The sequence below is a fragment of the Vibrio ichthyoenteri ATCC 700023 genome (assembly GCF_000222605.1).
In the GTDB taxonomy this organism is placed as follows: Bacteria; Pseudomonadota; Gammaproteobacteria; order Enterobacterales; family Vibrionaceae; genus Vibrio; species Vibrio ichthyoenteri.
In genome coordinates this window covers 1-49,811 of the sequence record NZ_AFWF01000030.1, presented here as the reverse complement: position 1 = coordinate 49,811, position 49,811 = coordinate 1, and the positions used below count along the sequence as shown (strand labels likewise).

52 protein-coding genes and 1 pseudogene are annotated in these 49,811 nt (G+C 43.1%); 31 read left to right on the top strand and 22 right to left on the bottom strand.

Annotation, left to right across the window (positions count from 1 at the left end; genetic code table 11):
• Both RH85_RS03425 and RH85_RS03420 read right to left on the bottom strand, forming a co-directional pair.
• The coding region (locus RH85_RS03425; protein ID WP_006710802.1) for a lipase family protein at window positions 1–746 on the bottom strand (746 nt) is incomplete at its 3' end.
• 66 nt (window positions 747–812) lie between these two features.
• Window positions 813–1,448, bottom strand: a complete 636-nt coding sequence (locus RH85_RS03420; RefSeq protein ID WP_006710801.1) for a hypothetical protein — start codon at window positions 1,446–1,448, stop codon at window positions 813–815.
• Window positions 1,449–1,553: 105 nt separating this feature from the next.
• Here RH85_RS03420 and RH85_RS03415 point away from each other — a divergent pair, with 105 nt between their 5' ends.
• The 3 genes from RH85_RS03415 (at window position 1,554) to RH85_RS03405 (ending at window position 3,051) form a co-directional block, all read left to right on the top strand.
• Entirely contained in the window at window positions 1,554–1,814 is a 261-nt protein-coding gene (locus RH85_RS03415) for a DUF2164 domain-containing protein (protein WP_006710800.1), read from the top strand.
• A gap of 131 nt (window positions 1,815–1,945) precedes the next feature.
• Window positions 1,946–2,485, top strand: a complete 540-nt coding sequence (locus RH85_RS03410) for a cytochrome b (RefSeq protein WP_006710799.1) — start codon at window positions 1,946–1,948, stop codon at window positions 2,483–2,485.
• Entirely contained in the window at window positions 2,482–3,051 is a 570-nt protein-coding gene (locus tag RH85_RS03405; RefSeq protein WP_006710798.1) for a YceI family protein, read from the top strand. The genes RH85_RS03410 and RH85_RS03405 overlap by 4 nt, the downstream gene beginning before the upstream one ends.
• Before the next feature lie 75 nt (window positions 3,052–3,126).
• Here RH85_RS03405 and focA read toward each other — a convergent pair whose 3' ends face one another.
• Window positions 3,127–4,572 (bottom strand): formate transporter FocA, encoded by a 1,446-nt coding sequence (gene focA / locus RH85_RS03400; protein WP_006710797.1) that lies wholly within the window; start codon window positions 4,570–4,572, stop codon window positions 3,127–3,129.
• A gap of 240 nt (window positions 4,573–4,812) precedes the next feature.
• On the opposite strand from focA, the gene RH85_RS03395 reads away from it, so the two are divergent.
• Window positions 4,813–5,718: a LysR substrate-binding domain-containing protein gene (locus RH85_RS03395; protein ID WP_006710796.1), complete on the top strand. Its 906-nt coding sequence runs from the start codon at window positions 4,813–4,815 to the stop codon at window positions 5,716–5,718.
• A 231-nt stretch (window positions 5,719–5,949) separates the two neighbouring features.
• Window positions 5,950–6,438 carry a DUF1097 domain-containing protein gene (locus RH85_RS03390; RefSeq protein WP_006710795.1) on the top strand — a complete coding sequence of 163 codons (489 nt, stop codon included), beginning with the start codon at window positions 5,950–5,952 and terminating at the stop codon, window positions 6,436–6,438.
• 227 nt (window positions 6,439–6,665) lie between these two features.
• Here the strand turns inward: RH85_RS03390 and RH85_RS03385 are convergent, their stop codons facing one another.
• Window positions 6,666–8,297, bottom strand: coding sequence for an ATP-dependent endonuclease (locus tag RH85_RS03385; protein ID WP_006710794.1), 1,632 nt, complete (start codon window positions 8,295–8,297; stop codon window positions 6,666–6,668).
• A gap of 155 nt (window positions 8,298–8,452) precedes the next feature.
• On the opposite strand from RH85_RS03385, the gene RH85_RS03380 reads away from it, so the two are divergent.
• The 4 genes from RH85_RS03380 to RH85_RS03365 all read left to right on the top strand — a co-directional run bounded on the left by RH85_RS03380 (window position 8,453) and on the right by RH85_RS03365 (window position 13,832).
• Complete coding sequence (locus RH85_RS03380; RefSeq protein WP_039948482.1) at window positions 8,453–10,183, top strand: bifunctional metallophosphatase/5'-nucleotidase; 1,731 nt, start codon at window positions 8,453–8,455, stop codon at window positions 10,181–10,183.
• Window positions 10,184–10,636: 453 nt separating this feature from the next.
• Entirely contained in the window at window positions 10,637–11,581 is a 945-nt protein-coding gene (locus RH85_RS03375; protein WP_006710792.1) for a TerC/Alx family metal homeostasis membrane protein, read from the top strand.
• 301 nt (window positions 11,582–11,882) lie between these two features.
• Window positions 11,883–12,074 carry a hypothetical protein gene (locus RH85_RS03370; protein WP_006710791.1) on the top strand — a complete coding sequence of 64 codons (192 nt, stop codon included), beginning with the start codon at window positions 11,883–11,885 and terminating at the stop codon, window positions 12,072–12,074.
• A 207-nt stretch (window positions 12,075–12,281) separates the two neighbouring features.
• Window positions 12,282–13,832, top strand: coding sequence for a methyl-accepting chemotaxis protein (locus tag RH85_RS03365; protein ID WP_006710790.1), 1,551 nt, complete (start codon window positions 12,282–12,284; stop codon window positions 13,830–13,832).
• A 64-nt stretch (window positions 13,833–13,896) separates the two neighbouring features.
• Here the strand turns inward: RH85_RS03365 and RH85_RS03360 are convergent, their stop codons facing one another.
• Window positions 13,897–14,454 carry a PhnA domain-containing protein gene (locus RH85_RS03360; protein WP_006710789.1) on the bottom strand — a complete coding sequence of 186 codons (558 nt, stop codon included), beginning with the start codon at window positions 14,452–14,454 and terminating at the stop codon, window positions 13,897–13,899.
• Window positions 14,455–14,718: 264 nt separating this feature from the next.
• Between RH85_RS03360 and RH85_RS03355 the strand changes: the two genes are divergently transcribed.
• Window positions 14,719–15,801 (top strand): site-2 protease family protein, encoded by a 1,083-nt coding sequence (locus RH85_RS03355; RefSeq protein ID WP_039948480.1) that lies wholly within the window; start codon window positions 14,719–14,721, stop codon window positions 15,799–15,801.
• Between the two features lie 106 nt (window positions 15,802–15,907).
• Here RH85_RS03355 and RH85_RS03350 read toward each other — a convergent pair.
• Window positions 15,908–16,692: pseudogene (locus RH85_RS03350) on the bottom strand (M48 family metallopeptidase).
• Between the two features lie 81 nt (window positions 16,693–16,773).
• On the opposite strand from RH85_RS03350, the gene RH85_RS03345 reads away from it, so the two are divergent.
• The 5 genes from RH85_RS03345 to RH85_RS03325 all read left to right on the top strand — a co-directional run bounded on the left by RH85_RS03345 (window position 16,774) and on the right by RH85_RS03325 (window position 20,934).
• Entirely contained in the window at window positions 16,774–17,220 is a 447-nt protein-coding gene (locus tag RH85_RS03345; protein WP_006710786.1) for a hotdog fold thioesterase, read from the top strand.
• Window positions 17,220–17,453 carry a DUF3389 domain-containing protein gene (locus RH85_RS03340; protein WP_006710785.1) on the top strand — a complete coding sequence of 78 codons (234 nt, stop codon included), beginning with the start codon at window positions 17,220–17,222 and terminating at the stop codon, window positions 17,451–17,453. Before RH85_RS03345 ends, RH85_RS03340 begins: the two co-directional genes overlap by 1 nt.
• 69 nt (window positions 17,454–17,522) lie before the next feature.
• The gene (locus RH85_RS03335) at window positions 17,523–19,247 is read left to right on the top strand and encodes an SgrR family transcriptional regulator (protein WP_006710784.1); all 1,725 of its coding nucleotides are present in this window, start codon (window positions 17,523–17,525) and stop codon (window positions 19,245–19,247) included.
• Window positions 19,231–19,482, top strand: a complete 252-nt coding sequence (locus tag RH85_RS03330) for a hypothetical protein (RefSeq protein ID WP_006710783.1) — start codon at window positions 19,231–19,233, stop codon at window positions 19,480–19,482. Before RH85_RS03335 ends, RH85_RS03330 begins: the two co-directional genes overlap by 17 nt.
• Window positions 19,483–20,046: 564 nt before the next feature.
• On the top strand, window positions 20,047–20,934 hold the full coding sequence (locus RH85_RS03325; protein ID WP_006710782.1) for a LysR family transcriptional regulator: 888 nt from the start codon (window positions 20,047–20,049) through the stop codon (window positions 20,932–20,934).
• A gap of 86 nt (window positions 20,935–21,020) precedes the next feature.
• Here the strand turns inward: RH85_RS03325 and RH85_RS03320 are convergent, their stop codons facing one another.
• A complete protein-coding gene (locus RH85_RS03320; RefSeq protein WP_006710781.1) occupies window positions 21,021–23,729 on the bottom strand; it encodes a bifunctional acetate--CoA ligase family protein/GNAT family N-acetyltransferase in 2,709 nt (902 codons plus the stop codon).
• A 216-nt stretch (window positions 23,730–23,945) separates the two neighbouring features.
• Between RH85_RS03320 and RH85_RS03315 the strand changes: the two genes are divergently transcribed.
• Both RH85_RS03315 and RH85_RS03310 read left to right on the top strand, forming a co-directional pair.
• Entirely contained in the window at window positions 23,946–24,473 is a 528-nt protein-coding gene (locus tag RH85_RS03315) for an SPOR domain-containing protein (protein ID WP_039948487.1), read from the top strand.
• A 229-nt stretch (window positions 24,474–24,702) separates the two neighbouring features.
• A complete protein-coding gene (locus tag RH85_RS03310; protein WP_006710779.1) occupies window positions 24,703–25,695 on the top strand; it encodes a D-alanine--D-alanine ligase in 993 nt (330 codons plus the stop codon).
• 10 nt (window positions 25,696–25,705) lie between these two features.
• Here the strand turns inward: RH85_RS03310 and RH85_RS03305 are convergent, their stop codons facing one another.
• Window positions 25,706–26,662 (bottom strand): tyrosine-type recombinase/integrase, encoded by a 957-nt coding sequence (locus RH85_RS03305; protein ID WP_006710778.1) that lies wholly within the window; start codon window positions 26,660–26,662, stop codon window positions 25,706–25,708.
• A 98-nt stretch (window positions 26,663–26,760) separates the two neighbouring features.
• On the opposite strand from RH85_RS03305, the gene RH85_RS03300 reads away from it, so the two are divergent.
• Window positions 26,761–27,135: a DUF3319 domain-containing protein gene (locus RH85_RS03300; RefSeq protein WP_006710777.1), complete on the top strand. Its 375-nt coding sequence runs from the start codon at window positions 26,761–26,763 to the stop codon at window positions 27,133–27,135.
• A gap of 2 nt (window positions 27,136–27,137) precedes the next feature.
• Window positions 27,138–27,449 (top strand): stress response translation initiation inhibitor YciH, encoded by a 312-nt coding sequence (gene yciH / locus RH85_RS03295; RefSeq protein ID WP_006710776.1) that lies wholly within the window; start codon window positions 27,138–27,140, stop codon window positions 27,447–27,449.
• Window positions 27,450–27,620: 171 nt separating this feature from the next.
• Here the strand turns inward: yciH and RH85_RS03290 are convergent, their stop codons facing one another.
• Entirely contained in the window at window positions 27,621–27,989 is a 369-nt protein-coding gene (locus tag RH85_RS03290) for a DUF3693 domain-containing protein (RefSeq protein ID WP_006710775.1), read from the bottom strand.
• Window positions 27,990–28,216: 227 nt separating this feature from the next.
• Between RH85_RS03290 and RH85_RS03285 the strand changes: the two genes are divergently transcribed.
• From RH85_RS03285 to RH85_RS03240, 10 genes are all read left to right on the top strand, one after another.
• The gene (locus RH85_RS03285; protein ID WP_006710774.1) at window positions 28,217–28,537 is read left to right on the top strand and encodes a hypothetical protein; all 321 of its coding nucleotides are present in this window, start codon (window positions 28,217–28,219) and stop codon (window positions 28,535–28,537) included.
• The gene (locus RH85_RS03280; RefSeq protein WP_420895788.1) at window positions 28,534–28,761 is read left to right on the top strand and encodes a hypothetical protein; all 228 of its coding nucleotides are present in this window, start codon (window positions 28,534–28,536) and stop codon (window positions 28,759–28,761) included. The genes RH85_RS03285 and RH85_RS03280 overlap by 4 nt, the downstream gene beginning before the upstream one ends.
• Window positions 28,754–30,022 carry a replication initiation factor domain-containing protein gene (locus RH85_RS03275; RefSeq protein WP_006710772.1) on the top strand — a complete coding sequence of 423 codons (1,269 nt, stop codon included), beginning with the start codon at window positions 28,754–28,756 and terminating at the stop codon, window positions 30,020–30,022. Before RH85_RS03280 ends, RH85_RS03275 begins: the two co-directional genes overlap by 8 nt.
• Complete coding sequence (locus RH85_RS03270) at window positions 30,015–30,329, top strand: hypothetical protein (protein WP_006710771.1); 315 nt, start codon at window positions 30,015–30,017, stop codon at window positions 30,327–30,329. The genes RH85_RS03275 and RH85_RS03270 overlap by 8 nt, the downstream gene beginning before the upstream one ends.
• Window positions 30,330–30,338: 9 nt before the next feature.
• Window positions 30,339–30,581: a hypothetical protein gene (locus RH85_RS03265; RefSeq protein ID WP_006710770.1), complete on the top strand. Its 243-nt coding sequence runs from the start codon at window positions 30,339–30,341 to the stop codon at window positions 30,579–30,581.
• An 11-nt stretch (window positions 30,582–30,592) separates the two neighbouring features.
• Window positions 30,593–30,727, top strand: a complete 135-nt coding sequence (locus RH85_RS23605) for a hypothetical protein (protein WP_006710769.1) — start codon at window positions 30,593–30,595, stop codon at window positions 30,725–30,727.
• A gap of 327 nt (window positions 30,728–31,054) precedes the next feature.
• A complete protein-coding gene (locus RH85_RS22030; protein ID WP_138956439.1) occupies window positions 31,055–32,308 on the top strand; it encodes a hypothetical protein in 1,254 nt (417 codons plus the stop codon).
• Window position 32,309: 1 nt separating this feature from the next.
• Window positions 32,310–32,624, top strand: a complete 315-nt coding sequence (locus tag RH85_RS03250) for a DUF2523 family protein (RefSeq protein WP_006710766.1) — start codon at window positions 32,310–32,312, stop codon at window positions 32,622–32,624.
• Window positions 32,621–33,760, top strand: coding sequence for a zonular occludens toxin domain-containing protein (locus RH85_RS03245; protein ID WP_006710765.1), 1,140 nt, complete (start codon window positions 32,621–32,623; stop codon window positions 33,758–33,760). The genes RH85_RS03250 and RH85_RS03245 overlap by 4 nt, the downstream gene beginning before the upstream one ends.
• A gap of 408 nt (window positions 33,761–34,168) precedes the next feature.
• Window positions 34,169–34,720: a DUF2726 domain-containing protein gene (locus RH85_RS03240; RefSeq protein ID WP_006710764.1), complete on the top strand. Its 552-nt coding sequence runs from the start codon at window positions 34,169–34,171 to the stop codon at window positions 34,718–34,720.
• 467 nt (window positions 34,721–35,187) lie between these two features.
• On the opposite strand, the gene RH85_RS23665 is transcribed toward RH85_RS03240, so the two are convergent.
• From RH85_RS23665 to RH85_RS03185, 11 genes are all read right to left on the bottom strand, one after another.
• Entirely contained in the window at window positions 35,188–35,553 is a 366-nt protein-coding gene (locus RH85_RS23665; protein WP_006710762.1) for a phage protein, read from the bottom strand.
• A gap of 671 nt (window positions 35,554–36,224) precedes the next feature.
• Window positions 36,225–36,578 (bottom strand): hypothetical protein, encoded by a 354-nt coding sequence (locus RH85_RS03225; RefSeq protein WP_006710760.1) that lies wholly within the window; start codon window positions 36,576–36,578, stop codon window positions 36,225–36,227.
• A gap of 547 nt (window positions 36,579–37,125) precedes the next feature.
• Window positions 37,126–37,287, bottom strand: a complete 162-nt coding sequence (locus RH85_RS22180; RefSeq protein ID WP_006710759.1) for a YoaH family protein — start codon at window positions 37,285–37,287, stop codon at window positions 37,126–37,128.
• A gap of 53 nt (window positions 37,288–37,340) precedes the next feature.
• Window positions 37,341–38,474, bottom strand: coding sequence for a conjugal transfer protein TraF (locus tag RH85_RS03220; protein ID WP_006710758.1), 1,134 nt, complete (start codon window positions 38,472–38,474; stop codon window positions 37,341–37,343).
• A gap of 60 nt (window positions 38,475–38,534) precedes the next feature.
• Window positions 38,535–39,413 carry a DUF2861 family protein gene (locus RH85_RS03215; protein ID WP_006710757.1) on the bottom strand — a complete coding sequence of 293 codons (879 nt, stop codon included), beginning with the start codon at window positions 39,411–39,413 and terminating at the stop codon, window positions 38,535–38,537.
• Window positions 39,410–40,069, bottom strand: a complete 660-nt coding sequence (gene vxrB / locus RH85_RS03210) for a response regulator transcription factor VxrB (RefSeq protein WP_006710756.1) — start codon at window positions 40,067–40,069, stop codon at window positions 39,410–39,412. The genes RH85_RS03215 and vxrB overlap by 4 nt, the downstream gene beginning before the upstream one ends.
• On the bottom strand, window positions 40,044–41,498 hold the full coding sequence (vxrA, locus tag RH85_RS03205) for a sensor histidine kinase VxrA (protein WP_006710755.1): 1,455 nt from the start codon (window positions 41,496–41,498) through the stop codon (window positions 40,044–40,046). The genes vxrB and vxrA overlap by 26 nt, the downstream gene beginning before the upstream one ends.
• A gap of 204 nt (window positions 41,499–41,702) precedes the next feature.
• Entirely contained in the window at window positions 41,703–43,079 is a 1,377-nt protein-coding gene (gene pntB / locus RH85_RS03200; protein ID WP_006710754.1) for a Re/Si-specific NAD(P)(+) transhydrogenase subunit beta, read from the bottom strand.
• Window positions 43,080–43,094: 15 nt separating this feature from the next.
• Complete coding sequence (locus RH85_RS03195) at window positions 43,095–44,645, bottom strand: Re/Si-specific NAD(P)(+) transhydrogenase subunit alpha (protein WP_006710753.1); 1,551 nt, start codon at window positions 44,643–44,645, stop codon at window positions 43,095–43,097.
• Window positions 44,646–44,939: 294 nt separating this feature from the next.
• Complete coding sequence (locus RH85_RS03190) at window positions 44,940–45,218, bottom strand: HlyU family transcriptional regulator (RefSeq protein ID WP_006710752.1); 279 nt, start codon at window positions 45,216–45,218, stop codon at window positions 44,940–44,942.
• 91 nt (window positions 45,219–45,309) lie between these two features.
• The gene (locus tag RH85_RS03185) at window positions 45,310–45,669 is read right to left on the bottom strand and encodes a late competence development ComFB family protein (protein ID WP_006710751.1); all 360 of its coding nucleotides are present in this window, start codon (window positions 45,667–45,669) and stop codon (window positions 45,310–45,312) included.
• Window positions 45,670–45,926: 257 nt separating this feature from the next.
• On the opposite strand from RH85_RS03185, the gene RH85_RS03180 reads away from it, so the two are divergent.
• Complete coding sequence (locus tag RH85_RS03180) at window positions 45,927–47,162, top strand: GGDEF domain-containing protein (RefSeq protein ID WP_006710750.1); 1,236 nt, start codon at window positions 45,927–45,929, stop codon at window positions 47,160–47,162.
• A 57-nt stretch (window positions 47,163–47,219) separates the two neighbouring features.
• Here RH85_RS03180 and RH85_RS03175 read toward each other — a convergent pair whose 3' ends face one another.
• Together RH85_RS03175 and RH85_RS03170 are read right to left on the bottom strand one after the other, a co-directional pair.
• Window positions 47,220–48,200, bottom strand: a complete 981-nt coding sequence (locus RH85_RS03175) for a Solitary outer membrane autotransporter beta-barrel domain (protein WP_006710749.1) — start codon at window positions 48,198–48,200, stop codon at window positions 47,220–47,222.
• A gap of 39 nt (window positions 48,201–48,239) precedes the next feature.
• Window positions 48,240–49,196 carry a GGDEF domain-containing response regulator gene (locus RH85_RS03170; protein WP_039948478.1) on the bottom strand — a complete coding sequence of 319 codons (957 nt, stop codon included), beginning with the start codon at window positions 49,194–49,196 and terminating at the stop codon, window positions 48,240–48,242.
• Between the two features lie 163 nt (window positions 49,197–49,359).
• Here RH85_RS03170 and RH85_RS03165 point away from each other — a divergent pair, with 163 nt between their 5' ends.
• Entirely contained in the window at window positions 49,360–49,797 is a 438-nt protein-coding gene (locus RH85_RS03165) for a DUF3069 domain-containing protein (protein WP_006710747.1), read from the top strand.
• Window positions 49,798–49,811: the final 14 nt, after the last annotated feature.

Below are 49,811 nucleotides of genomic sequence, written 5' to 3'. Positions count from 1 at the left end.
TATAAATGATAAGAAAAAGGCCTTAATATCCATGAAGCGAGAGAACGACCAAGACGAATGAATGTCGGCGTGTTTTCGTAGATTCGACCATTGTAGAGCCAAAGTTGTTTACCAATATGTTGATAGAAATAAGGTACGGGTGGAAGAAAGGTCACAATATCCAAATCACAACATACGCGATAAGTCTTGTGGCTAAGAAGGTAATGTTTAACAAACTGAGGGCCACCTAATGAAGGCTGGCCGAAGGTGACGACGCGTTTAACCGATTTAGCATAACGTCGCTCTAAAATGTCAGCAAAGAGGCAGCCAATCGCACCACCAGAGGAGTGCCCGGTAAAAGTAATGCGTTTACCTTGATGGACCAGCGGCTCAATAATCGCGAACAAGCGCTGATATACCGTCAGCAAGTCGTCGTCATGTTTGTGAAATACGGCACTTGGTTGATGAACTAAAGCGAGATAACCGGCGTGAACCGCGTAGGGGAGTTTGAGTTTATCGCAACGTTTTTGCCAGAGAGCAAGATTAAGCAGCCAATCCCATACATTGTGTGAGCCTTTGATGACGACGATAACTTCATCACTACTGTTGCTCCAAAGAACCCTTAGCATCGGTTTTCCAAAGCGATTGGCGATGACACGCTGTCCTTTTGGAGCAAAACCATAACGGGTTTGCTTCAAAACGCGACTGTACGCAAGATTGCAAAGTACAGCGTAACGCTCATATTGATATCGTTTAAGTTTTTTCAATCTAAGCTACTAATTGACCTTTTGTACACACAGTATGGTAAATCTGCATGAAAAAAGGATGACAATTCAGCTCAGTTGTACCACTGAATAAAGTTGTACGTATTTGCGCACTAATTGCTGATCAGTTGCTCGTTTTAATGGGTGAGTAAACTTGACATAGTAGGGACTAAGACTAAAGCACTCATCAAGAGTGAGGGAGAGTTGCGAGTCGCTAGTATAGAGACTGACGCCTTGAGATTTATAGTCTTCAATATCATCGGGTATATGCCCCGTCCACCAATGAATTAATTCCCGGCTCTGCTTACTTCGAGTGATCCAATGATCGGAGAGTAATAACACTAAGTCATTAGGTTGGATCGCGTAATCATACTCATTTTGCCATTGATGAATGGTCTTAAATAATTTGCGGCGACATGAGCTACCTGCACTCACCAAGTGCGAAGTCAATATCCATACTGTACCCACATCAGATGACACGCGAAAATGACTCGGTTGCTCAACCGATGGATAAGATTCAAGTGCGGCGTAATGACAATGATGACCAAACTCGGTCAACGTTCTTGCTAAGCGACGAGAAAAGGCCAGCCCAAGATGGTGTTCGGTCATACCACGGTTATGAATGGTGGGATAATGCTGTTCACATAGCGTCATACAATCCGCTTGAAACTCATTAACGCTTTGAATGAGCACATCCAGTAACAAAGTTATTCTCCCTAACAAACCTCAAATTTGGTTTGTTAGGTTAACATGCAGCTGAGACTTTTCGTTACACTAAATGCCAGTAAAGAGATTATATAAGAAGGGTTTATGTCTAAGATTGAATTTACATCACAACAAAAACAGAAGATGGCGAGCTTGATACAAGACTATCTGGCCGATGAACTAGATATTGAGATCGGTCAATTCGATGCTGAATTCTTCGGCGATTTCATTACGCAAAAATTTGGCCCTGCCTTTTACAATAAAGGGCTTTTAGATGCGCAGAATGTTATGCAAAACAAAATGAGCGACATAGCAGATGAGATATATGAAATTGAACAAATCGATGAACTTAACTCGTTCATGTAGCGATGCTTTTCAACTCCTATTCAAAAAATTTGAATGACTTAATCAATTTGCGTTGATGTTCTGTCAATGAGGGTTAGTGAATAATCAAATCAACAACATGATGTATGAGTGAAGGGAAACAAGGAATCACGATGAGTACAGAAGTAACAAATTACAATTCAATCGCGAGAGCCATTCACTGGATATCAGCCATTGTCATTATAGGTCTATTCGCGGCGGGGTTATGGATGGTTGATCTTTCTTACTATAGTGAGTGGTACCGCACTGCACCGCATTGGCATAAATCCATTGGTATTCTATTAGCCACATTAACGCTGGCTCGATTGATTTGGAAAATAGTTACCACGTCACCGAAAGTGGAAGGTAATGCCTTTGAAAAAAGAGCGGCTAAGTTTGCTCATGGTTTGATGTACATCATCCTGCTAGCGCTTTTTACATCAGGCTATCTTATTTCTACCGCTGATGGTCGAGCAATCGAAGTGTTCAATTGGTTTTCGATTCCGGGTGCAGGGGCATTATTTCCTGGCCAAGCTGATATTGCTGGAGAGATCCACTTCTATGCCGCATGGACATTGATCATTATGGCGAGCTTACATGCGCTCGCAGCACTAAAACACCATTTTATCGACAAAGACAATACGCTACGCAAAATGATAGGAGCTTCAAAATGAAAAAAACATTACTTGCTACGGGACTGGCGATGGCAATGGTTATGCCAATGAGCGCAAGCGCAGCGGATTACGTTATTGACACCAAGGGCGCTCATGCGTCGATTAACTTCAAAGTTAGCCACTTGGGATATAGCTTTATTCAAGGACGTTTTAACACCTTTGATGGTGATTTTTCTTACGACCCACAAGATATTGCTGCCTCAACAATCACGGTGAATATTGATACACGCAGCTTAGATTCAAATCATGCCGAGCGTGATAAACACATTCGCAGTGCTGATTTTATCAATGTTAGCGAATATTCAACCGCAACGTTTAACAGCACGAAAGTTGTCGATAAGGGTGATGGTACATTTGAACTGTTGGGAGATTTGAATCTTCATGGCGTGACCAAACCTATCGTCATTCAAGCGAACTTTATTGGTCAGGGCCAAGACCCGTGGGGTGGTGAGCGTGCTGGTTTTTACGGTACCACTCGTCTTGAGTTAGCCGACTTTAATATCCCAGTGATGGGGGCATCCAGTTATGTTGATATGGAACTGCATGTCGAAGGTATCAAGCAGTAATCCGTTTTAAAGTAACAAAAAAGCGCCTCTCAAAAGAGGCGCTTTTCGATTTAATGTGACAACGAGGCGTTGTTATTAAGCCGTTTGTTTGTGTTCTTCAATTACTTCTGTTGGTTTACCAAAGACGTCACGCATTGCGTTAAGTACTTCTATACGGCTAACAACACCAACCATATGGCCATTTTCAAGGACAGGAAGTACATGTGGTTTGCTCACTTTGATGCTCTTAGCTCGTTCTTCTAGAGATAGAGTGCTAAAGCGAGTTGCAATGCCCATGCTGGTTGTTGGGTAAAGCTGTTCTTTATCAATGCAAAGGAATTCCGCAACATCAACGAGTTTATCATTTACATCGATTGCAATAACATCACGAGCCATCAAGTCCACCACTTTTTGACCTTGAGTTGGGATGTAGTTTTGGCACCATAATTCAACCATCACATCGTGAGCAGAGAAGAAGCCAACTAAACGACCTTCAATATCGGTAACTGGAGCACTCACTTCATTGTGTGCAAGCAGGTGATCAATCGCCATTGGCGTGGTCATTTCTGCGCTAAGAGTGATTGGTTGCGTGTTCATGATATCTTTGATGATGATGTTGTTTTTCATAGTGCTTTCCTTAACTGACGTAATATTTGTGGTGGTGGTAATAGTTGCGATGTTGGCTGCTTTTAGTTGCGGACGACGGTAGATACACCAGTTCGCCAGTCCTACAAGTACGGCACCACCAACAATGTTGCCAAGGGTTACAGGGATTAAATTGGCAGTAACAAACTGCATGACATTTAAGTCGGCGTACTGAGCTGCAGTTGTTCCTGTCATTTGCCAGAAGCTTTCTGGCGCAAAGTTTTGAATCACGATGCCAAGAGGCACCATAAACATGTTTGCTACGCAGTGTTCAAAGCCACTAGAGACAAACATAGCAACGGGCATAATGGTCATTGCTGCTTTGGTCATTGCGTTTGCACTGCTGAACGTTAACCAAATAGCCAAACAAACAAGTAGGTTACAAAGAATGCCGAGCGCAAAAGCTTGAACCATAGTGTGGTGCAGTTTGTGTTGCGCAATATTGAGCGCATTCAAACCCCATTGACCACTGTCCATTTGGTATAAGCCTGCCGCAGATACGATGGCGAGCAGCAACATTGCGCCAATAAAATTGCCAAAGTAAACTTTTCCCCAAGTCGAAATCATTTTTCCAAAGGTGATTTGCTTGTTTGCCCATGAAATGCTTGAAAGCACAGAACTGGTAAACAATTCACCACCGCAGATAACGATTAGAATCAACCCCATACTGAAGGCAAGGCCACCAGCGAATCGACTTAAGCCCCATCCAGCATCGGCGCTACCGGTTGTAACAGTGATATAAAAGAGAAACGCTAAACCGATAAATGCACCAGCCATTACAGCTAGGCTTAAAGTCATACCGCTACTTTTCTTTGCTTTACTTAACGCAAATTTTTCAGCCTCAGCCATCATCTCCATGGGAGAGAAGTATTGATTGTTGGCTTGACTAGATGACATAACCGCTCCTAATCATATGTTTCATAAATAACCTCCTTATGTAGAAAACAAGGGGCTTTCGCCTCGTTGCCAATTTAGATTAGGCCGTTTGGATACACAGGTAAAATTGATAATGTTGAGTAACTTCATCAAATAATTTGATATGTTTTTAGAAGGCGTTAAAATGAGCTTATGTGCCTACTTGTGCACATAAGAAAAAGGAAAAATCGAACACTTAACGTAATAACGAAAAGGAGAGTTATGCGTTATTCACTAAAGCAACTCGCGGTATTCGATGCAGTCGCCGATACCGGTAGTGTGAGTATGGCAGCAGATAAGCTTGCACTGACCCAGTCAGCCACGAGTATGTCGCTTGCCCAGCTTGAGAAAATGTTAGGAAGACCCTTGTTTGAAAGGCAAGGAAAGCAAATGGCACTGACCCATTGGGGGACATGGTTAAGACCCAAAGCGAAGCGTTTGTTGCAGGATGCTCAACAGATTGAGATGGGGTTCATTGAACAACATTTATTGAGTGGCGAATTGCGCATTGGTGCCAGTCAAACGCCAGCAGAACATCTCGTTCCAGACCTTATCAGCAATATTGATAACGACTTTCCTGAAATGCGAATGTCTTTGAAAGTTCGCAGTACGGACAGTATTTTAGAAGGTCTACTGGATTACAAATACGATATTGGCATCATTGAAGGCCGCTGTGACGACAACCGTTTGCACCAAGAAGTATGGTGTCGAGATCATTTAACAGTTGTAGCGGCTGCTCATCATCCATTTGCTAAATCCGAGCGTGTCAGTTTGGCACAATTGGAACAAGCAAAATGGGTGTTACGCGAACATGGTTCGGGTACTCGAATGATTTTTGATAGCTCAATTCATCATTTGATTGAAGATCTTGATGTATGGCGTGAATACGAACACGTGCCAGTATTACGAAGTATGGTTGCCAACGGATTGTATTTGACTTGTTTACCGTATTTGGATGTTGAGCATCATATCGAAGCCGGTCAGTTGGTTGCCTTGAACGTTCCTGAACTGAGTATGGAAAGAACATTGTCATTTGTTTGGCGTGCAGACATGGTGGAAAACCCTCTGGTTGAATGTCTTAAGCGAGAAGGATCGAGAATGATGAAAGGTAAACCATCGGTTTTCTAATTCTGACACGAGACTGACGTTGCTGTTCGCAACGATAAAGCATTGCTATAAAGCCCAAGCGTTATTCATCGCTTGGGCTTTTTTATTAACGGATCTTGTTGAAATATCGATTGCGTCACCTTTTAGTGTAATTATAAATCTTATGTTGCATACATATGTGAGATTGATCGTTCAAAGGGGGCGAGTTAGCGGTTAGTATGGGCTGCTGTGACAAACTATATGAGTTTTATTATGAGTACTTTGGTTGCCATTTCTATTACAACCGCGATTCTTTCGGGGATTTGGGGCTGGGTTGCGGTGAGTTTCGGTCTACTTGCTTGGGCTGGGTTCTTAGGCTGCACGAGTTTCTTTGCTGCGCCTCAAGAAGGCACTAAAGGATTATTGATAAGCCTTATCACAAATTTAACCGGAGTGTTTTGGGCGATGGTTATCATCGCTGGTGCGCAATATGTAACGTTAGAAATTGGCGGCTACATTCTGACGGGTTTGATTACTTTGTTTATGTGCCTGCAAGCAAAACATTCATGGCTAGCCTATATTCCTGGGACTTTTATTGGCTCCTGCGCAACTTTTGCCGCGAATGGCGACTGGCAAGTTGTGGTTCCATCGCTGTTATTAGGCGGACTATTTGGTTACACCATGAAATGGACTGGCTTATGGCTACAAGCTCGATCTCAATTGAGCAAGAAAAACGCTGCTATCGAGAGCCAAGCAAACTAGGGCCGTTGTCGTTGAATGGGCGAGCCAACCATAGTGATAAGATTTCAGCGCGTATTTGTGTATCCCAAAACGAGGGGAGTCACTATCAGGAAAATTGAATCGCTACTGAACTTTACTTTAGTGCGATAACCTTACATGGGTTAAGGCGTAAAATTCAGTCAGCGATATAGCAAATCATCTGTAACAAACCATCAAGTCGATTGGCCAAAAAGCCTTGTCGCAGCGCGTCAGGTATTACCATTGGCCATTGTGACAACGCGTTTTAGCGTCCAACGAATCAAAAGAGGTATGCCTTCAATCCCTTTCTCTTCCCCATGAGAGACAATCGCGAGCGCTAAATCAGGCTTAGCGAATTTCTTCAGTACACGGTGAACCACTTTTTTGGCAGGAATAGGATGATCTTGAGGGATCTTTACCATCTCACGAAAAAATGGCTCGAAACCATGGTTATACAAATAGTGTTCGATATCGAGATCAGGCAACTCCGTTAATCGGTGACGTTCTTGATCATTCTCAAGCCGCGTTCTAACGGTGTGAGCGTATTTTTTGCCTGCAGCATCACCATCAGTAACCACATGCCAATCAATACCGAAAGCTTTCGCGACTTTAATTAGAGATTTCAGTCCTGACTGGGCAAATTCAATGATCTGAACCCCTTCTGCCGCCAAATTGTAACCACATTGGTTCGCAAATTCGTTAAATAGCCATACTTCGGTTTCCCCTTCAACCAGCAGCCAACAACGAGCAAAGAGGGCGCCGGAGCGGTGGAAACGAATATGAAAGCCCACTTTACGTAACTCGTCTCGTGATAAACTTTGTAGTCCGAGGCTAGTACAAACCGTTTTATCGGATTGGCGCACCAAGCGTCGAATACTGTGAATGGGTACACGAGCCAATAAATCACCACTATTTGTGGTAAGGATTTTCTGCATCGGTAGCAATTGCAACAAACTCCACGCACGAGCGAGATGGGTAGGGTGCAAACGGCCTTCAGGATCTTCAATGATCAAAAGCGGACGAGCACAGCGTCGTAGTTTATTGGGTCCTTTAGCTTGTAGATAAGCGTTCAATAACCCCATAAACAACAAACGGGTTTGCTTGTTATTGGTTTGTTCGACCACTTCAGAAATCGATAAAGAATTTGGCTGGCCGGTAAAGAAGATGCCGTCTCTTTGCTTGCGCAGGCTATTACGTGCATTGGACTTAAAAGAAAAGTAATGTTCTACCAGCATGCTCATAGAGTTCAGACTGCTGCGCATTTCACCTTTATTGACATGGCCTGGAATCGCCATCAATCGTCGGCAGGTATTATCAATGCGTTTTTCGATACGCTCATTGAGATCGCCATTGGCTTGAATAGGGCGATTAAATCGGCGTGAGTCCTTTAACCGGATCACGGGATGAAGTGACATCAACTCTTGTGCTAGCTTGACGGCATGATGCAAAGCCAGTGGGTTTCCTTCGTGATCAAGGAAGTCGTATTGGGTTTCGATGTCATACTGATTGCGACTGGCACTGAGACGATAGTAAATACGATGTACGTTTTCATCATCAGTGGTCCAGATCGGTTTGATTTTTCGATAGCGACCAGAACGTAATTCACTTTTATCGTTTGAGACTAGACTCAGCACGATCTGCAAGTCTTGCGTCTGGGGGTGAGAAACTGAATAATCAACATGAAAATCAGACATCTCAAATTGGTAAGGGACGCCGTCAGGTGGCAGCGCAACCGACAGAGCATCGAGTAATGAAGATTTACCCCAAGTATTTTCACCAATCAAAGTCGTTAATTGTTCGAACGAAAGGGATAGTCGCTTAATTCCACGAAAGCCCGCAATTTCAATGCGTTCTAATTGCATACTGCCACCTCACCATTATCAATTACCTTAAGTAAAGCATAAAAGAAAAATACTGTATAAGCAGGAGGTTAGCTCACATAAGCGAATTATTCGCAAAAAGTAATAAATCTGTCATTCAGAATGAGTTAGCATGACGGTGAAAAGTGAGAAGAATTATGATGAAGAAAAAGAATAGAGCGATCAGAATCAGAGTCGCTCATATAAATGACACACATTCCTATTTTGAACCAACGTCCTTGCAGCTTGAGCTTACTATTGGTCAGCAATCGTATGCGCCTTTTGTCAGCGCTGGTGGAATTGCTCGTATCAAAACACGAGCAGAACAACTTAAACAACAAGCAGACCAAGCTCAACGCGCTTTTCTGTTCCTTCATGCCGGAGATTGTTTCCAAGGCACTTTGTATTTTTCTTTGTTTAAAGGAGAAGCAAATGCGGTGATGCTCAATCAACTCGGCCTTGATGGAATGGCAATCGGCAACCACGAGCTTGATATGGGTAACCTTCCGGTTGCCGAATTTGCTGAACGAATTGATTTTCCTTTACTTGCCGGTAATTGGGATCTTTCCAATGAACGTCAAGACAAGCCGAAAACACTGCGTTGTAATCCGGCTGTGTATTCGTACAAACCACAAAGCCAATCAGCCCAATGGGTGATCAAACACGTCGGTGATGAATCGGTAGCCATCTTCTCTTTGGCGCTGGACAAAATGTCGGAAATCTCAAATCCAGATATCGACACGCCATTTGTCAGCAGCATCACCACCGCGAAAAATACCGTCGCTGAGATACACAAAGCGGGCATCAATAAGATTATATTGCTTAGCCATATGGGTTATGAGGTTGATCTCGATTTCGCTAATCATGTGGATGGAATTTCATTGATTGTTGGCGGGCATAGTCACGTTCTACAAGGTGATTTTAGTCAAATTGGTTTGACAAAGAGCGATGATTACGGCGTAAAAGTTAAGCAAACTTATGTCGTTCAAGCCGGTTTTCATGCCTTGTCTCTAGGCCACTGTGATATTGATTTTGATGCAAGTGGGCAAGTCACTGCATTTAATGGCAAGAACGAACTGCTACTGGGACGACGATTATTTGTCGATACCACGATGAGCCAATCTTGGCAGGATGACAATTACTTGCCAATAAGGGAGTTTGTTCACGCTCATCCTAATGTGGCGGTATGTAAAAAAGATCTCGCAATACAGCAGTTGTTAGTCAAACGCTATCAAGCCCGTGTGCGCGAGCAACAAAAGACGATTCTTGCACACACAACCAGGAAATTGCGCCATATTAGAATTCCAGACCAACAAGGCGGCAGTGAAATAGCACCTATGGTGGCGGATTCCTTTGTCTACGCTTTAAAGCAAAATGGCATTCATGCCGATTTTGCAATTCATAATGCAGGTGGTGTGCGAAATTCAATTGCCGTAGGTGACATATCAGTTGCCGATATAGCCGGAAAGGTATTGCCGTTTTTAGTTCCGATTGGCGCCTACGAGATCAAAGGCGCCTATATTGCTCAAGTGCTTGAAGGTGCAATAAACAATGCCTTGAAAAATGGCGTAGAAGGAACGGGCTCAGGGTCTTACCCGTACACCGCTAACTTGCGTTATCAATATGATGCTAATGCGCCAAAAGGTGAACGCATTGCTCAATTGGAAATAGCGTTGCCCAGTGTGGGGTGGCAGCCTGTCGAAGCTGAACGAATATATACTGGCTCTTCTTCTGCTTATTCAATGAAAGGCAAAGAAGGCTATGAAGCTATTCTCAATATGAGAGGGGAAGGTAAGATCTCGAACCTATCCATGGCTGATTGCTTCATTATGTATCTAAAAGATAATCCAGAAGTATTAAGTGACCCACAAGTTGTTAATGCTAATTAGTGATTAAATTTCGCACACTTGGCATGGGCTTTGCTACTTATTCTCCGATTCATTTGATCGTAATTAATGAATAGGGAGTTGCTGTGTGGAGTAAGGATTGGCTTGATATCGCTGTCGTCATCAGTTGGATATCAGTATGGGCCGCGATGGTCTACTTAATTCCCGGTGGGGGAATGTAAAAAAAAGGAGCATTATTTTGCTCCTTTTTGATTTTCTTGTAGACGAAATATCATTTGAGGCATACAATCCGCGGCGTTTGGGGAGTAGTCGCCTCTGGTTTACTTATCGTCATCTCGTTAGGCAATGCCTTTCCGGTAAGTATAAGCGTTATGCGCTTCGACGAGACCAACGTATTCAAATCCTTATGCCTTCTAATCGAGGTATGAGGCTGTTTGTTTGCGGTAGGGATCGTTAGCATGAACGCACCGATCCCTCCGTTATTTGGAGGATAAAATGACCCCATCTACCTATCTAGGCCTTGGTCTAGTAACGCTCGCTCTTGTTGCTCTCGATATTTGGCAAACACGTGGTGGTAACATCACTATCAAAAAAGCCGCTGTCTGGAGTGTCTTCTGGTTTGTACTTGCTTTTCTTTTCGCTGGCTCTATCTATTTCTTCTGGGATTTTTATGCGCCAGGAAGCAGCTACACAGCCGAAAAAGCCACCGTTTCATTTTTAACGGGCTACCTGCTTGAAAAATCATTAAGTGTCGACAACCTATTTGTCTTTGCGATCATCTTCACTCAGTATTCAGTGCCTGAGCATTTACGCCCACGAGCATTGCTATGGGGCGTGATCGGTGCGCTTGTTCTTCGTGCAATCATGATTGCAGTTGGTGCACAGTTGCTTGCTCAATACCACTGGATTCTTTACATCTTTGCCGCATTCCTAATTTGGACTGGTATCCAACTCGCGCGCGATAAAGGTGAAGAGGAAGAAGTGAACCCACTACCTGAAAAAATCATTCGCAAATTTGCTACTGTGACCGATGGTTACCGTGGAAATGCGCTGACAGTGATTGAAAATGGCAAGCGTTGTGTAACACCAATGATGATCGTTATTGGTGTGATCGCGTTCATGGACGTGATGTTCGCACTGGATTCTATTCCGGCGATCTTTGCGGTGACCCGTGAACCATTCCTCGTTTTAGCTGCTAACGTATTTGCGCTGCTTGGTTTACGTTCTTTGTACTTCGTACTACAAGGCATGATGGATAAGTTTATTTATCTAAAACCAGCGTTGTCCTTCATCATGGTATTCATCGGTATTAAGATGTTGCTTGTCGGAACCGAGTGGGCAATTCCAACACCCGTTTCTCTACTTGTCTTGTTGATTACAATGACGGTGGCCGTAGTTGCTTCAATTCTTAAGCAACGTAGCATGGCACAGCAGGCTTAATTATTTCCGATATTTCAGCTAATTAAAATGCGATCTCCGCCTCACTAAAACTCAAGGATTATGTTTAATAATTGTTGCGTGGAAGTGGGGCGTTTTTTATTGCTTGAATAATTATTCACCAATATTCGAGTTTTAGGTGCCGTTGAAGTCTAGGGTTGCATATTTGACTACTGAGCATGTTATCGAGTTGTTTTATTAGATAAACTAATGCCATTTTTGAATTATTGTCATTTTAACTTACGATAAAATCAACGTTAAAATGTCTTCAAGCTGAGTTATGCGATTTCAAGAAGAGGCACATATGGCACAAGTATTAGACGCTACAACCATAATCAACACCCCTTCTAAGGACAGAAAAACCTACTCGGTTACCATCAAAGGATTGTTTGTTCATCTGTTAGATATTCTGTTCACTGATCGCGAAGAGGCTCGCACATACTATGCAAGCGACTTATCGATCCATATGCAGAAAGACATCGGTTTAAACCGATAAAAAGACAAATTTAAGACGCCAGTGTTTTACACTGGCGTTTTTTTTTGCATAAATAAAATGTTGTTCGTTAAATACTTAGCTTAATTTCACTGATAGTTAAGCTGGATTACCCCTTGCGGCACGAAATATTGCTCTATTCTTACGTATGACGATAAGTGCTTAATTGCATAAATATAATTTAAGTCAGTGACTAGGTAAGGATAAACTATGAGCGAAATGGAATACGACTATCCAAATAACTACAACCTAATATCAATTACAGACCCTTCCAGTTATATAAAATATGCAAGCGCCCATTTTAGTGAAGTTGCAGGTTTTGAAGACGGGGAACTTGTCGGTAAACCGCATAATATTGTGCGCCATAGAGACATGCCAAAGGCCGCTTTTAAGGATTTATGGAGCCATCTTCAGGCCGGTAAACACTGGATGGGGATGGTAAAAAATCAACGTAAAGGCGGCGGTTACTATTGGGTCGATGCGTTTGCGTCCCCGATAAAATACAATGGGCAAACGGTGGAGTATCAATCTGTCCGTTTTAAACCTGAGCGAATTTATGTCGATCGTGCTGAAAAAATCTATGCCAAATTACGTAGAGGGAGCAGTTCATTGTTACTGCAATTACCTCGTACACGTTTATGGATGCGCACAACAATCTGTGTTGCTGCGGCTTGCGCGGTCGGAAACGTATTAATTAATTATGGCCAAAGCCCTATAGTCGCACTCGGTGCTGTTGCCGTGTTGACGGCGCTTTCTAGTTACGTGCTAACCCGTCCTTTGGAAAAACTCGCGCAAGAGGCAAGGCAAGATTTTAACAACCCCATGATGGAATACATCTACTTTGGCCGCGTGAATGATCTATCTGAAATCGCGCTTGGAATGAAGATGCGCAAGCAATATGCGGATGCTTTATTGGGACGCGTTGGAATATCGGTCATGGATTCTTGTGAGGAAACCAAAACTAATGCGGATTCGGCAGCGAGTAATAGTGAACGTGTGACGCAAAACCTGAGCGAGCAGAAAGTGGAGATCGACGTGGTAGCGACTTCGGTTAATGAAATGCAAGCGGCTTCCGCTGAAATTTCACAAAATGCGCAAGCTACCGCCGATGCGACATTAACGGCACAAAATACCATGACCAGTAGCCGTGGTGTTATCGACAACGTCAACCATTCTGTTCTTGAATTGGTGAGTGAGCTTAAGCAAATCTCTGAAACCGTCACCGATCTCAATCATCAAACCGAACAAATTGGTTCTGTTGTAGAAGTTATCAATGATATTGCCGAGCAAACCAATCTACTGGCATTAAATGCGGCAATAGAAGCTGCGCGCGCCGGTGAGCAGGGCCGTGGCTTTGCCGTTGTCGCCGATGAAGTGCGCACCTTGGCGCAGCGTACTCAAGAGTCAACGACCGAAATTAAGTCTGCGGTGGAGAGTATTCAAAGCGGCAGTAAGACTGCTGTTAACGCACTGCATAAAGGCAATGAAAAGTCTTCTAGCACTGTTGAGTTACTGGCGGAAGCACAACAGAGCATCCAACTACTTGAAGAGTTAGTACAAGATGTGGTGGACCGTAACCAACAAATTGCGGTCGCGATTGAAGAGCAAGTGCATGTGTCTGATGAGATCAATGAAAACATTCAATCTATCAATCTTAAATACACGGATTCGTATGAGTTGATGACGTTAACCAATGAAATGAACAGTAAGGTTCAAGACAGTACCAGCGAGCTGGCCGAAGTGATCAAAAAGATTGCTTAGTGAGAGGGACAGCGGATAAAAATAAAGCACCGTGAAGGTGCTTTATTCTTTTTAATCTTAGCGATTATTTTTTACGGCAGTATTCAGCAATAACATACATAGATTGGCCGCCGTTCACTTTACCAGAGATAAGTTTAGGGTCGTCAGTCAATGCGATACCACGGATAACCGTGCCTTGCTTGATTACTTGAGTGCTGCCTTTGATTGGAAGGTCTTTGATAACAGTTACGTCGTCACCTTTTTTAAGCTCTGCGCCGTTTACATCGAAAGGTTTGTCGTCAGCAGACATACCTTGCATAGCCCAGTTCTTAGTTTCTTCTTCCATGTACATCATGTCTAGCGCATCTTGAGCCCAGCTTTCTGAGTTAAGACGAGTTAGTTGACGCCATGCAGTAACTTGCACAGGAACCACTTGGCTCCACATGCTGTCACTTAGACAACGCCAGTGGTTAATGTCTTTAGGATCTTCAATTTCACCCAGACATTTGTCACATACCATGATGCCGTAATCTACCGTTACGTGACCGTGCGGCGGTACCGCGTACGCAGTCAATGGGGCATCTGCACCACATAGTTCACACTTAGATTCGCAACGTTGTAGCATTGTAGCTTCAATAGACATAATGGACTCACATATAGTCGGGATTAATAACGGGGCTTATTATCCACTTTATCCGACTAATTGGAAGGGGCATTCGGTAACGCAAAGGTTTAACTGGCGTAAAATGACATTTTGCTGAAATATCTTGTTAATGCAGTAACAATCAAAACCCCGTCAATAACTTAATCTGAGTGACCGCGTAACAAAATAACACCTTTGCTTTACCTTGTTAGTGCCGCGCGGCATAATTGACGTGGTTTATATAGCAAATTAATAGGTTAAAAATTGGAATTACTCTCAATTGAGTTCCTTGGCCGTCCTCTAAGACTCGAGGGCAGCATGGCAGGTTGGCAAGAATTGTATTGGGACAATCAAATTGTCTCGCAACTTACGGCTGATGCTGACCGCCAAGAGAAAACATTGCATAGCTTCGTTTTACAAAATGGCGACGAAGTTCTGAATTGTGAATTGGATGCAAACGTTGTTTGGCAGCCATTCTCTTTCCACTACCAAGTAAAAGTGAACCAGCAGCTCATCAGCCAAGGAGAGCGCAACAGTAAAGATATTGAACAACAAAGTCCTGTTGTTGCGCCCAAGCCAGAGAAACGATTTAGTTTAATTGGCTTATTTTCGCTTGGCATGAAAATGCTAAAAAGCGCCAAACTGATCAAAGTGGTATTAGCTTCTGCCAGTTTGGCAGCGTATTCATGGTTATTTTCATTCCAATTTGCCATCGCGTTGATCGCCTGCTTGGTCGTACATGAATACGGTCATGTGAAAGCGATGAAATATTTTGGCATGAAGACCAAAGGTATTTACTTAGTCCCATTTTTAGGCGGATTAGCGCTCACGGATGAAAAAATCAACACACGCTGGCAAGATGTCGTTATTTCGATAATGGGGCCAATGTTTGGTTTTGTGCTCTCTTTGATTTTACTGGTTTTTTACTGGGTAACGGGCGAAATGTTTTTTGCCGGTCTTGCCGCGTTTAACGCCTTCTTAAACCTCTTTAATTTGTTACCCATTCTACCGCTTGATGGTGGTCATATATTGAAAAGCATCAGTTTGTCAATGAATAGCCTAACCGGAATGGTGCTGTGTACAGCGGCCGCTATTGGCGGGGTGTTCCTTAGCTATACGCTGGGTTTGAGCTTACTCGGTTTCTTGCTGATCATGGGTACGCTTGAGATTATTATGGAGTGGCGTTACCGCCACCATAGCCATCTACTGCCGCTCGACCGTTATGGTCAAATCGTTGCTGGTGTATGGTATGTCGCGCTTGTTGCAGGTCTAGTGGCGATTATTTGGTACTTTGCTCAAAGTGGTGATGCGCTACTGCAGCTTCCTTTACAGTTGCTTGGCACCTAACAAAATCGTATTTATGCGTTAACAATAAACAAGAAGGGAGCTTAAGGCTCCCTTTTTATTAGCTGCGACTTGCCACTGAATAGAGAGAGTCGAGTCAATTCCTGCTTCAAGAACAGTTCGGTTTTTGGACCGAAGAAGCTGGTAAACGCGCCATCGTTTGTTTTAGATCGTTAATACGCGTGCTATGAGAGGGGTGGGTTGATAATAGTTCGGGCGGTTGTTGCCCGTTTGAGGCTTTCGCCATATTTTGCCACAAATCGATACTTTGAGCTGGGTCAAAGCCGGCTTTAGCGATTAGAGCCAGACCTACGACGTCAGCTTCTGACTCTTGAGTGCGACCGTAAGGTAATATCACTCCATATTGCAAGCCAAGCCCGAGAGCGGCCATCGTAGCGTCGCGGTATTGCGCGTATTCTGATGAACCTAAAGCGACGGCCGTAATTTGGAGTCCCGTATTGGCTAATTGAGATTGCGATAAACGTTCATTGCTATGATCAGCGAGCACGTGGGCAATTTCGTGACCAATAACCGTTGCTAATTGATCCTGGTTTTCAGCAACATTCAGTAGGCCAGTGTATACACCTATCTTGCCACCTGGCAGAGCAAATGCGTTCACTTGCTCGCTATCGAAAACCACCACCTCCCATTTATCAAAACCAGCTTGTTTCGGTACTTGTTTTGTAACCGCGTCAGTAACACATTCAACGTAGCGATTAATTTTCGCATCCTTGCTGACTTTTTGCTGTTGCTTCATTTGCTCAAAGGATTGCGCGCCAAGATGGCTCATATCACTATCAGAGGCCAAATTAATTGATTTCGCCCAGTAGGCGAGGAGCTACAAGCTGTGAGACCAGCGGCTAAAGCTAAGGTTGAAAACTTAAACCACGACATAGGACATTCCATGTAAATACAATTATATATTCATCATAACATCCGGTTACAATAGAGGTAACCGTTAAGGATGGATTTGCTATGACCATTTGGAAACGAGATATCAATCTTGATCGTCTCAATCAAACTTCAAAAAATACACTAATCGAACACCTCAGCATTCTCTACACAGAAGTCGGTGACGATTATATTCGCGCCACCATGCCCGTTTGTGCGTTCACTCATCAGCCACTTGGCATGCTTCATGGCGGAGCTTCTGTTGTGCTGGCAGAAACTCTTGGTTCAGTTGCTGCGAATTTCTGCGTAGATGAGCAATCATATTGTGTCGGGTTAGATATTAACGCTAACCATGTACGCGCGATGAGAAGCGGCTTGGTGATCGGTACGGCCACGCCAATCCACTTGGGAGTTTCTACGCAAGTATGGCAAATCAATATTACTGATGAGCGCGAACGTTTGGTTTGCACCAGTCGCCTAACGATTGCGGTGAAACACCATCGTAAAACTCAACGTGAAGACAACAAATAATGGTCATTGAATTTTCTAACGGTAAAATCATTGCGACGGCACACGAAATTGTGGTCAAGGTAAATGGCCCGCACATGATTACCTTGCAAGCTCAGAGTGATGCAATCCAGCTGATTGGCCGCGGAGCGAACGTCATTGCAGTGCATTCCAGTGAAGCTAAATGGTCTATCAAATTAGACGATGAACAACAACTTACTGACCTTGCATCACAATTAGGCGTTGCTATCCAGTAACTGCTTGATTCCGGCTAAATAAATGGGGAAAATGAACATTATAATGATCTAGTTGAGATTTCCCCCTTTATGAGTAGCCCGCGACTTCGTGTCCAGTTTGAAACCCTTTTTGAACACTACGATGGTGTTGATCGTGGCGTTCAACTAGAAGAGATCACCGACATCCTCTGCTGTACTAGACGCAATGCCCGAATTGTCCTTAATAAAATGGAAGAAGAAGGTTGGATTGAATGGCATCCTTCGCCTGGGCGCGGCAAACTTTCTCAGCTTAACTTTAAACGCAGTCGTACCGATGTCAGTGAAACGCTGGCCCGCCGTTATCTTGAAGAAGGTAAAATCGGCCAAGCGCTCAAAGTTCTCGATCAAGATGCGGCTAAATTAGCTCGAGTGGTTGAAAGCTATTTGGGTGTTCAACTGCAAGAAGGGCTGCAAGTTGTCCGTCTGCCTTATTATCGTCCGTTACTCTCTCTGAACCCTCATAAGAACATGCGTCGTTCTGAACTGCATATTGTGCGCCAAATCTTCAGCGGTTTGACACGTTTGGATGAAAACGAACAGCTTGCTCCCGATTTAGCACATACATGGGAGATGCTAACGCCCCGCCATTGGCGATTTTACATTCGTCCTGCGGTTCGCTTTCACAATGGTGAATTACTCACCGTAGAGGCGATCATCGAATGTTTAATAGCACTAAAGTCCAGAAAGCTCTTTACTCACATTGAGCGGGTGTTTTCTCAACAGAAAAACGTGATTGATATTCAACTGAGTCAAGATGATTATCATTTTGCTTTATTGATGGCGGAATCTTGCGCCAAAGTGATGCAACCCAATTCTGAGCGCAGCGCTGATTACGATCAATTTCCGGTGGGCACGGGCCCATATAAAGTGATGCAAAATGATGAAAAGCGTCTAACGATACAAGCCTTTGATGGCTATTTTGGCTTTAGACCCTTAGTTGATAGCGTAGAAGTATGGGTCATTGATGCGGTCCACTCATCAATGGTATTCCCGAGCTTATCTAAACCTAGCGCCCCTGAAGCCGCTATGGTCAGTGACGAAGTTGAGTTAGACCCAGGTTGTACCTATCTGTTGCTCAACCGAAAGAATGGCCTTGCAAAATCGGATGAGTGGGCGCGATACTTCACCCAACGTCTATCTTCACTCAATGTTTTTCAGCTATTACCTCAAGATAAAATTGTTGAATTAGGTGCATTGCCAGCTTACGGTTTGAAACCGGGTTGGTACCACCACACGAGGCAGGCACATTATACGCCGCCACCAAGTTACCGCACCATCACGATTGCTTACCATGCTAAGCATCCGATGTTTCCCATCTTAGTTAAGTGCCTTGAAACACTACTTAAACAAGATAATCTGGATGTGGAACTGGTCACCTATGATATGGACATGCCTGACAATGAGCAGGTCGATATTTGGGTTAAACCTATGGGTATTGCCAATAACCGTGATGATGCGATTGCCGGTTGGTTACTTGATTACAGTGATATAGAGCAAATGAGTAAAGAGTACGATTTTGCTCAATGGTCGCAAGTTGTGACGCAATATCGCAGCCAAGAGTTTGCCGCGTTTCCAGCGCAAAATATTGGTAAATCGCTGGCAGAAAAAATGCAGCTAATCCCAATGTTTCATTGCTGGCTCGGAGTAAGTAAAGATCAGTGTGGTTCTTTGCAAAATGCGAAGTGCAACGCGCTAGGCTGGTTTGACTTTAGCAACGTTTGGATAAAACCCCACATCAACCATGAACAGGATGGTCTAAGTGGCGAAACCGAATAAAAAGCAGCCGTCGAAAACGGTAGAGATATTTTGTGCAAAATGCCGCTGTCTATTGTTTAAGTACCGTAAAGGTGGAAAAGGCGCATTGGTAAAATGTTTTAAAGAGCGGATTGTGGAAGATTACACCCAAACGCCTTGTATTTGCCCACAGTGTCACGCTGAATTCGCCCGAGATTCCCTGGTAAGAGGAACTCCAGCTTACAAAATGATTGGTGGCAAAGTGACGATGAAATAGTGTGTTTCGACATATTATTGAGGGCTAAAAACGCTAATTTAACTTAAGTAAATAGCGTCCAAGCGCTTATTTTTGATCTGAGTCGACAAAACAAGTAAAAATTTCGTTAACAACTTTTATCAATTTCAATAACTGATACAATGCCCTCGATATAAATCACCGACATACTATTTCCAATTTAATCACTAGGGGTAAGTCATGGAGTTAGGTCTAATCATCGCTTTCATCGTAGCAGCAGCTATTATGGTTAAGAAAGAGATGGCAGCCGCAAAATAATCACTCATTCAGCCCAATTTTAAACCACTTTTTGAATGAAGTTGATCGAGAAGCCAGCACTTAGCTGGCTTTTGTTTTATCTAAACGAACGTTTTCTAATCTCAATTCCTACCCGCTGGTTCTATTGTTCATATTCTTGTTAATACAAGCCATAGTTTGCAAAAGCTTTGATTGATTAATCTGTTTTTTAACATTACTTTAAACCTTGCTTACAGTTTGTAATGCCATTGCTTGCTGTTCACTTACGCGCAATGGCTTTTAAGTTTGTTCAATAGAAAGGGGAACGGTTTGCAAAGTCCAATCACGCTAGAAGCGCTTCATATTCTCGATGCCATCGATAGGAGAGGAAGCTTTGCATCTGCGGCCAATGAGCTTGACCGGGCTCCTTCATCATTGAGTTATCAAATCCAAAAGCTGGAACAAGACTTAGACATAATGATCTTTGATCGCTCTGGCCATAAAGCCGCATTTACTCAAGCAGGAAAACTCATCTTAGAGCAGGGGCGTAATATCCTGTCGGCAACAGAAAAGTTAGTTAACGATGCCAGTGTACTCGCCAATGGCTGGGAGTTAGACATTACGCTAGCTTTTGACGGCATTATTCCGATTGATAACTTCTTTCCCATGGTTGACGCCCTAGGCAGTGTTAGTTCAACGCGTGTGCGTTTACAAGAAGAGATACTTGCTGGCTGTTGGGAAGCGTTGGAAAACGGAAGGGCGGATATTTTGGTATGTCCAAAACTCGAAACAATCCCAGTAGACGTCAAATCTGAAACGATTGGACAATTGAAAATGACCTGGGTTGCGGCAAAGGATCATTACGTTCATAAACGCGTTGGTGAGTTCGATGATCAAGCACGGCAAAAATACCGAGTGATTGCCATCGCGGATACTGCCCGTGAGCAACCGGCAATGTCAGTGAATGTCTTACAGAAACAGCCTCGGCTGACTGTGAGTAATTTTTCGGCCAAAGTGGATGCTCTAAAGTCTGGATTGGGCATCGGCACTTTACCTTCGACTATTGCAGAACAATTGATTGCTCAAGGGGTATTGCAAGAAATCGTAGGAACCGAGCAGCGGGAAATCGAGCTCATCATGGCGTGGAAGAGAAATCAAATTGGTGAAGCAAAATCTTGGTGTATTCAATATCTGAAAAAGCACTGGAAAATGAAATAACGATTCACCATCACCCCCAGTTATTATGTGTCTTTATGTTTACAGCCAACGCTAAAGCATCGGCTGTAAACAACACTACGACGACGCTATGATTGCACCGATGCTGTCGTTTCGCTCTGTAAGGTGAGCACCATATCGGCGGTACCATCCTCAAATTGGATATCAATTTTAAACCCGAGGCTTTGTGCCAACATAAGCATGCCTCGATTGGTTGGCATAGTCATGCCTGACATCCGTTTCGTCCCTTTGTTCTGACAGTAATCGATGATCTTTTTCATCAAGATTTTTCCTAAACCTTTACCCTTAAGATCGGAGCGGATCAAAATAGCAAACTCGGCGTCGCTATTGTCATAATTAATGAGCGCTCTGCTTACACCAATGATTTTTTGCTCGGCACCCGTTGTATCTACAGCAACAAAGGCCATTTCACGGTCATAATCGATTTGTGTAAATTTGGCGAGCGCTTCATGGTTGAATTCTCCGACCTCGGTAAAGAAACGCTTATAAAGATCATCTTTTGTAACCGCATGGATGAAATCGGCGTGCTTAGGCTCATCTTCAGGCAAGATAGGCCGCAGTAAAATTGTACTGTCATCTTTTAAACGCATTTCTTGTTCAAATTCGACAGGATAGGGCCTGATTGCTAATCGACGCTGTGCATCCCCTTGATAAGGTTTCAAGGTCAAGTCTGCGTCGAGAATGGTAAATTCATTCCCATTAGCCAGTAGGGGATGGATATCGATCTCATGTACCTGAGGGCAGTCGACTATCATTTGTGAGATGCGAACTAGAATCTCAGAAAGTCCCTCTATATCGATAGGTTCCGGCAGTTTTTGCAACCGGATTTTTTCTCCTTTGATCGCACGAACAATCAGGTAACGAGCTAGAGCCATATTTAGTGGCGGTAGTGCAGAGGCCGCATCTACCCCTTCATTCCATTCTGAACCGCCTTGCCCAAGTAAAATAACCGGGCCAAAGGTTTCATCATATTTCACTTTGATCCTGAGCTCTTCCCCTCCGGCTCGCTTTGCCATACCTTGTACTAACAGGCCATGCACGTGAGCTGATGGGTAAGAGATCTGGGTACGATCTAAGATAGCCTGAGCGGCGTTTGCAACCTCGGTGCTATTGCGCAGATTGAGCATTACACCTTGTACGTCTGATTTGTGTGGAATGTCTGGAGAGCGAAGTTTTACCGCAACAGGATATCCAATCTCACTGGCAACATGCACAGCTTCACTCGCATCACTGGCAATCCAAGTTGGCAATACGTTAAAGTCGAAGTACTTTAAAAATGAACGAATTTGATGCGTATCTAGCGATACTGTATTTTTGTCCAGTAGTTTTCCATTTGTCCATTTTTTGGCACTTTCAAGCTCGCTGATGTGCACGGGTTCAGCCGTTGTTGGGGTTTCCATTAACTGTTTTTGGTTACGCCTGTACTCTACAAGGTGCATAAAGGCCACCACAGCGCTCTCAGCGGTACGATAAGTTGGAATACCAAAATTGGTAAATATTTCGCGAGCAGGACGGGCAGTGAGCTCGCCTGACCAATTGGTTAGTATGTTGAAACGGCGACTTCTTGGATGTGCTTTAATCGCCTCGACGATAGCAAGCGCGGTTTGTTCAGAATGCGCTATCGCAGAAGGACTGTGCATGATCAAAATGGCATCGGCACAATCACTGTCCATAATGGTGTTAAGAGTATCAACGTAACGCTGGAAACTTGCGTCACCAACCATATCGATGGGGTTTCTCTGACTCCAGCTGGTGGGCAAAACACGATTTAACTTATTTACTGTATATTCATCCAGTGTGGCAAGTTTTCCTCCGCGTTCCAGTAATGTGTCTACCGCCATAATGGCAGGTCCACCACCATTAGTAATAATTGCCAGCCTTTCACCACGCAAAGGAACAGAGTGCGTCAGTGTTTCTACCGCAGCAAATAATTCATGAGAATTATGTACACGTAGCATACCGGTTCGACGAATAGCGGAATCGTAGATGATGTCGAGGGTATTGCTGCCTCCAGTGTGAACTTGAGCGGCTTTACGTCCTTCTTCAGTTCGGCCACTCTTAAGCACTAAAATGCGCCGATTACGTGATGCACCTCGGGCTGCTGACATGAATCGTCGTGCATCTTTAATTGAGTCAACATATAACAGGATGGCTTCGGTATGAGTATCAGTGCTTAAATGGTCCAGTAGGTCAGCAAAATCAATATCAATCGAATTACCCAATGAGATAAAAGCAGAGAAACCGATATTTTTATCGTTAGCCCAATCTAGGATCGTGGTGCATATCGCTGCCGATTGCGATATGAATGCAATTTTCCCTCGTTGGGGGGCAACAGGCGAAAATGAAGCATTAAAATTGAGCCAAGGCAGCATCAAACCAAGACTATTTGGACCGAGAATGCGCATACCCGTGGTACGCGCGATGCCAGCGCATAGATCTTGGATAGGCTCTCCAGTACTACTGAGATGATGCATATCAGACGACAACACAATCGCAGACTTTACGCCTTTCGCTGCAAGTTGAGTGAAAATTTCGATGTTACGACTTGCATTGGTACATAAGATGGCAACATCCGCAACGAGGGGAAGTGAGTCAATGTCAGGATAGGCAAGTACACCACAAACCGATTTATATTTCGGCGTCACTGGCATGATTGCACCTTCAAAACCACCTTGTAGTAAGTTTTTCATCACGATGTTACCCGCGCGCATCTCTTTAGTAGATGCCCCGATGACCGCAATCGACTTAGGGTTCATTAAATGGCCAAAACTGTTCATGAATCAACTTCCTAACGATATATTCACCTAATCGTAACGGAGAAATTTTAGTCATGCAGTCGAAATTTGATGGAGTTTTAGTCAGATCACCGAATACAATAATCACTTTGTGTTACAAGTCACAGAGTCTCGTAATATAATGCCTTGGTTGGCTTGATTATGCTGCTTTCTAACGGCATGATTTACAGTAATTTCTATCTAGGGCTTGAAGAATTCATGAAAAAAATCGCTATCGTTGGCTTGTCCGTTTTACTTTCAGCATGTGTTTCTGGTCAGTACACGACAGACGTAAGCTCAGAAAGTTACCGTGAAGACTACAAAGTGGCTGAAGTACAACAGCCTATCACTGAAGAAGTGACCGAAACCGTAGTTGATACTGTCGTGGTTTCAACTCTAGCGCGAACTGCGCCAGCAGTGGCTATCATTCCACCTTCGGATAAGCAGCAACACTCGCAAGAAGCGCGTTTTGGCTACACGATCCAAGTGGTTGCGGTAGGTACTCAAACTAAAGTAGACCAATTCGCTCGTATGTTGCCAAACACGGATCAACCGATTTGGGAAAACTACAAAGTGGTTAACGGTACAAAGTGGTACACCGTTCTTTATGGTGATTACGCAACACAAGCAGATGCAAAATACGCGATTTCTCAGCTGCCTGCTGAATTCAAAGCGTTGAAACCATTTGTTAAGAGCATCGATACAATTAAAAACTCTCCGTATCCAACGCTAAACAAACTTAACTAAATCAAATTAAGGGGCGAAAGCCCCTTTTTTATACCCATCTGAAAACCGCTGACCATAGACTTCAATCAACGTGTTACTGGTTAATGGCCTATGACGATGGTATCCATGACTATTCTTTCAGCTAACTCTCATTAGCTGCGCATTTATATTGGTATTAGAAGTGTAACTTGAGTTGGTTTTTATTATGATTAAGCCATCCCAGTTTCTGTAATATCACGGAAAGATTTTAATGAAAAAAACATCCATTCTTCTACTTTGTGGCGGCGGTTCGTCTGAGCACGAAGTTTCTTTAGTTTCTGCAAACTACTTACAATCTCAACTCGAGTTAACACCTGAGTTTGACGTTATCCGTGTAGAAATGAAGAAAGAGGGCTGGTTTACTGATCAAGGTGAATTGGCTCTGTTGGACAGTAATACAGGTCAACTTAACTTTGCAGAACAAAGCTTACATATTGATTTCGTTGTGCCTTGTATCCACGGTTTTCCAGGTGAGACCGGTGATATCCAATCACTACTTGAACTGGCAGGTATTCCTTACCTTGGCTGCCGTGCTGAAGCAAGTACCAATAGCTTCAACAAAATTACGTCGAAACTTTGGTATGACGCTTTAGGCATTCCCAATACGCCTTACCTTTTCCTTTCTGAAAACAACGCTGATGCGTTGGAAAAAACCAAACAAGCATTTGAAAACTGGGGCAGTGTGTTCGTTAAAGCCGCTTGCCAAGGTTCTTCAGTTGGTTGCTATAAGGTAACGGAATTGGATGCATTGCAAAAAGCAATCGATGATGCATTTAGCTATTCAGACCAAGTACTGGTTGAACAAGCGGTTAAACCGCGTGAGCTTGAGGTAGCAGCATACGAATACCAAGGCGAACTTGTACTCACATTACCAGGCGAAGTTAAAGCACCAGGCGATACTTTTTACAGCTATGAAGAAAAGTATTCAGCAGCAAGTCACTCAACGACGGATGTTGTGGCGCAAAACTTAACGGCTGATCAAGTGGAATCTATCCGAGTTAACGCTGAGAAAGTCTTTAAGCAAATGAAGTTGCGCCATCTTTCACGCATTGACTTCTTCTTGACGCCAGAAGGCAACATTTACCTAAATGAAGTGAATACATTCCCAGGTATGACACCGATTTCAATGTTCCCTAAAATGCTAGAAAACAATGGCCATCAATTCTATAAATTCTTAGCCGACTGCGTAAAATCTTCTATTTAATCAATAACTTTTAGTCTATTGGTTTTATAGAGATAAACTGCATTTTTTCAAGTTCTGACTGTGCCTTATTGCCCAAGTACTGATAAGGCATAGCAGGACTTAACCAACGCCCAACATACTGAATATCTTTCGGTTTCATGCCTTGCTGAGCAAGAGCTTCAACAGCACCAACCCGTAAAGATTGCCCTGAAAATAGCACATCTAAATTTAGCATTTCGCTCGCCGCCCGTAATATCCGAAAAATAGATGAATCGTTGAGTGGTTCAATGCCAATATTTTCGTGCCGGTCAATGGAAGTAAAAACAAAACGTCCTTGAGATCCGCGCATATTAAGCCATCTGCGCATGATTACGGTAGATTCATCGTTTAACTGATAATGTGAATCGCCGATTGAAATAGAAATCCGCTCATCAGTCTGGTGCAATTGCTCGAACTCTAAATCTCGGAGATCTTTCCGCTTCATCAATGATTGATACATAACGTGGTAGATAGCGAGGTTTCTCCAATCTTTAATTGAGCTAGATCGTGACAGTATCTCTGTTAGCTGGGTTAATTGCTGCGCTCCAAATGCGGGAGTTTGTTGAGCATCGCCTTTTTTATCAATTCGAATGGAAGCCAGTGTCTGCTGTACATTCTGATTTTGAGTTGGGTCGGGCAAAGATAGCAATCGATGCAATAAAGCGATGGTCACAGTGTAACGTTTTACCGTCGCGTATTTTTTCTCTCTGGCGACTTTCTCTATGTATTGACGAGTTGCCGTGGTCGAGGCGGGTAGAGGCGTGACTAACTTGCTTTGGCAAAATTCAACAAATAGATTCCAATCCTTCGTCATGGCTAACAATGAACTGCTGGCGTATACGCCAGCGGTAATGTCGTTCACTTCCTCAAAGCTAACACATTGGGAAAAACGAGCGACCAACAGCTTCAATTTTTGTGGTTCTGTGACTCTTGGAATAGTTTTTTGCAACGAAACGCACCTTAACGACAGTAATGCTATAAATATACTTGCCTAACAGTGATTTACAATTATTATTAATCACAAGACCAATAGATAAGACTAAAACCATGGCTGTTGCGACATACCGAGGCTTCGAAATGAAGACCGTTGGTTCGACTACTGATATTTGGCAAGTTCGAATCAAAAACACAATTTTGCAAGGCAGTACAGCTGCATTGAAAAAAAGTATTGATTGGTTTTGTGATACTGCAACCATCATCGACCCGAAAGAATTTACTTCTTTGGCGACTGTACGCGAAGGCCAAGGAAAGGCAGTGCAAGAAAACTTCTTTGGATATATCATTAAGAGTGATACCGGTGAGCCGAACTCCTGGTACTGCTTTTTTAATGGAAAGCTAATCAAGGGCGGAAAGCTAGCCATTCAAAAACACATTGAAGGCTACTTGATCGCTAAAAAGAAAGCTGCGCAACAAAAGAAATAGTAATGACATTAGTATACTCAACAGAAACTGGCCGAATTAAGCCGGAAGAAGAAAAAGTCGCTCGTCCTAAAGGTGACGGTATTGTACGCATTCAAAAACAAACTAAAGGTCGTAAAGGCAAAGGCGTTAGCATTGTTACCGGTCTGGATATGGACTACGTGCAACTTAAGCTACTAGCCGCAGAACTTAAGAAAGTTTGTGGCTGTGGTGGCGCGGTTAAGGATGGCGATATCGAAATCCAAGGTGACGCGCGAGACAAAATCAAAGCGCATTTAGAGAAAAAAGGCCATACAGTTAAATTAGCTGGCGGTTAATCGCAGGCTTATATAGCGTAATAATCAGTTAGAGAATCTTTGATTAACTAACTGATTATTAAGTATTTTATGGTAAATGCTGTTTATGTTAAACCAACATCAGTTTAAAAGCATAGAAGGCTAAAAGAATAGAGCGCACATAGAGATGCGCTAACTATTTGAATATTGCATTTAACATAAGATACATAATACGCACTGAGCTAGGGCTTGTTTAGGGGTGTACATCAGCAAAGCCAATCCGCCGCTAGCCATTGATATGCTTGATAATCCTAGCCCGTTAAACTTTTTTGCAATGGCTGCCCATGTCTGCTGTGCTTCGTGAGTCTTTGCTTTATCTAGCGCTAAACCAATCAAAGCCTTTTCTTTATCTTCACCAACGGCATCAGCCAGCATAAGCATTTGATTTTCATTGAGATAAGTTCTTCCTTTTCTTACCTCTGTAATCATTTGTGGACTTACACCTAAGTCATGAGCGATTTGTTTGTATTGAACATAGTTCATTTGCTCTTTATAGGCATCAATGAGCTTGTTTGTGTACATTTTTCGCGTCCTCGTTTAACTCGTTATCTCGACATCATAGCCTCATAACACAAGATTTGCTGTATTGACGATACATAAAATTCTGTATTTAATCAGTACAGAATTTACTGTGTTATTCCGATTTGGTTCTCTCTATACCGTTTCGGGCGTTTAATTTGACCGCCTTGGGCGTTACGCCCTTGAAGCTCTCGCTCTTGGTGGTCACTCAACTGTTCAAGGTGGTTGTTATGGATTATGTAGTTACTAACGATGGTGAAAAGCTCTCTTTTCGGTCTAATGCTCGTAATTTCACAATCTTCTTTACTCGACCATCTACTAACACTGTCTCGGTGTCTTATGGTTTCAATTTCCGCGGTAAACCACTTTCGATGGTTGTTGTTGAATCCACTATTAAGCAAATCTCTTTTCATTACGATGAGCTATCTAATTCGTATTTTATTCAGTTTGGCACTGGTACTACGGTTTCAAATTTCAATTGGTTCCACTGTCAGTTAATCGCTGATTTCTTAGGGTTTACTACTCATAGCAATGTATTGGAGGCTAAATGATGTCTCTGTTTAGTTTGAAGCCGAATAATAAACGACCTGTGTATTTTGAACGTCAATCCGATGGTTATTGGTGCGTCGTTGATGGAATGCCTGAGTATTTCAAAACTAAGCACGAGATGTACCTTTTTGCTTGTGAAGATGATCGTGAACTAATCGAAATAACTCACGAAAACGAATCCCAACTCCGCCAATCTGGTGTGTTTACGGTGAATCACGATGAATAAGACGATTATCGACTTCTTGAGCTTTTCCGGTTCACCGTTACTTCTACAACGTTGTAAAGAAATGGCTAAACAACGCTTTGCCTTGGTTGAACAAGATGAAAAGATTAAAAATGTTACCCCATCACTAACTGCTGTATCCGTTGGCAAGCGTGAGAAAACCAAGATTCGTTATTTTGCTGAAAATCTAGCTCAAGTCCTTAACTGCGTTGAATCTGAGAGTTTTGCTAACCGTGATTTGTATTTCGCAGCGCTGAACAAAGAATTGATTGATGCCGATATTAAGCTGGCAACCAACCTAACCTTTAATGAATGCTATCAGCATCTTATTGCCAATATTGGCTTAGATATGTTGGATGTACTTTGTCACGGTGAGGTTGAGTCGTTCGTCGAGTTACTTAACAGTGAGATCACTGTCGAGGGTAACGATTGGACACTAGAACGTTGCGGTGGTTTTGCTGGTTACAGTCACTGTGCCAATTTGCTTTGTAATGGTACTCAAGCTGGCAAGGTTGCATGGGGCGCGGCTAACTTTGGCTATTACGTTTCTTTCTCTGGTAAAGGTTGCGCGGCTATCAAGATGGACGTTTTACACAAGGCATTAAAGCAGATGCCTGATGTCCGTCTAACTCGTGTTGATATTGCTTTCGATGATTTAGAAGGTCGCATTGATGTAACTGCTCTACGCAAAGCATATAAGGCTGGCAAATTTATCACTCGTGGCGCTCCACCTAAATATGCTTATTTTGAATCTGGCTCTCTCGCGACCAGTGGTGACAAAAAGAAATACGGCATCGTTCCTGATGGTGGTCGTACGTTTTATGTAGGTAATCGTAAAAACGGCAAGTTATTCCGCGGCTATGAGAAAGGCAAACAACTTCAATGCAAAGACCATCCAAACTGGGTACGTCTTGAGGTTGAGCTTCGCAATAACAGTCGAGTCTTGCCGTTAGACGTTCTTGTTGATAGTGACCCATATTTTACGGGTTCATACCCGGCCCTGACCGCTGCACTACAAGATGTGCCGCCGGTGATTATTCCAATCTCTCGTATCGTTGCTCAAGCAAGCTACGACCGATTTTTAGAACATGCCCGTAAACAATACGGCAAATTTATTAATTTAATGAGCCTGATAAATGACAAGCCGGAAGCAATTATCCGTGAGTTAACCAAGGGCTTAACAAGTATCGATATCCCCGACCGCTTAAACATTCCAGTCTGTCGGGACAACTTAAATCAATCTGGAGACTTATGTCATGTCTAAATTAGTAGTTATCGTTATTGGCTGTGAACACTCACAAGGCTTATCTAAAAAGGATAACAAGCCATATAACTTTGCAACGGTTAACTATCTTGGCGCTAACGATGGTTGGACGTCTGAAAAAGGTTCTTGTACTGCGGTTGGCTTCGATAAGAAACAAATCTCGATGAACCCTAGCCCTGCGTTAGTCGCTGAATTCCAAAAGCTAGCTAGCCAATTTCCTTTGCAATGCGAATTGCATTTAGACGTTGACCCACAGAACCCGCAGCGCAATCACGTTGTGGATATCAAGTTGATTGATAACAAGTAAGGAATCTGTATGCCTTCGTGTGTCTTAGCTAATGCTCAAGGTTTTCTAGCGGTAGTGTCAACAGATATTGCGCAATGCACAGGCTTTATCGTTGTTACTCCTGCCGAATATGAGTACGTAATGGGATACACGCAGATAACAGCAATTGAAGCTACAGCGGCATTTTCTGGTGCTTACTCATTGGTTTTTGTCACTGGCTTCGCCTACACCTATGTCGTCAAATTGGCGATAAAGTTAATAAATTTACTCTAGGAGTTACAACTATGGAAGCTATTTGGGCAGCAGTGGATTTCGCAGATACTGCAATCAAAGTGGGTGCGGCTGGTGTCGCTATTATCGGCATTACCATGGCGTACAAAGCAATTGGCCTTGGTAAACGTGCAGTTAAGTCTGCATAAGGATGATTCTAGATGCTAATCGTTCTGCATGACCTTCAATTGATGATATTTGCACTTCTTGGTGGGTTATCGGGATTTTTAGCCGCTAAGAATTTTCAAGGATAAGGGGCTTCGGCTCCTTTTTTATAGGTGTTTTTTGTGTTTAGACTCCTTTCTTTTTTATGTTTATTTGCATCTTCTTGTACCTTCGCCTCGGGATTAGTTAAGGTCACTTGGGTTCAATCTTATTATGACTTTTCCAGCTGTATTTCTCTTGGCGATGTTATTACAAAAACAGCTTTAACAACTGGCTGTATTGGCAAGCCTATTTATAAACACGGTAAGCATGTGGGAAATGCAATTTCTGTTAGTTGGGAGTCATATCAGCCTCAAATATCCGTCAGGTGGGGGGGCGGTAATAGTTGGGGTAATGTAGCTAATGGCTCTCCGGTTGCGTCTTGTCCTTCTGGTACTGAATTGAATGAGGTTACTGGTAAATGCGAGGAGGTAAACAAATGTCAGGAATTACAGCAATCGGGTGATGTTGTTGAGTTAACTTGGCTCCGTGATGTTTGGGGGGACAACATGACGGGTGCCTACTGGTGCAAAGCTGGTGTTCAGTGTGTTGCTCAAATAGAAACGCATGTGGGTTGTCATGAGGACAGGTGTTTTGGTGATGCGCCTTACACGGGTGACAAGTGCGAAAATCCAGAAACAGAAGGGGTTATGTGTTCAGATTCTACTTGTTCTACTGCAAGGCCAGAGCCGGAAAAACCGCCTACGCCTGACCCCGACCCTGATACGGAACATAAACCGACTGACCCAACTAAGCCAATCCCCGACCCTAATCCGTTACCGCCTGTTGATGTTAAACCACCTCCGCCGGAAGTGGTCGACCCTGAGCCGGAAGTCCCAGAGCCTGAGTTAACACCGGATTCTAATGGTGATGTCGTTAAGGCCGTGACCAATCTGAATCGTGATGTAAACAAAGCGCTTAACGATTTGAATATTGATATCAACAAGGCCAATGCAGAGCAGAACGGTGAGTTGATGCTGTTAAATGCCAACGTCAAACAAAACTCAGAACATCTTGCAAAACTTCGTGAGGAAAATATCGATATTTACGATAACACCAAGGCACTAATCCAGAACCTCAACAAAGATGTGACTAGCGCGGTTAATCGTAATACCGAACGTATCGATGGTGAACTTGAGCGGGTTGGTGAAAAGCTCGATGGGATTGGGACAACACTTGATGAAATGACCAATGTCGATACGTCAGGTGCGGGTGTTTCTGCTACGTGTATTGAGACCGATACTTGTGTGAGTTACTACGAAACCAAGTATCCGGAGGGTCTATCCGGTATGGCCTCTACTCAATTAGCTGAGTTGAAAACGGAAGTGATAGACGGGTTTGTTGCTTCGTTTGGTGAGCTGGATTTGAGTAATGCTGAGCGGCCTAAATTTGGCCTTCCTGTGCCCTTTTATGGTTGGCTGTACTTCTCGGATTATGTCGATATGGATTGGATATTTTCATTCCTTCGTTTCTGTTTCATGGTGACAACGGTCTTTATGTGTCGCCGTATCGTATTTGGGGGTTAGCATGGGTTGGATTACGGATTTATTTAACAAGCTTATCTCATTTCTTTACAGCTTGATTCTTAGCTTGGTTGAAATGCTAAAGGATGTGTTTCTTTGGGCAATGGAAGAAATATTCAAGGCCGTTAAGGTGCTGTTGAGTACCATCTTTGGCCTGTTCGACCCTGTTGATATTGGGCAGTATCTCGATAACATTCCGCCTAATGTTGCTTGGGTGATGAGTGCCGTTGGCCTACCCCAATGCCTGACCATTATCATTGCGGCCATTACGGTTAGGATTCTATTGCAACTAGTACCATTTACGAGGTTAGGCTCATGATTTATTCAATAGTTGGTCGTCCGCGTAGTGGAAAATCCTATGAATCAGTCGTATTTCATATCATTCCTGCAATCAAGTCCGGTCGTAAAGTTATCACCAATGTGACGCTGAACATTAGCTACTTTCAAAAGGTGTTTGGACACGATGTTCTAAAGTTAATTAAGGTGGTTGATGGTCAATTGACTGAATATGGTTCGATGAGTCGCCCCTTCTCAAAACATGAGGACTATATTGATGAATGGCGTGATGAACAGAATCGTGGCCCTCTTTATGTTATTGATGAAGCGCACATGGTTTTGCCGAATAAGCAGCTAGACTCCAAAATTTTAGAGTTCTATTCGCTTCATGGTCACTACGGTATCGATATCATTCTGCTCACTCAGAACTTGCGCAAAGTACATCGAGACGTCAAAGATATGATTGAAATGACGTACTACTGTGCGAAGAATACAGCCTTTGGCAGCGACAAAACGTACACGAAAAAAGTACGAATTGGCTCTACAACGGAAGTCGTGAATCAGGAGCAACGCAAGTATAAGAAAGAGTTCTTTCCTTTTTACCAAAGCCATACTCAAAGCAACGGTTCAGTGGCGGAGGCCATGGCAAATGACATCACTCCAATTTGGCATCGTTGGCCATTTTGGGGTTCTGCTCTTCTTATATCGTTGGCGATCATTTTTAATATTTACGCTTGGACTGGTGATGAAGAATCATCGACTCCAGCACAAGAAAGTCAAACAGAAGCAGATATTGAAGTTCCTGATACTGTGCCAGGTTCAGAACCGGAGCTTAAACAAAAAACATTTGGTAAGTTTGGCCCGTTGAATTCGTTTGAGATGTTTGTCACGGGTTACGCAAAACAGATTGCTTATGTGAGCCGAACTAAAACATCAGGCGAGATAAATCGAGATTTAACGTTCTATCACATATACATCGACGTCTATGACGGTGATGAGAAAATGTTCAGTTTGAATCAGACGGATTTGCAAGATATGGGTTACGTGTTTCAGGTACTTGCTGACTGCGTGTATCAGGTGTCATGGGATGGTGTAAGTAGAGTGATGACATGTTATGACAACAAGGAACAGCATAGAGAAGACAGCCCAATTGATACCATCATGCCTATAAGCATATAACCATCTTTTTAGGAGGGGCCCCGTTTCGTCGGGGAGGCACCTAAAAAGATGGATATCACTGCTCTAGCCCCGCAGGGATAAGAGAGTGCGTAGCGCGAACGAAGCACCAAGCCGCCCTGCAATGATAAGTACAGCGAAAAATCTAAACGGCGCGGTCAGCAATTCCACGCCACATAAAGGCATCAAACACCACCTTCCTGCAAGAATCGCTTTTCATCTTTTAAAATTATTCGAGTGTCGAGAATGATTTCTCTGTTGCTGAGGGGCATTTTTGCACCCCGTATAGTAATACGGGGTAATACGGGGTGAAAGTCTTACCCCAAACGACTAACGATCTTTGATCTTCCGCTCTTCACTCTATGCAAATAGTTGATATGCTTTCGCATCTATCGCAGAAAGGAAAGCTAAATGGATCTTAACGTTGTCGCAATTGCAGTTGGTGTCATTTTCTTTTTGGTTCTTATTGGCCGATTGTCGAGAAGAACGAACGGCAAGCCGAACCAAAGCGCTACTACGACCGACTACCTATACCAATCTAGAAATACCCTAGTCACGAAATCGGAGCTGGCCTTTTATAGAGCGTTGACCGTCTCAGTGAAAAATCGTCACCTGATATTTTCCAAAGTACGCATCGCTGATGTGTTAAGCCCAAAGAAAGGCGAATATGATAAAAGCAACTGGCGTAGAGCGTTCAATCAAATCGCCTGCAAGCACTATGACTTCGTTTTGTGTGACCCTGAAACATTAGATATTCACATGGTGATTGAGTTAGACGACTCTAGTCATGAGCGAAACGATAGAAAAAAACGTGATGTGTTTGTTGATGCTGCAACGGCCTCAGCTGGCGTTACGTTCAAGCGCTTCAAAGTTCAAAAGACTTATGACTATTTTGAGCTGGAAAATGAACTGTATGGAACGGCTTCAGCAGAAACCGCGAAATCAGAAAGAGCCCTCGCATAGCATGATACCCCCGCGATGTATTACGGGGGTACAATCCACCAATCTACAAGCTTTCTTGATTTAGAAGCCTGTATTCCCTCTTTCTTACAATCGTCTATAATTTTTATATCATTAAATTGAAATTTGGAAAGCTATGCAGGTGCTTTTTGAAGAACCACTACTTACTAGGGCTAAATGTCTTCTATCGCAATTGAACTTAAATAGTAAATCGATTACAGCAATATTAAAAATCTTATATATCGATCATTACAAAAAAGAAATGCTTGAATTAGAATCAAAATTGGCTAACGAAAATATTGGATATACAAGCAGATTAGAAATTGAAATTATTTTAATGAAAAGTAAGAATTTACATTTTAATATGTTAAACAATAGCTTACGTGCTAATGTTCCTTTGATTTTTTGTGTGTATATTCTTCTTTTAATGCTTTTTATTTAATGTAAATAGGGAGTTTCCTCCCTGTGTTTTACTTTATTTTTGCTATGGCTCTTGCATATCTCAATAGCTTACTTGTCGTTGTAATCTCCAATTCTGACTGGATTTCTAGTAACGCTATACCCGTTAAAATTTCTTGTGGAGATACTCGCTGTCCCGTTGGTAGTTCAAGTTTGTCTGTACACATTCTAAACCCAGTCCAGTCACTATTTTTCGAGAGTTCTTGGCTCTTAGCCATTCGCATTAATCTTTTACACTCAGGTGGGATTAACTTCCCCCTATCCCATTCCGTGACCTGCCTCAAGCTTTTGAAACATAACTTTGCAGTATCTTCTTTGCTAAACCCGCATTCAAACTCACGAAAAATATAGTTTTTAGTCATTTCGTGACTCTTCATTGTCATTACTCTCAAAAGTGAGAGTATGTGCAAATTGTTGATATGATACTTGATTTAACTTAACTAGACATAATGCGCACTGAGCTAGGGCTTGTTTAGGGGTGTACATCAGCAAAGCTAATCCGCCGCTAGCCATTGATATGTTGGTTAATTTCGTTCCAATGAACTTTCTTTTTATATGTCAGCTTCCGCACATGCTGGAATACTTCAGTGCAATTTGCTTCAAACTAACCAATTGCATCACATTGTTTTCATTTATCTGGAGCCACCTTCAGCCTGTTACTTTTATCAATCGAAACCCATCGATCTTCGCGTGGATGTACAACACTTTGGCCAACACTTTTGCGTAGTCATTCATCAGACATGTCTTCGTCTGCATCACAATAATGATTTTAACCACCGGCATGAATTTTTATCACGCTCGATAATGCAACTGTTGAAGTTATGATAAAAATGGTTGGTAAATTTAGATAAAAAAACTGACATGCTCACAACTATACTCAGTGGTGCTCTTGCAGCAACCTTAATGCCAGCTTGTGATTGACGCTATCGTCATGATTTAGGCCTAAGTACGAACTTAATCTTTAGATGGTATAGAATGACAGCTTAAATTGTGACACTGTAACCCAAGTCTATTCAATTAGCTCACTCACTTTTTATTCTGCCGCGAGTTAATGCAGTATTCTGTTACTCAACGTGTGGCTGATAACAGCGTCATTGTTTGACTCATGATCTTGTTGTGGTGAAGAGATGACAATCTTTTGGTCGACATCAAAAGCTGCAACAATGACAGCTTTACGTTGTAGCTGAAGTAATTGGAAGGTCTCAACTGCATGTTCAAACTGGGTAAACTCAAAACCGCTTTCAGGTGTTGCAGCCCAAAACGTTTCGGTGGTGAGTTGACCTTGTTTAAATGAATGCAGGAAATCACCACATTTAGGATTATGGATAAGCCAGCCATAAAAAAGCGCAGAACTTGGCAGTTTCATCTGCTGTCTCAGCTGGTCTAAATCAGGTTCTATCATACGACTTATCCTTTTATTTGTTTTGCTAGCATAATACCTATAGACGATAACATACAAATCCATCCAGTGTGGAAACCTTCCCCAATCAAACTGGAACAACTGTCGTTAACTCATCACCTTAATCGCTCAGCAAATCTCTATTATTCCACACATAATATCTTTTACCTCTAACGTGACATTGTCACCAACAGTTAGCGATCACTACAAGCTATTCGTGACAGGCTAACTTAACAGTGAATTACACTGGCCATTTAAGCGCAAAAACAAAGAGCAACCAGGTTCTGTAATTTTATTACAAAACCAGATTGTTAGAAATCACCACAGAATAAAACACCAGTACAAGTCATTGTTTATTAATTAATTTTGTAAAATCCCTTCATTTACGCTGAGTTTCTTTGATTGGATGTTTTAACGAAAAACGGCGAGTGTCACTTTTGTTTTGTTCGATAAAGTGGGAGGAATTGGCGAGATTATAAGGAAGGGATGATTTATAGTGCGTTAGCGTTATAAACAACAAAGACAAAAAAAGGCAGTCTCCTGCCCTATTCTATTGTTGCTTGTTTTCAGCATCTTGTTTCGCGTTCTCGCGAATTTGCGTTGCGACAATCTTGATCGCTTCAGCAGTGCTAATACCCTGTGTCATCAGCTTCTGAATTTCTTCTACTGCTTTTTGTTGTTCTTCGTGGCTTAGGCTTAAATCATCAAACATAAAAAAGGCTCCTAAAAATAGGAGCCGACTATAGTATTAATTAGCGCAGATTGCTAGTAACTCGTCAGGAAGTTTACGTACGCACCCATTGAGTTTTCGTTGGTGTAACTTGCACCGATATCCATCTGGAAAAGATTGAGTGGCGACAATCCAATACCGGCAGTCACAGTGCCATCGAGATCATCATAGGCTAGATTTTTCTTCCAACCTGCACGCAGTTTAAGTTGGCGAAGAATATCAATCTCACCACCAACACGAATCATTTGTGTATTGTCATCAAAGTTTTTGTAGCGCTCTTCTTCTTTAAGGTCGTAATCCACACTTAACGTGAAATAATCCGCCACTATCCCCGCACCCACCGTATATTGCGGTGACATTTCGTATTGGTAAGAAATACTCGAACCATCAACGCGAGACGTGATCGTTTTAGTTTCAATATCACGAGAAATTAAATTGGTGGCAGAGATACCTGCACGGAACGGACCATAGAACCAAAGAAAACCAGCATCCATGTTGAACATGGTTTCTGCTTCACCGTTTTCACGTAGATCTTTCAGATCGTAGTTGGTTAAGCTTGCTTCATAGACATAAGTATAGACGCGTTGCATTTTTGGTGTGATACCAAAAGAGATATGCTGGCCCATAAAGGTTTGGTATTTCGCTAATGAAATACCCGCTTCCGCAACACCAACTGTTACCGCGCGCACTGAGCTTTTGGCGATGTTTTCTGCGTCAGTACCACCAGTAGCAATATCAGCCACGGCGTAAGATTCAGTATATAGCTTACCAAAGGCATTGGCGGCAATGTATTGGTTTGGAATAGCAAACGCGACCACACCACCAAGATCAAACTTTAGATTGTCGCCTTTAAGTTGGTCGAATGCTTTTTGATAATTTGCGCTATCACCGGTTTTAATGACATTTTCAGCATACTCAAGGTCGTCGACAAATGTACCCGTGTCGGTGTAATTGAAACCAATACTTGGGGTAATCATGCCCACATCATCGTTACGACGATAAATCGCCGTTAGTGCTGGGTTGTAAAATGGGGCAGTTAGGAAATTAGCAGAAACAACACCCACTCCACCCATTGCATCGCCACGGGCTTCAACGGCATAGTTCGCGGCGTAGCTGCTGCTTGCGGCAACAACTAAAGTAAGAGGTAATAGTTTTAATACGGTTTTCATATCGATAATTTTTCGTTGTGAGCGTTGGACTTATATCGACATATTCTCTCTTATCTTTAGCTATTCCTCTACAGAAACATCATACGTTTTACTGATAATTTGCGCTTGTTCAACCATTACCTTACCTTGCCAACGGCGATGAACCATAGATACGGCTAATACATAGCGACCTGCATCAATTTCATCGTTGGGTAACGAGGTCGGATAGTCCGATTCATAGTTACCACTCCATACCTGGTTATAAGTACCGTCAACGTAGTCGTATAAAGCGGCATTCAGTTTTGGTAAAGGGCAATTTGGATTAAGCAATGCGTGTTTTTCTACCTGCCAATGATCTTTCGAAGACCAACGAACGGTCATATTGGCTTGTGGATCTCCCAATACCAACCATGAACTCCACGATTCATTATCTTTTGTGACTACATCAATACGATACAGCCCCATTGGGAGTTTGTTATTGATATTGTAACGTTTAGAGTAAGTGCTGATACCTGATTGATTGTTTTCACGCACGATATCGAGTGTATTGTCATTGGATATCACTTTGTCTACCCAACGAGCCATCGTGATATCAGCGATTTCACGGTGAGTTTGAACTTCCACGGTCGCCCGAAAAGCATCACGCCCCGGGCTTTGAATCTCAGTTCGTTTTACCACCACCCCTTTAAGCCATTCAGGTAGTGTTTTATCGTCTAAGCTTTTGCCACAATCGACTTCCAGCGATTGTAGAAGCAAATCATTCAAATGAGGTTTGAGTGTAACGTTGTCTTCTAACTGCCATACTTCAACAAGTGATGAGAACATCGCATTCAAATCACCCACTAAGAGATGTTTATGGGTTTGGGTTAACGGTGAATTGCTGTCAAACCACGGTACACCATCTGCGGCAAGAGGAGCACTGATCAGTGCTCCCATCATGAATAATGATTTTGGTATCATGCTTTCATCTTGTAACCAACACCACGAAGCGTTTCTATTTCTAAGCCTGGTAGCTTTTGACGCAACTGCAGTACGTGCGTATCAACGGTTCGGGTTGTCGGAAAATGGTTATAGCCCCACACGTGATCGAGTAATTCATCGCGTGTAAACACTCGGCCTAAGTTGCTGGCTAAAAATAGCAACAAATCAAACTCTGTGCGTGTTAGTGTCACTTGAAGATCATTAAAGAAGACTTCACGTGTACTCTTATCAATTAACAAGTTCTCGGTTGTTACTTTGCTATCATCTTGCTCTTGGCCATCAGGGGCACGTAGTTGAGCACGAATGCGAGCAAACAGTTCTGCTTCAGCAAATGGTTTGGTTAAGTAGTCATTAGCACCTGAATCAAGGCCTGCAACTTTGTCTTTTACCGTCACGAGCGCTGTCAGCAAAATCACTGGGATCTCTTTGATCGCTTTCCACTGACCCAAATGAGAAACTGAGTCACCATCTGGTAGTTGGCGATCAAGGATCACAAGATCGGATTTCGCCCAATACTGTTCGACATCTGCAATTGTTTCGGCATGAAAGCACTCGTAACCGGCTTGTTCTAAGCTGACTAGTAAGCCATCAGCAAGGTTTTTGTCGTCTTCAACGAGAAGCAGTGTCTGTTTCACAAGGTATCTCCAATATAAACGTTGTCGGTGGCCCAATGAGAGTCATTTTTCCTCCCATACGCCCCACCATAGAGTCAACGATAGTCAAGCCCAAGCCTAGACCACTCTTACTAACAAAAGGTTTGCGCACTTGGCGCCAATCTTTTTGCGTTAAAAGTCCTTGGTCTATCACGCTGAACGTAATTTTATTTTTGGATGTTTTCACATCCAGCTTAATCGGTTTAACTCCATATTTAACCGCGTTTCGAATTAGATTGTCGATGCACGTGCCTAGCCAGTAGACATTAAGTTTGGCGGCAATATCATGATTGATTGCAAAATCAATCGGTGCGTTAAACTCTTCTTCGATCTTATACTCTAACCACTCAGCGACAGATGGTACCCATTCTGACGCCAGCGGTTTGTTATCAGACTGCAAATAATCTTTACTTGCCTCTGCTAATTGTCTCAATCTTCGAGAATCTTCGCATAATCGGCGAAATTCATCGTAAACAGATTCAGGGAGTCGCTCAAATTCTCGTCTAAACCCTTCCACCGTGAGGGATAGACTGGCAATTGGAGTGCGTAATTCATGTGTTAAAATCTGTAGCACCAACATGCGACTTTGCATGTCACGTCGCTTGGTATTCCAGCGATAAATTGACCAGCCGATCACCAATAGAATATTGGCGATAACCAATGCCACCATGCTAATTCTTAAAATATCAGCATGGTCTTCAACATCCCAACATATGTTACCACGTTGCACAAAACAGGTCGCGGAACTACCGCCGCTTGATAAGCTCAAACCTGATCGTGTTACGTTTTTGCTCCATATCGATTCAGGATAGATGTAATAACTGTCGTTCTTACGCAGCCATAAATCTTCGTCTTCGATAAACATACTCGCGCCTGAGATTAAAGCAATAACGGTTTCTTCACTCATGCGCTGCAAACGACCGAGCAGTGTGTTTTCTGCTGCAAATGGTCGTTCTTTAATATGCATATACTGCTCGAGTGCTTCAACCTCTGACGGATGCGTTACGACGTAACGATTTGCATAGGTGCCGCCGCCAGGATGGATGAGGCCACTACGCGCAAACCATGTTGGGCTTAACGTGTTGTTTTTACACATCGCTCGCGTAAAGACCAGCGGTTCTGTTACCAAAGGGCTAAGCGGTAGCTTGCCTGTACAGGTGACCGATAACTGATAAAGGCGCTGAATATCTTTTAGTGGGTAACTCGATGTTTGCGGCAGCATCGACTCAGGAGTTAGCAATCGAGTAGGATAATCTGACTGCAATACGCGAATATCATATGAGACTGAAGCTTCCGACGTTTTGAATAAATTTACAAATTTATCAATACGTTCAGGTAAAGAATCAGCATTAGCGCTCCATGAGATTGCGCTTAATGGGATTAACAGCGATTTGATGATTATGTGTTTCAAAGCAAAAACTTATTAAATCAACTATTTACCACTACAATGCCTGATTATGGCAAAAATTGACATTGAAAATGTAATATTCGTGTCAATTATGCAATGGTGGACGAGTTCTTATCGCCCTGCTCTTTTGATTCAAATAGAGCGCTATGTGGCGTCAGAAAGGAAAAAGGCCAGCAAACGTGCTGGCCTTTGTTATTCGCGTAAAGCTTATAATGCTTTAGCAATCGCGTCTACACTCTCTTTCGCATCACCAAATAGCATTTGGGTATTTTCTTTAAAGAACAGTGGGTTTTGAACACCAGCGTAACCGGTATTCATTGAACGCTTGAATACGATTACATCTTTCGCATTCCAAACTTCCAACACTGGCATTCCTGCAATTGGACTGTTTGGATCTTCAAGTGCCGCTGGGTTTACTGTATCGTTCGCACCAATTATCAAAACAACGTCTGTTTGTGGGAAATCGTCGTTGATTTCATCCATCTCTAACACGATGTCGTATGGTACTTTCGCTTCAGCAAGCAACACGTTCATGTGACCAGGTAGTCGACCCGCAACAGGGTGAATACCAAAGCGCACTTCAACGCCTTGGGCGCGAAGTTTTTCAGTGATCTCGTGCACTGGGTATTGTGCTTGCGCTACCGCCATGCCGTATCCAGGAGTGATGATTACTGATTTAGCATTTTTCAGCATATCAGCCACATCTTCCGCATTGGTTTCACGGTGTTCACCGTACTCTTCATCGCTAGAGACAACGACTTCTTGACCAAAGCCACCAGCAATAACACTGATAAACGAACGGTTCATTGCCTTACACATGATGTATGAAAGGATCGCACCTGACGAACCAACCAATGCACCGGTTACGATCAGAAGATCGTTTGCTAGCATGAAACCTGCCGCCGCCGCTGCCCAACCTGAGTAAGAGTTCAACATTGATACCACAACTGGCATATCAGCACCGCCGATTGAAGCCACAAGGTGGTAACCAAATACGAACGCGATCAACGTCATGAAGATAAGGGCAAACATACTGCCATCAGCTTTAACGAAGTAGATCATCAGCAACGTTGAAACAACAATCGCAGCCAAGTTCATTTTGTGTTTGTGTGGTAGGTTAAGCGCAGAAGATGAAATCACACCGCGCAGTTTACCAAACGCAACAATTGAACCGGTAAACGTCACAGCACCGATAAACACGCCTAAGAACACTTCCACAAGGTGGATAACGTGTTCAGCGTGTGTTGCGGCCACTGGTGCATCTAAGTAACTGTTGAAACCTACTAACACCGCCGCCATACCAACAAAGCTGTGTAGGATCGCAACTAATTCCGGCATTTCGGTCATTTCTACTTTCTTCGCGTAGAAAATACCGATTGAGCCACCGATTGCCATCGCAATGATAACCCATACTGTACCGCTTGCTTCTGGGTTAAAGATCGTTGCGATCAAAGCGATCGTCATACCAGCAATACCGTAGTAGTTACCAGCGCGTGCAGATTCCTGCTTTGATAGCCCCGCAAGGCTCATGATAAAGAATAAGGCAGCAACAATGTAAGCTGCTTGTACTAGTCCTGCAGACATTCCTTGTAACTCCTATTAGTTCTTACGGAACATTTCAAGCATGCGCTTGGTAACGGTAAACCCGCCAAAGATGTTGATACTGGCAATCAGTACTGCAATGAATGACAAGAACGTCACCACACCATTGCCTTGACCGATTTGCAGTAATGCACCCACAACAATAATGCCTGAGATCGCATTAGTTACTGACATAAGAGGAGTATGCAGCGAGTGGCTAACATTCCATACAACGTAGTAACCCACCACACACGCCAATACGAATACCGTAAAGTGTGCTAGGAATGCAGCAGGAGCGACAGACGCAACCCAGCCAAAAGCGGCAACCGCAACACCTAAGCCAACAAACTTCTTAACAGGAGAAACCGGCTCGGCCTCTTTCTTTGGTACTGGTGCTGGCGCAGCTTTTTGTTCTGGCTGTGCAGAAACTTGAATCGGTGGCGCAGGCCACGTCACTTCGCCTTCTTTTACAACGGTAACACCACGTAGAACCACATCTTCGAAGTCGATATCAATGTTGCCATCTTTTTCTTTGCAAAGAAGCTTCATTAGGTTTACGAGGTTGGTTGAATATAGCTGAGATGATTGCGTTGGTAGACGGCCAACCATATCGGTATAGCCCACAACCTTAACGCCATTCGCTGTTGTAATGACTTGATCCGCTACGGTGTACTCACAGTTACCACCGTTGGCCGCTGCAAGGTCAACGATAACGCTGCCCGCTTTCATGCTATCGACCATCTCTTTGGTGATTAGCTTCGGTGCCGGACGGCCTGGAATAAGCGCGGTAGTTACAATGATATCAACATCTTTGGCTTGCTCAGCGTACAGCTCAGCAGCTTTTTTGTTGAAATCATCAGACATTTCTTTCGCGTAGCCATCGCCTGAGCCTGAGTTTTCTTGAAAATCCACTTCCAAGAACTCTGCACCCATTGATTGCACTTGCTCTTTTACTTCCGGACGTACGTCAAACGCACGCACGATAGCACCTAAGCTACCCGCAGCACCGATAGCAGCAAGACCGGCAACACCCGCACCAGCAACCAAAACTTTCGCCGGCGGAACTTTACCTGCGGCTGTAATTTGACCGGTAAAGAAACGACCAAATTCATGAGCGGCTTCAACCACTGCACGGTAACCAGCAATGTTTGCCATAGAGGACAGCGCATCAAGAGCTTGAGCTCGCGAAATACGAGGAACCGCATCCATCGCCATTACATTGATATTTTTACTTGAAAGCTTTTCCATAAGCTCAGCATTTTGTGCCGGCCAAATGAAACTGACTAAGGTTGCGCCCTCTTTAAGAAGTGCAAATTCATCAATACCCTTGTCAGTATCCGCGATAGGCGCGTTTACTTTGAAGATGATGTCTGACGACCAAGCTTCTTCAGCTGAAACCACTTTGGCTCCGGCAGATTCAAAAGCGGCATTGTCAAAACTTGCTAACGCCCCTGCTTGAGATTCAACAACCACGTCGAATCCCAGTTTAATAAGCTGCTCAACCGATTTCGGCGATGCAGCAACTCGCGTTTCGCCTGCGAGTATTTCTTTTGGCACACCAATTTGCATAGCTATTCCTTGACTATTGGCACAATGATTATTCTGTTTTTATCTAACGGGCGTATGAAATACAAGCTTTTTGTAATAAAAAAACAAAATTTCATTACATATAACCGAAAGCAATCCCCTATTTTGCAATTTTGCATGTAATGAAACAACACCAATCAACCTGAACAGAGGTCAAACCAGGTCGCAAAAACGGATAAAAAAACAGTTACTTACTCTTGTGACACAAAAAAAGAAACCATCAGCATAGCGGCTAATGGTTCTTCAATGTATGACATCTATCAATTACGTAAAGATCTAATCGAAAATATTCGTACCCATTTGGTCGATAAACATTTGCGCTTTCTTGAGCATGAATTCATCAGCATCAGATCGAGAAGAAAGAACATCCGATCGAATAAAGCGATGGGTTTTGATTTCACCTTCGATCTCTTTTTCAATTCTGCCGGCGATACGGTACTGGCCTGCTTCTGCGATCGCTTCTTGATAGATGAGGAAGCCCTTATATTCTACCGGTTCAACTTGCACTTCTACCGTTGGCTTTTTGCTGCCAAATAAGCGAGAGAATAACCCCACCTTAACTCCTTAACTTTTCTTGTTAGACTAACTTTTAACGATTGAGCGATGATAACGTATTTTAAACAGCGTATAGCGTAACAAGGTACTGCTATTTAGGTATCAATGGTTTTTCAAACCACTCCAATTCAGCGTCTTCATCAAAACGAGACTTACTATAGCTCACAGGCAAATCCTCTTCTCGCAACTTACGTCGATCATCTACTATCATCGATTTGGCTGACTCTACTGCAATATTTGCATAGCTTTTGAGTATCATCAGACGTTCTTCAGAAAGTGTCGAGAGAAAATCGATATCGTGTCGGATATACACCGGTCTAAGCTGATTAAGTGCCAAACAGGCAAGGTCAGCCAGTTGGTCGTTATCAAAAGACTCTGTAAACTCTGATTGAGCCAATACCTGACCTACTAATGTTTCCATATAGTTGTGAACATCAACACTGATCTGCATACGCACTGCTCCTACAAATAAATCGCTTAATTTACACCCGCATTTTAACAAAAATGCTTTAAAACCAGATTAATAGCAATAACTAAGTTACTCAAATTCTAGCTCAGGCCTGTTATTTGTGCGGAAATCTTCGCAATTGTTTACATTAAGACGCATTTTCCAGTGATTATTTGGCCAAAATACTTGGAAAATCATCAGATAACGTTATCCTTGTGATTGTTGTTAACATTGTATCTTTGATGATAAAGGCGTAGTTCATGTCGTTTTCTTTGGTCACGTCAAATTGGTTCCGGTTTGCGTTTCCGCTTCTGCTGTTATTGATGATTGCTCTTGGCATGAATAACGTTTCTGCTTTGATTGAAGCAAATGAAACGGTCAGTACTAGCCTTCCCTATATTCTCTTTATCTCAACAATTCTTCTAAGCCACGCGTTTAAGCAAAGCCGATGCGCGATGGTTGCAACCGCATTGCTCGTCTCATATTGGATCATCCAAACAAGGCTACAAAGCCCATTATCGACGGGAACGACGCTATTAGAGTTGTCGCTGTTAGCGTTGTTACAACCTATTGCATGTATGATCATCTACATGTTCAAAGATAATAGTGTTCGAAGCCGCAGTTTCGTCATCTATTTGTTGGTGTTAGCGTTGTTTGTGCTGTGGTGTGAATTGATCCTCAGCCATTTCTACGCGGGCGGATTTAGCGACATAAGCGAGACTTTCTTATTTGTGGTACCAGAAATCTCTCGCTTGCCTTTTGTATTAGTGCTGTATCTAGTCGCACTCTCGTTATCGAGCGCTATTATTGTTTTACGTCATAACCGAATCATCGACGCTGCAATTTATTCAGCCATCTTATTGACCTCCGTTACCTTCGTCTTTTTCCATGTCCCTTACGTGTCGAGCTCTATGTTTGTTATCTCTGGGATTTTATTGTTGGTCTATCTCATCTCTGCGAGTTACGAGTTAGCTTTTAATGATCGACTAACAGGCATCCCGGGCCGACTAGCACTTGAATCTGACATGAAGCATTTGGGCCGCAAGTACACCATCGCAATGTTGGATATCGACCACTTTAAATCGTTCAATGATACTTACGGCCATGACACCGGTGACGACGTATTGAAATTAGTGGCGACCAAATTAGGCGAAGTGGGTGGCAATGCCAAAGTGTATCGCTATGGTGGTGAAGAGTTTACTGTCTTGTTCAAAGGTAAAACGGTCGATGACGCATGGGATTATTTGGAAGACTTACGCATTAGTATTGAAGAGTACGAATTGGTACTTCGTAATAGACCTACACGTCCCAAAGACAATAAAGAAGGCCATAAAAAACGTGGCGGTCGCAAAGCACAAGACAAGGTATCCTTAACCATTAGTATCGGGGTGGCGGATAGTCTCGAAGTCAGAGATACCAAGAAAGTCTTAAAGTCAGCCGACCAAGCACTCTACAAAGCCAAAAAAGGTGGCCGAAACTGCGTGAAAGCAGCTTAGCCTCTAGGGATTTAGGAGCGATGGAACTGCGGTTCTACTGAACTACTGGTTTATGGATTAGTCTTGATTGAAGAACAAGACAATACTGCCACCTTTTAGGCGGCTATCGTAATTTAAGTTAAAGCCAATACCAATGTTATCAATCCAACTGGATTTGAACGGTGGCGTCATAAGCCATCCCACCGATGTTTCGTAGTAGTAATGAGTGCCCATTGGTTCTTCAGTATCGCCCCCAAGATCAATACGCTTGATGCTCGAATAGAGTGATTGAACGCTTCTACCCCATTTTGTCATGTTGTAAAACGCTTCCAAACCGTTAGCGACGTACCACCCGTGAGGGTTGCCAACATCACCATTATTCGCTTCACCCCAACCACGACCATAGAAGTAATGAACAGCACTGGTCGCGTTCCAACTGCCCCAGTCTCGTTCGCGGTTGTATTTGAGTTCAACGTGCGGTTCTAAAGTGGTTGCCCACGCCGAAGTATTGAACACGACGCCATCTAATGCGGGTTTGACATACTGATTAGAGGCATCTGAGTTGTAGTTATGCTCGTTGCGAAAATATTGTAAGTGTAAACCTAAACCAGGAGTAAGTTGCCACTCTTCGTTGATCTTATATTGATAACGATAGGCTGAAAAAGCCCCCAACACGACTTCCCTTTGTGTATCGTCATTTTCCACACCACGAATAACCACATATTGATTTGAAACCAAGGCCGATAAGCGGAAAAATAACTGCGATTTATGCATCGCCTCTTCATCGCTGATATCAATGGTGAATGGCAGTGCGGAAACGGCGAAGCGCTGGCGTAAATCAATAGAGTCTGCTGAACCTAGGTTTTCATTGTCGATGTTGAGCCATTCATTGGGATCAAAGTCGTGTACACCGAGTGTCAGCACATCACTGTCGGTCATTACTATTGCAGCAGAGAATGCTTGTTCAAGATAAGATTGAACTTGTGAGTGCCCTTCGCGGGCAGATACGCTCGGCGTAGTGCATAGCAATGCACTCGCCATTAGGGTCAGTTTTTTCATGTTTAAAATTTGCGGTTGCGCGTTCTTCGAGCGTATTAATTATGATTCTTGGTATTCCATTGAAGGGTCATAAATCACGTAACGGTCTCTACCTTGGTGTTTAGCTTGATACAATGCACAATCCGCCATGTGATAAAGCTGTTCAATGGTTTCGCGACCGGTCGGTTGAATACTTGCTACGCCCTGTGACACCGTCACACAGCCAGAAACTTTGCTGAATTCGTGCCTCACTTCAAGTTCAGCAATGCATTCTTTGATCCGCTGCGCATGAATTTCGGCTTGATAGACATCACTGTGACCAAGTAACACGACAAACTCTTCGCCGCCGTAACGGCCCACCACTTCACCGTTTCGCACAAACAGATGGTTTAAAGCAGCAGCAAGTTGGATTAAACATTTGTCGCCTTCAATATGGCCGTAATTGTCGTTGTAGAGTTTAAAAAAGTCTACATCTAATAGTATGACGGTTAGCGAAACCGAGTGACGACCATGCACCGAAATCATTTCTTTTAGCTTTTGGTCTACGTCGCGTCGATTACGCACTTTTGTCAGGCCATCTTCACTGGCGAGCTTTTCCAGTTCTTGATTTGCTTTGGCAAGGTCTGCTGATTTTTGGTTGAGTTGGCGTCGCATAAAAGCAATGCGCTGCATCGCAATCAATTTCGCTTTCAATACCAATCTGTCGACAGGTTTGATCAAATAGTCGTCACCGCCTGCTTCTATCGCATCGGCAATCATCTGTGGGGCATCATGGCCGCTAAGAAAGATAATAGGAATCCACTCCGGATAATACTCACGTATTTTTGAGGAGACTTCAAAGCCGTTCATGTCGGGCATCGTGATATCAAGTAACACGAGATCGGGAGAGAATTGCGGATAAAGCTCTAATGCCATCGCACCTGAACTCGCCATTTCAACAATATGCCTTAGTTGTTTAAGCCGAACCGCTAATTGCATCCTTTCCATCTGCACATCGTCAACGAGCAATATTTTCATAGGAGATCCTGTTTTTTCCACATTCTATTCCTGTTCTGAAACGACCTGACAAATCAGTTGCTTAATAAGCATACATTAGGACCTTGTATTCATCCACCGAGGTTGACATTTTTTGCAGAAAAACTAGCATAGCGCGGAATATACAATTAAAAGAGAAAACGCTATGTCTGACGTAACTCCGAATGAGAAAAAAATCGTCGATCTATCAACAGTTTCAGCTGAACTTCGTCAAGTAATCGAATTTGACGGTGTTCCAGAAGCAATGTACGAAATGGTCGTATCTATTCATGAAGTTTCTGAAGAAGCAGTTCGTGGCTCTTGGGATCAATTACCAAAAAGTGCACAAAACATTCTAGATAACTTTGAGCAGTTCCACGCTCTAGTTTCTGTAAGCCAAGCATTTGCAGGCTTGAACGTAATGGAAGAGTTCCCGACTCTAAACCTACCAAAAGACATGACTGACGCAGAGAAAGACGACTACCGCGCTTCTCTACTTGATCAAGTTCTACACAACTGTGTGAAAGATATGGTTAAACAGCTTAAAAAAGCTCGTCGCGACCCTATCCTAAAACGTGATTTTACTGACGTTTACGCGAAGTAATTATCACCGTTAAT

Excerpts from the sequence above, each read along its gene's own strand:
- RH85_RS03415 (WP_006710800.1), top strand. The coding sequence starts at position 1,554 with ATGTCTAAGATTGAATTTACATCACAACAAAAACAGAAGATGGCGAGC.
- RH85_RS03410 (WP_006710799.1), top strand. The coding sequence starts at position 1,946 with ATGAGTACAGAAGTAACAAATTACAATTCAATCGCGAGAGCCATTCAC.
- RH85_RS03405 (WP_006710798.1), top strand. The coding sequence starts at position 2,482 with ATGAAAAAAACATTACTTGCTACGGGACTGGCGATGGCAATGGTTATG.
- focA (WP_006710797.1), bottom strand. The coding sequence starts at position 4,572 with ATGTCATCTAGTCAAGCCAACAATCAATACTTCTCTCCCATGGAGATG.
- RH85_RS03395 (WP_006710796.1), top strand. The coding sequence starts at position 4,813 with ATGCGTTATTCACTAAAGCAACTCGCGGTATTCGATGCAGTCGCCGAT.
- RH85_RS03390 (WP_006710795.1), top strand. The coding sequence starts at position 5,950 with ATGAGTACTTTGGTTGCCATTTCTATTACAACCGCGATTCTTTCGGGG.
- RH85_RS03385 (WP_006710794.1), bottom strand. The coding sequence starts at position 8,297 with ATGCAATTAGAACGCATTGAAATTGCGGGCTTTCGTGGAATTAAGCGA.
- RH85_RS03380 (WP_039948482.1), top strand. The coding sequence starts at position 8,453 with ATGATGAAGAAAAAGAATAGAGCGATCAGAATCAGAGTCGCTCATATA.
- RH85_RS03375 (WP_006710792.1), top strand. The coding sequence starts at position 10,637 with ATGACCCCATCTACCTATCTAGGCCTTGGTCTAGTAACGCTCGCTCTT.
- RH85_RS03370 (WP_006710791.1), top strand. The coding sequence starts at position 11,883 with ATGGCACAAGTATTAGACGCTACAACCATAATCAACACCCCTTCTAAG.
- RH85_RS03365 (WP_006710790.1), top strand. The coding sequence starts at position 12,282 with ATGAGCGAAATGGAATACGACTATCCAAATAACTACAACCTAATATCA.
- RH85_RS03360 (WP_006710789.1), bottom strand. The coding sequence starts at position 14,454 with ATGTCTATTGAAGCTACAATGCTACAACGTTGCGAATCTAAGTGTGAA.
- RH85_RS03345 (WP_006710786.1), top strand. The coding sequence starts at position 16,774 with ATGACCATTTGGAAACGAGATATCAATCTTGATCGTCTCAATCAAACT.
- RH85_RS03340 (WP_006710785.1), top strand. The coding sequence starts at position 17,220 with ATGGTCATTGAATTTTCTAACGGTAAAATCATTGCGACGGCACACGAA.
- RH85_RS03335 (WP_006710784.1), top strand. The coding sequence starts at position 17,523 with ATGAGTAGCCCGCGACTTCGTGTCCAGTTTGAAACCCTTTTTGAACAC.
- RH85_RS03320 (WP_006710781.1), bottom strand. The coding sequence starts at position 23,729 with ATGAACAGTTTTGGCCATTTAATGAACCCTAAGTCGATTGCGGTCATC.
- RH85_RS03315 (WP_039948487.1), top strand. The coding sequence starts at position 23,946 with ATGAAAAAAATCGCTATCGTTGGCTTGTCCGTTTTACTTTCAGCATGT.
- RH85_RS03310 (WP_006710779.1), top strand. The coding sequence starts at position 24,703 with ATGAAAAAAACATCCATTCTTCTACTTTGTGGCGGCGGTTCGTCTGAG.
- RH85_RS03300 (WP_006710777.1), top strand. The coding sequence starts at position 26,761 with ATGGCTGTTGCGACATACCGAGGCTTCGAAATGAAGACCGTTGGTTCG.
- yciH (WP_006710776.1), top strand. The coding sequence starts at position 27,138 with ATGACATTAGTATACTCAACAGAAACTGGCCGAATTAAGCCGGAAGAA.
- RH85_RS03290 (WP_006710775.1), bottom strand. The coding sequence starts at position 27,989 with ATGTACACAAACAAGCTCATTGATGCCTATAAAGAGCAAATGAACTAT.
- RH85_RS03285 (WP_006710774.1), top strand. The coding sequence starts at position 28,217 with ATGGATTATGTAGTTACTAACGATGGTGAAAAGCTCTCTTTTCGGTCT.
- RH85_RS03280 (WP_420895788.1), top strand. The coding sequence starts at position 28,534 with ATGATGTCTCTGTTTAGTTTGAAGCCGAATAATAAACGACCTGTGTAT.
- RH85_RS03275 (WP_006710772.1), top strand. The coding sequence starts at position 28,754 with ATGAATAAGACGATTATCGACTTCTTGAGCTTTTCCGGTTCACCGTTA.
- RH85_RS03270 (WP_006710771.1), top strand. The coding sequence starts at position 30,015 with ATGTCTAAATTAGTAGTTATCGTTATTGGCTGTGAACACTCACAAGGC.
- RH85_RS03265 (WP_006710770.1), top strand. The coding sequence starts at position 30,339 with ATGCCTTCGTGTGTCTTAGCTAATGCTCAAGGTTTTCTAGCGGTAGTG.
- RH85_RS23605 (WP_006710769.1), top strand. The coding sequence starts at position 30,593 with ATGGAAGCTATTTGGGCAGCAGTGGATTTCGCAGATACTGCAATCAAA.
- RH85_RS03250 (WP_006710766.1), top strand. The coding sequence starts at position 32,310 with ATGGGTTGGATTACGGATTTATTTAACAAGCTTATCTCATTTCTTTAC.
- RH85_RS03245 (WP_006710765.1), top strand. The coding sequence starts at position 32,621 with ATGATTTATTCAATAGTTGGTCGTCCGCGTAGTGGAAAATCCTATGAA.
- RH85_RS03240 (WP_006710764.1), top strand. The coding sequence starts at position 34,169 with ATGGATCTTAACGTTGTCGCAATTGCAGTTGGTGTCATTTTCTTTTTG.
- RH85_RS23665 (WP_006710762.1), bottom strand. The coding sequence starts at position 35,553 with ATGAAGAGTCACGAAATGACTAAAAACTATATTTTTCGTGAGTTTGAA.
- RH85_RS03225 (WP_006710760.1), bottom strand. The coding sequence starts at position 36,578 with ATGATAGAACCTGATTTAGACCAGCTGAGACAGCAGATGAAACTGCCA.
- RH85_RS22180 (WP_006710759.1), bottom strand. The coding sequence starts at position 37,287 with ATGTTTGATGATTTAAGCCTAAGCCACGAAGAACAACAAAAAGCAGTA.
- RH85_RS03220 (WP_006710758.1), bottom strand. The coding sequence starts at position 38,474 with ATGAAAACCGTATTAAAACTATTACCTCTTACTTTAGTTGTTGCCGCA.
- RH85_RS03215 (WP_006710757.1), bottom strand. The coding sequence starts at position 39,413 with ATGATACCAAAATCATTATTCATGATGGGAGCACTGATCAGTGCTCCT.
- pntB (WP_006710754.1), bottom strand. The coding sequence starts at position 43,079 with ATGTCTGCAGGACTAGTACAAGCAGCTTACATTGTTGCTGCCTTATTC.
- RH85_RS03195 (WP_006710753.1), bottom strand. The coding sequence starts at position 44,645 with ATGCAAATTGGTGTGCCAAAAGAAATACTCGCAGGCGAAACGCGAGTT.
- RH85_RS03185 (WP_006710751.1), bottom strand. The coding sequence starts at position 45,669 with ATGCAGATCAGTGTTGATGTTCACAACTATATGGAAACATTAGTAGGT.
- RH85_RS03180 (WP_006710750.1), top strand. The coding sequence starts at position 45,927 with ATGTCGTTTTCTTTGGTCACGTCAAATTGGTTCCGGTTTGCGTTTCCG.
- RH85_RS03175 (WP_006710749.1), bottom strand. The coding sequence starts at position 48,200 with ATGAAAAAACTGACCCTAATGGCGAGTGCATTGCTATGCACTACGCCG.
- RH85_RS03170 (WP_039948478.1), bottom strand. The coding sequence starts at position 49,196 with ATGAAAATATTGCTCGTTGACGATGTGCAGATGGAAAGGATGCAATTA.
- RH85_RS03165 (WP_006710747.1), top strand. The coding sequence starts at position 49,360 with ATGTCTGACGTAACTCCGAATGAGAAAAAAATCGTCGATCTATCAACA.